Here is a 57,671-nt window from a genome sequence, read left to right on the forward strand (position 1 = left end):
CCGACCGCTACAGCGAGCGCAAGGAAGGCGCGGTGAAGCTGGAAGCACGGCTGAACCTCAAGGCCGCGACGTGAGGCTGAGGATGCGCGATATCGGCTGGGGGCTGATCGCGAGATGCAACCGGATCGTGCCGTGAAGAGCTGCTGATCAGGTCTGAACCGGGTATGGAAGGCTCAAGGCCCGACCTGCTGCATTAGCAGGCTGGTGAAAAAGTCCTTGCGACAGGACAGCGCGGGCGGGGAACCGGGAAATCCGCCTCAAATTTGCCGAGAACGCCCCATTTTCGGGCCGATATTAGCTGGATCCAGAACGATTTCCGCTGCGTCGCCCTCTCAAAATCCTTTTTCAGCAGCCTGTTAAATAATCAATCTTGCTGCCGAGCAGTTGATGGGTAAGGAGGCGGGCGCCAAGACCGCCGCCGACTACGATGAGAAGCCCACTGAGCGGCAACAACTCTCATGACTCGGACTGGCAGACTTGGGCCTGCAGCTAGGGTTGTACATCCCCCGCCTACATCCCGAATACTGTTTCCCTCGTCCCTCGAACCGCCGTCTCGTCCATCCGATATCGCGGATGTATCTTTTATCGTCCATGCGGTTCCGTGCAATAATTACCTACGACAGTTTGTCGGGTTTGGACAAATCAGCTGCTAATCGAGATCGACTCCACGCAGATCGTGCCAGCATTGGTTTATGGAAACCAATCCCTTCACCCGGGCCGAAAGCGCGACCATGCCCCGCCGCGTGTTCAGAAGCGGCAAAACCGGCAGTTCTTCCATAACCCGCCGACCGGCTTCCCGATAAAGCCGCAGGCGTTCGGCCCCCGCGAGCGTTCCTGCTGCGCGATCAAGCAATTCATCGAGAAGCGGATCGGATGCATAACCCGCATTGAATCCGACAGGCGAGGCGTTGCGGCTGTGCAATACCTGCCGCAGCCAAAGATCGCTGGACATCGCCCAGCTCATCTCGCTGAAAGAGATGCCGGATGCCGCGCCCTGCCGCCACTCGTTGCAATAGCCGACCCAGTCGGGACGAAGCGTAACCTTCAGCCGGATGCCGACCGCGGCGAGGTTCTGTTCCATCTGCCGGTAGATCGCGCCGGGATCGAGCTGGGCCGAGCCTGCGCGCGCGCCCAGGGCATGAAGCGTCAGCCCTTCTGCCGCGCCCGCCTCGGCAAGCAGAGCGCGGGCACGATCCGGATCGTAGGGATACAGATCCCCGGCCTGCGGATCATGGGACGGCGAGCCGGGAGGCAGCATGCCGAATGCCGGAACCGCGGCACCCGGAAACAGTTTTGCGCACAAGGCTTCACGGTCAATCGCATGGGCAATCGCGCGGCGGACCCTGATGTCGGCCATCTGCGGATCGCGCAGATTGAAGACCAGATACCAGATGTATGGCGGATGGTATTCCGGAATGGTGAAGCCCTGCGCAGCCAGTTCTTCGAGATCGGCGCCCTCGAGGCTATAGGCCATATCCACCCGCCCCTCGGCCAGAGCCCGCAGTCGGTCGCCCAGATCGGGAAAGGGCAGAAAACGTATCCCCGAGAGCCGTGGCCGACCGCCCCAGTAATCGTCGTTCCGCACCAGTTCCACCCCCGAACCATGGGGCGTGTCAAAGCGCCGATGAAAGCGGAACGCGCCGGTTCCGGGCGCGCGGTCGGCGCATCCGTCGGGACCGAAACGCTTCAGCGCCAGCGGGCTGACCAGCGACTGCGCGCCAGGCGCATCCTCTTGCGTCATGTAGCGCAGGAATTCCGGCGACGGCTCTCTGAGCGTGATTTCGACCGTCAGGGAATCGACTGCCCGGACCTTCGCGATCAGCTCTGCCGCCGCGCGGTTCAGATCGGCCGCTTCATGCGAAAACATGGGCGATTCCGGATCGCAGAACCGGGCGTAGTTCAGAACCACGGCTTCGGCATCGAGCAGCGCGCCATCGTGAAAGCGGATGCCGGGGCGCAGACGGAACAGGAACCGGCGGGCGTCGTCCGAGACGTCGCAGCTTTGGGCCAGGCGCGGGACGATTGCGGTCGGCTGGCCCGGACTTGCCGGAGCAGCGTCGAAATCGTCCTCCATCAGGCTTTCATGGGTCTGCTGGACCACGCGACCGGTATTCCAGCCGCCAAAGGACCGGGGCGGGTCGATCCCGTCCACCTCCCAGTCCAGCGCCACGCGCAGAACATCTCTCTCATCCATTCCCATCACTCCGTGCCGGCCCCTGCTTCGTTGCGGTACTCATGTGGCGAACAAGCGACCGTGGTCCCGCGCATGGCGCATGGCGGCCGTCTCGATCACGGCAGCCGCGCTGCATTCCATCTCGTCCAGCGCGGTCGCCAGGGCGATCCGGCTGGCCGCCAGGATCTCGGGCGCGAAACCGGCGAGCACCGCCTGCGACGCCGCCGCAGGCACGATGTCCAGGCGCACCGCCGCCGACAGGATCATCGTGGCGATGCCACGCAGTTCCATCAGAACCGCAGCCGGGCGGGAAACGCCGCAGGCCGCCGAGGTTGCCGCCGAGATCACCGCCAGATGGCCGGGACTGCGGCCCGTGGCGATGGCACCCGCATAATCCGCCAGCACCGCGTCGCGCGACAACGAGGGTGCGAGCACCGCCAGCCTGCGACCGCATCGGCGAGAGGCCGCCTGTGCTGCATCGGTCAGCTTCAGGCAATCGAGCCGGGCGTCGATGGCCAACAACCGGGCCTCGTCCCCGGATGTCAAGGCCTGATGCGCAAGGGATGCCGCCGCCCCGTCGCAGCGGGCGCCCCCCTGCATCAGTGCCGAGACAACGATCTGCCGGAGGCGTCTTTCGTCGGGCACCCGGCCGTCGCGCAGCAGGCGCTCCAGTCCCAGGGCATGGGCGTGCCGCCCGATGGGCAGGGCGGTGTCCGACAGCTGCATCAGGGCCAGCAACGCCGGGCCATCCGCCAGCGCGCCAGACGTCGTGTCATGGGTCATTCTGCGTGATGGTGGTGGTGATGATGACGCGGACGGTCCGCCGGATGATCGTGCCCGGCCCCCGCGCAGACAGGCGGGGCATCCGCCGCAAAGGGTATGCGCGCGAAACGGATATGCGCGGGGTCGATATTGTGCGCCAGCAGCGGGCGTGCGGTCAGTTCGGGGGTCTCGGTCACGGGAACGATGACTTCGCGGCCCCGCAACTCACAGGGGGCGTGGCGATTTCCAAGGGCATGCCCGACCCGGAACGCCGCCAGAATATCGGTTTCGGACAGGGTGACGATCATCACCTCTTCCGGCAGGCGGGCCACGGTCAGGATACGGGTTCCGTCATCGTCCAGAACCGCGCCATCCGACAGCCAGCCTGGCTTTTGCAGGTCGATGCCGACATCGGCGCCCGCTTCGCTGGTCCTGCGAAGCCGGCGCCGGCCCGCATCGGCGGCGGCGATCCATATCCTGTCCCGCCGCCGGTGGCGAAAACGCGTTTCATCGGCATGACCCAGGATTTCACCAACGATCAGCATGATCTTTCCTTCATTTTCTAAGGACAGGCGCCGGACGGTTCCTCATCCGGCGCCTTGCCGCGTCCCAGGCCCGGTGGCTGGCCGCGCGCAATGCTGGAGCATCCGCGGCAAGAAAGCGCGCGACGACGCCGTAACCCGATGCCAGCGGGGCCGCGCCGCCGAAGGCCCCCTGCGTGCCGTCAAGCGAAGCAGCGATGTCGGCGGCCAGAGCCACGGAATCCACCTGCGCGCTCAGGGCAAAAAGCGTTCCGACATAGCCCTCTTCGCCCAAGGCGCCTGCCAGGGCGGGATCGGCCTCTGCGGGGCAGAAGCGCGCGCCGTCGATCAGGATGTCGCGGCCCTCGCACGTCACGACCAGCCGCAGCAGGACAAGGGCATAGTCGTGCCGCTCGCCCCGCGCCACACGGCCCGGCGCCATGCTGTCCAGAAGGATCGCACTCGCATCCCTTTCCATCGCCAACCGGGTAATCTGGTGATGGCAGGCCCCTGCATGGGGGATGACCATGTCCGGCACGGATTCCAGAAAACCGTTCCGCGCCACGGAAATACGGGTCGTCTGCACCGAGAGGACGTCCCCCTGCAACCGCGTCGCGGCGGGTGTCGAGAGGCAGAGTTCCGCCCCCTCATCCAGCCGGATATCGACCGACAGCCTGTCGCCGCCGAAGACCGATCCCGCGGCATTCTGGACATAGATCAGCGCCGTGTCCTCTTCAGCAAGGGGCAGGACCGCCGTCGTCGTCAGGGGATAGCATTGCCGCCGGCGGGCAAGCCGGGTCCGGCCCCCGCCATCCCGGACCAGATGCAGCGACAGATGCCCCTCGTTCATTCGGCGATCCTGTGGAACAGCGCGGATCGGGCGATCTCGTCGAAAACCGGGCGCACGCCCCGATCCCGGCGCAGATCGGTGAAGAGCGAGGGGCGACCCGGCCGCGCGGCGGCGACGTCCTGCCGGATCCGGTCCAGATCGGCATCGACATGCGGGGCCAGGTCGATCTTGTTCACGATCAGCAGGTCGGCACGCAGGACACCCAGGCCCCGCTTGCGCGGAATGTCGTCGCCAGCCGAGACGTCGATGACGAACGCCCACCAATCCACCAACTCGCTGGAAAAGGTCGCGGCCAGGTTGTCTCCACCGCTTTCGATCAGGATCAGGTCGGGGGAAAAGCGGCTTTCCAGATATTCCGCCGCCTCGATGTTCACCGAAGGATCCTCGCGGATCGCCGTGTGCGGGCAGGCCCCGCTTTCGACGCCCAGCACCCGGTCGGGGTCGATCAGGCCGGAACGGCGGACCCGTTCGGCATCCTCGGCAGTCACCAGATCGTTCGTGATCACGGCGACCGATACGCCCTCGTCCTGGCAGATCGGCAGCAAGCGTTCGACCAACCGGGTCTTGCCGCATCCGACCGGGCCGCCGATTCCGATCCTCACCGCCGCCATGTCATCCTCCGTCTCATTTCAGCATGTATCCTTGGCCCAGCGAAACACGTTCTGCCGGGGGGCTGTCCGCCACCTCGCCGTTGATGCGGACCTGGAAGCTTTCGGGATCGACGGCGATGTCGGGCAGCGCGTCGTTCAGCACCATGTCGCGCTTGCGCAGCGCCCGCGTGTCCGAGACGGCTGAAAGCCTTGCGCGCAGGTCCAGCCGCTCGGCAAGGCCGTTCCCGACCGCCGCCGGCGCAACGAAACGCAGGCCAAGGCTTTGCGGAGCGCGCCCGAAACAGCCCCACATCGGGCGATAGCGGACCGGCTCGCATGCCATCAACGAGGCGTTGGCCTCGCCCAGCGGCGCCCAAACCGGGAAGCCCGCCTTCAAGACCAGCTCCGGCTTGACCCCGAAGCTGTCCGGGCGCCAGAAAACCAGGTCGGCCAGCATGCCGACCGCGATCGAGCCGACCTCGTGGCCGATGCCGAACATCAGCGCCGGATTGACCGTGTATTTCGCCACATAGCGGCGGATACGGAAGTTGTCGGCGCCGGTGCCGCGATCCTCGTCCAGGCTGCCGCGCAGGTCGCGCATATGTTCCGCCAGTTGCCAGGTGCGCGCGATGGTCTCGCCGATCCGGCCCATGCCCTGGCTGTCCGAGCCGATGGCGCTGATCGCGCCCAGATCGTGCAGGACGTCCTCGGCCCCTATCGTCTCGCGCCGGATGCGGCTTTCGGCGAAGGCCACATCCTCGGGCAGGCGGGGATTGAGGTGATGGCTGGTCATTGCCATGTCGAAGTGTTCGTCGAACGTATTGATCGTGAACGGGTTCGTCGGGTTGGTCGAGGAAGGCAGGACATTGTCGCGCCCGCAGATGCGGATGATGTCGGGCGCATGACCGCCGCCCGCACCCTCGACATGATAGGCGTGGATGCCGCGGTCGCCGATGGCGCGGATCGTGTGTTCCACGAAACCCGATTCGTTCAACGTGTCGCTGTGCAGCTGGATCTGGCCGCCCCCGATCCCGGCCGCCTTCAGCGCCGCGTCGATCACCGCCGGACTTGCACCCCAGTCCTCATGGATCTTCAGCCCCGCCGCCCCGGCGGCAAGCTGTTCCAGCAGCGGCTCGACCCGATGCGAGGCGGCCTTGGCGATGAAGCCGAAATTCATCGGGAACGCCTCGGCCGCCTGCAGCATCAGCCCAAGGTTGGTGGTCCCGGTCGAGGCGATGGGCACCGTCGTCGGGCCCAACCCACCGCCCATCATTGTGGTGACGCCCGCGCAAAGCGCCTCGTCCACCTGGCCGGGGTCGATGAAATGCACATGGCAGTCGATGCCGCCCGCGGTGACGATCAACCCCTCGGCCGCGCGAACGTCCGTGTTCACGCCCACGGTCAGGCCCGGCGTCACGCCGTCCATGATGTTGGGATCGCCGGCCTTGCCGATCCCGATGATGCGACCCTTGCGGATGCCGATATCCGCCTTGAAGATCCCGGTCACGGCGTCGATGACCAGGGCATTCGTCACGATCAGGTCGGGCATGCCCTCGGCAGCGGTCAGCGCCCCGTCGCAGCCGGTTCCGGCGCGCAGGGTCTTGCCGGCACCGAACACCAGCTCATCGCCACCCACGCACAGATCCCGTTCGACCTTCGCCCACAGGCCCGTGTCGCCCAGCCGCACGCAATCGCCGGTCGTCGGTCCGTAGAGTTGCAGGTAGCGGCTTCTTTCGATGCTGCAAGCCACGCTCAGCCCTCCAGAAACGCGGCGAGACGCGCCATGGCGGCGCTGCGGATGCCGGGATCGTCCAGCGGACCATCGACCAACCCCGCAAGCCCATGCACGATGCGCGCGCCGCCGATGGCCACCAGATCCACGTCGCGGCTGTCGCCGGGCTCGAAGCGCAGCGTCGTCGCCGAGGGGATGTCCAGCCGAAAGCCATAGGCCGCCTGCCGGTCGAAATGCAGCGCGGGATTGACTTCGAAAAAGTGATAATGCGACCCGATCTGGATCGGCCGGTCGGCGGTGCTGACCACGCGCAGCCGCAGGGTGGCGCGGCCGCTATTGACCTCTACCGGCTCGGTCCCCGTTCGCCAGCGCGGCGGCAGGGCATCCGAGGACCGCTTGCCCGGCGCGATGGGGTCATGCACGCAGACAAGCTTCTGGCCGTCGGGAAACAGGGCCTCGACCATGACGACCGGGACCATCTCGGCCACGCCGGGCATCACGTCGTCCTCGGTCAGGGCCGAGGAGCCGAGCGCAACCATATCCGCGACCGTGCCCCCCGCACGCGCGCCTTCGCAGATCGTATCCGCGATCAGGGCGCGCGCCTCGGGTTCGGTCAGGGACAGGCCGTTCGCTCGGCGCAGGCGGGCAAGCTGGGCCGCCTGGAACAAAAGCAGCCGGTCGGTCTCACGCGGGGTCAGGCGCATGGCGTCACACCGCAAGATGGGCGGCAAGCCCGTCACTGGCGGCAAGTTCCTGCCGCGTGCCCTCCTCGACGATCTCGCCCAGCTTCATCATCGCCACCCGATCGGCAACCGACAGCGCGAAATCCAGATGCTGCTCGACCAGCAGGACGGCGATGCCCAGCTCGTCGCGGGCGCGAAGCAGCGCCTGGGCGATGCGGTCGACCATCGTGGGCTGCAAACCCTCGCTGATCTCATCGACCAGCATGATTTTCGGCCGGGCAATCAGCGCCCGCGACATCAGCAGCATCTTCTGTTCGCCGCCCGACAGGGTGCCCGCACGCTGGCCCAGCCGTTCGATCATCCGCGGAAAGACCGCCTCGACCTCGGGCAGGCATTGCCGGAACAGCCGATCCGTCGCCACCCCTAGGCGCAGGTTGTCCCCGACCGTCAGATCCTGGAACAGCGTATGTTCCTGCGGTGCGTGCGCCATCCCGGCACGAGCCATGAAGTTCGGTGCGGCACCGGTCACGTCCCTGCCGTCAAGGGTGATGCGGCCGCTGATGGGACGCACGAAACCCATGATGGTTTTCAGCAGCGTCGATTTGCCCATGCCGTTCTTGCCGAGGATCGCCACGATCCGGGCCCTGTCCACCTGCAAGGAAACATCGTGCAACACCGCTGCGGAACCGTAGCCGCTGGTCAGCGCATCGACAGTCAGAAGGGGCGTGCTCATTGCGCGGCCTCCACATGATGCCCGGCATAGACGGACCTGACCAGCTCCGAGGAAACGACCTCGTCCACGGTGCCCTCCATCAGGATCGAGCCCTGATGCAGCACGACCACGCGGTCGCTGATCTCGCGCACGAAATCCAGGTCATGTTCGATCAGGACGATGCACAGGCCGTAGTCGCGCGTCAGGCGGCCCAGCACCTTGCCGATCACCATGCGCTCGGGCCTGGTCAGCCCGGCGGTCGGCTCGTCCAGCAAAAGCACCGACGGCTCGGTCGCCAGCACCATCGCAAGCTCCAGCCCGCGCTTCATGCCGTGGGACAGGTTGCCCGTCTCATCCGCCAGCCGCTGATCCAGCCCGGTGGCGCGCAGGATGTCCAGCGCGGGTTCCGGCAGGGCGATGCCGACGCCGCTGCGAAACAGCCGGGCGCCGTCGATCCGGTAGCGGGCAAGCAGCAGGCAATCGGCGACGGTCAGCGTGTCGAAAAGATTGGTGTTCTGAAAGCTGCGGCCGACGCCCAACGCCACGATGTCTTGCGGCGCGCCGCGTCCGATCTCGGCACCGTTGATCTCGACCTTTCCGCCGCTACGTTCGCTGCCGTCGCTGATGCAGCGCATCAGCGTCGTCTTGCCCGCCCCGTTCGGCCCGATGATGCCCAGCAGGTGACTGGCCCGTCCGGTCATGGTCACGTCAGTCAGCACGCTGAGGCTGCCGTAGCGGCGCGACAGATGCTCGATCCTCAGCGGAGGTTTCTGGTCGTCCGCCCCCTGCCCCAGGCGGCTGCGCGTGTCGGGGACAAGGACACGGGCCGGCACGCCGGCCGTGCGGACCGGCAGGATCCGGCGAAACAGGCCGCCGACAAGAGGCGCGAAGCCACGCGGCAGAAGGACGATGACCGCCACGAAGACGACGCCGATCAGCAGCTTCCACAGAAAGGGCATCGTTCCCGACAGCCACGAAGACATGGTGTCGATGCCAAGCGCCGCGAATATCGGACCCAGCAGCGTTCCGCGCCCGCCCAGTGCCGTCCAGATCAGGAATTCGGTACCAAGCTGGAAGCTTGCCAGTTCGGGCGCAACGACGTTCGAGAACGCGGCATAGCCGAAGCCCGCAGCCGAGGCGATCACCGCCGAAGCGATCATCAGCATGATCTTTATGCGCGACACCGGGATACCAAGATAGGCACAGCGTTCCTCGTTCTCGCGGATGGCGACCATCACGCGTCCAAAGTCGCTGCGGACCAGCAGCCAGGCGGCGGTGGTCGTCAGCACAAGGAATGTCCCCGCGGTCCAGAACCAGATCCTCAGATCCCAATAATAGGTGGGAAAGCCCGACAATCCGCTGGAAGAGCCGGTAAAGTTGCCGCCAGAAAAGATCACCTGCGTCAGGACGATCGGCAAGGCCAGCGTGATGATCGAGGCGTAAAGCGGCGACGAACCGTGAAAGAAGGCCAGCCAGCCGGTCGCGGTGGCGACGACCGCCGCAACGCCGATCCCCAGGGCAAGTCCGGCCAGCGCCCAGCCTGGACCGAAGCCGTAATGGGTAAAGATCAATCCGCAGGCATAGGCCCCGATGCCGAAGAAGGCGGACTGGCCGAAGGTCAGGATTCCGACCGAACCCCAGAGGATGTCCACAGTCATGACGACCGTGGCCAGAAACAGCGTTCGGATGAGGATATTGGTCAGGTAGGTGTCCAGCAGCCAGGGCGCGACGGCCACGACCAGCAGGCCGATGATGCAGCCGGTCGCCGCCACGCGGAACCGGGTTGTGATGGCGGCGGAAATGTCACGCACGACTGAATCCTTTGGGACTGATGCGCAGAACCAGCGCGGCTGCGACCACGATGGTCATGCCGCCCAGAATCGGGTTCGCATAAGTGCTGACGACGACCTGCGCCCCGCCCAGGATCAGCGAGGCGACGAGGAGACTGGGAAAGGATACGCCCGCGACCATCACCAGCATGAAGCTGTTGACCAGCCAGGGCAGCCCCATGTTCGGATCGACCGATATCAGCGGCGTGATCAGCGCGCCGGCGGCGCAGGCAAGGGCTGCGCCCAGCCCAAAGGTCAGCGCACGCACGCGGGTGCTGTCGATGCCAAGCCCGCGCGCCAGTCTTTCGTTCATGATGACCGCGCGGGCGTTCAGGCCGAAGCGGGTCAACTTCAGCAGCGCGCTCAATGCCACGACCAGAAGCACGGCGATGACCGCGACCGCAAGGCGATAAGCCGAATAGTCCACGCCGAACAGTTCCGTCGTGCCGCTGATCGGGTTCGGTGCAAACTGCACGCCACGGCCGAAGCCCAGCGTGATCAGTTGCCCAATCACGATGCCAAGTCCCCAGGTGGCAAGGATCGCGTCCAGAGGACGATCATAGAGCGGGCGCACGATCACGCGCTCGATCACCAGCCCGCCGAGAAAGCCGACGCCAGCGGCCAGGGGGATCGAAAGCCACGGCGAAAGACCGGCAGCACCGTTGAGATAGGCCATGTATCCGCCAACGGTCAGAAAGGCGCCATGGGCGAAGTTGATCAGCTTCATCACCCCGAGGATGATCAGCAGGCCAGCCGATACCGCAAACAGGATCGCGGCGGTCGTCAGTATGTCGAGGACGAGAATAGCCATCTTGCGCTCTTGTCGGAAAGGGATGCGGGGCACGCCCCGCATCATTCAGGGGTCAACCGGCGAGCTGCGGGCACTGCTCGCCCGGATCCACGTCGGGGAAGGACTTGATCACCTCGACCGATCCGTCGGCCGCGACACGACCCAGATACATGGTCAGCGGCGAGTGGCGCTGCTTGTTCATGGTGATCGAGCCGCGCGGGCCGTCCACGGTCACCTCGCCCAACGCTTCGACCACCTTTTCGGCATCGGTCGAGCCGGCTTTCTCGACCGCGGCGGCATAGGCGAGGATGCCTTCGTATTGCGGGACGGACAATTCGCTCGGGGTTTCGGCCTTGGCTCCGAACTTGGCGTTCAGTGCCTCCAGGAACGCCTTGTTCGCGGCGGAATCGATGCCGGTGATGTAGGAGGCAGCGATATAGATGCCCTCGGCATCCGTCCCCATCGTGGCGGCGGTCCCTTCGTCGATGGCGTAGTTGCCATAGGGAATGTCCACGCCGGTGGCGCGAAGCTGCTTGGTCAGGGTGACATTGGGCGCACCGCCCGCGGTCGAGGTGATCAGCGCATCGGGACTGGCGGACCGCATCTGCGAGATGATGGCCGTCCAGTCCGAGCCGTCCATCGGCAGATATTCCTCTCCGACGACCGTGCCGCCCTTGGATTCGACATATTCGCGGGTGAATTCCAGCATCCCCCGGCCAAAGGCGTAGTCGCTGCCGATCAGGAAGAACTTTTTGGCGCCCATCTCGTCCATGAACTGATCGACGATGGGGGCGACCTGCTGTTCGGGAACCCACGCGTTGATATGCATCCAGGGCGAGCAGGACCGGCCCTCGTAGAACGAGGTATAGATGAGAGGGACCTTGCCGCGGTTCACGATGGGCAGGCCGGCATTGCGCGCGGCGCTGGTCTCCATTGCGACGATGGCATCGACCTTCTGCTGGAAGACCAGGCTGTCATAGGCGCGTTGCGCGCCCTGCGCACCCGAGCCGTCATCCGCGATCACCAGTTCCAGCCGACGTCCAAGCACGCCGCCCTTCGCGTTGATCTGGTCCACGGCCAGTTCCGACGCCTGCACCACCGATGGCGCGACAACGCTGTTCGCGCCGCTGAGCCCGACCGGAATACCGATCCTGATGGTTTCCTCGGCCTGTGCGGAAACGGCACAGGCAAGGCCCATCCCGAGTCCAAGAAGAAGTTCACGGATTTTCATGTCGTTTTCCCCTGTTGCAGCGCATTATGGGCGCCGGTCCGATGGCTTTGCTCCCAGTCGTTCGGCATAGATGTCCGTTCGCCTGTCGCGGAGCGGGTGGTTGAAGCTGTTCCAGTTGCGCGCGCGCCGCGCGGCCGAAAGGTCGACCTCGGCCAGAACGATTTCCTCGCTGTCACCGCTGGCCGGACCCGCGACGGGCCAGCCGGTATGGCCGACGATCAGGCTGTGGCCGACAAAGGGCTGACCACGTTCGGTCCCGACCCGGTCGGCACAGGCGATCACCATGGAGTTGCTGTGCGCGGCGGCCATGTGAAGGATGTTCGCCATGGGCCCCCGGCCCTCGGCCTGCCCCGGAATCGGCACCCAGTTGGTCGGCACGCAGACCAGATCCGCTCCTTCGACGGCGGCCAGCCGGAACACCTCGGGGAACCATCCGTCATAGCAGATCGCCACGCCGATGCGGCCATGGGGAGTAGAGAAAACCGGCAGGCCCAGATTGCCCGCCTCGAACCAGAGGTTCTCGTCCGCCCAGAGATGCAGCTTGCGATAGACCCCCAGCACCCCGTCCGGCCCAATGACGACCGCGCTGTTATAGAGCCGATCCCCCTCGCGCTCGGCAATTCCTGCCACCAGGAACAGCTTTCTGCGGGCGGCGACCTCGGCCCAGGCGATCGTGCTGGGACCGTCGGGGATCGGTTCCGCAAGGGCAAAGGCCTCGGCCCTGCTTTGAAACATATAGCCCGAGATCACCAGCTCGGGCAGGATCACGATCCTTGCCCCCGCATCCGCGGCCTGCTCGATCATCGCGATGCTGCGCGCCCGGTTGTCCGCGACCTCGCCAAAGCGCGGCTCGAATTGCAGGCAGGCGATCATGAGCTTTTCTTCGTGTTTTTCAGCCATTCTTCCACTGCCGCCCAGCGGCATCCAATACGCAAAAAGCCTCTGCCATCGCCCCCGGTGGGGTGCGCAATGGAACAGAGGCTTGCCAGCCAGATATGTCGAGAAGGCGGCCTGCCGGGCGCCGTGATCCAAATCACGCCCCCATGCGGCTCAAAGTCAATTTGGTGCTTCGGATAATCCTGCCCGAGACGGAAACTGCCGCGAATGCGAGCAGGCTAGATATCCTTTGACATGTCTTTCAGCACATCCTGCGCATTGATGATGCTTGCAGCGACATCGGCCATCGAGATACGCCGCCGCGTCGCTTGCGCGCGAATGGTTTCGAATGCATCCGATTCCGGCACGCCTTTCACCTCCGCAAGAATACGGGCGGCCTTCGATATGTCGCGTTGCGCCTTTATGGTCTCTTCCAGCTTGCGGACCTTTGCCTCCAGCCGCCGATGGTATCCATGAAGCCAGCGCCCCAGCGTCAGCGTGGACAGGACGCCCGCGGGCCGCAGGGGCTTGACCAGCACGCCATGGACGCCGGTGTCCACAAGGGCTTTCAGGATCACCGGGTTCTCGTATTCCAGGATCGCGATGACAGCGGGGGCATCTTCATCCACGGCCCAGCTTTTCGTGGGCTGAAAGCGATGATCCAGGCTGAGAAAGATCAGGTCCACCCCCCGCGGCGGCATGTCGGGCAGGGGCCAGACCGGCAGAACCTGACAGCCGATGCGGCGCAACTGGCCGACCAGGGCATCGCGATCCTGATCGGGTGCGTGAATGACAGCCACCCGCAGGTCGCGCAGCATCTCGACCACATGGTTTCCGCCCCGGCTCACGCAACACCTTCATCGGTCCGAACCGGGGCAACCGGAGAATTGGCAAGATAGGGATCCGGCCGGACAAGCTCACTTGCCGACCAGACGATATCGAACGCGCCATTTGCATTGGCCCGCCCGATCCTCGGCGTCATCCAGGCATGGTTGTTGTCCGGGTCGATCAATACGGGCCCATCCGGTGCGTCAAACGCCATCCCGTGCAGTACCTGAAGCAAGTGATCCGTGTCGATCGATTGGGTCAGTTCCAGCGCATGACCAAACATCCGCGCCTGGCTGTATGAGGCAGCCGCCCAGCCGCTGACAGGACGATCATCGCCAAAGCTCTTGCGCAGACTCGCCAGGAAACGGTCATTCTGATCGCTCTTCAGAGAAGAGAAATAGGACGAGGCCGTGACGATCCCCTCGGCTCGCTCGGCTCCGATGCGCGCAAGCTCGCACTCGGTCAGGGAAATACCGCCAATCGGGCGTGTTCCGCCAAGATCCAGCCCAGCATCCTGATACAGCCGCGCGAATTCCTGGCCGGTTTCGCCCACCAGGGTCGAAAAGACGAATTCCGGTTGAAGTCTGCGGATCTCGATCAGAACCTTCTGGATCTCATTGCGCGAGGCCATTATCGGCAGATAGCTTTCCCCGACGACCTGTCCCCGCCGCGCCTCGATCAGATCCCGCATGACGCGATTGGTTTCACGCGGGAAAATATAGTCGCATCCGACCAGGAAACCCTTTCCGCCATGCTCGGCGACCAGGTAGTCGGCCAGAGGAAAGATGCATTGATTGGCAACGGGGCCTGTATAGAGAATGTTCGGCGAATATTCGAAGCCCTCATAGCTTGCCGGATACCACAACAATCCGTTGCGGCGCTCGACCGAGCGCGAGACGATCTTGCGCGTATCCGAGGTGTGGCAGCCGAAGATGACCGAGATGCCCTCGGCTGTCATCATCCTTTCGGCATGCTGCCTGAAGGCATTGGGATCACCTGCGGGATCATGTTCCGCAATCTCGACCAAGCGGCCGAGGATCCCTCCATCGCGGTTGAGTTCGTTCACGGCCAGTCGAACGCCCAATGCATGTTCGCTTTCGGGCAGTCCGGTCGGGCCACTTCGAGAGAAGAGCAAACCGATCCGCCAAAAGTCGTTCATCGCATCATCCCTGCCTGATCGCCTCCGAACGAATTGGGTTCGATCCGGGCGAAGCCATCCGCAAGAAGTTCTTGCGACGTTGATACGGCAGCTGCGAAATGGTTAAAAGCCCTCGTCATCGTTGCCGTATAAACTCCGCCCGTAATCGGATCGAGCTCCCATCACACGCAATCTTGACGCATCAATGCCGATTGTGAACGGCCCTTCACCGCTTGCGACCTACCTGCAACCTCTTGGGCTTATAAGTCGACCATGGGCTTGGTCCGTCGGACCTGTTGACCATTGGACCGGCGGGTTGCTGCTGCAGCTCTCACCTGCGCGGCCCTGCGTTGCTCAGCCTGGCCCAACGGTCCAACGGCTTTCCAGGAGGGAGGTGTGCAGATTTTCTCCTTTTGTGAACCTTGCTCATCGCCTCAACCCGGAGCCCCTCCTTGTTTGGCCGTGCGGGTTATCCCCAAGATTCGCATGGGGCGCGCCTCTGTCCACAATATCCCGCCGCCCTGCCGCTGACGTGCACGCCGATCCGCCCCATCATGATGGGCATGGCGCATTCCCGCGCCCAGCCGGGAAAAACGATGCCGGACAACAGCCTTATCGACGCACAGGACCGCAAGCCGGTCGTTGAGAGGAAGGGTCATCGCAGTCTCCGTTCCGAGCCAGAATGTGGCCAATACCATGAAGGCTGAACAGGCATGGACGACAAGAAAACCAAGAAAACCGGAAGGCCGGACCTCTGGTCCTCCGCGCTGGCCTTCTACGCGCAGCCTGGCATCGCGCCGCTGTGTCTGCGCCGGCAGGCCGAGGGCGGGACGGATGTGATGCTACTGATCGCGCATTGCCATGCCCTTGCCCGGCAGGACGCGCCGCTGACCGCGACCGAACTGGACGCCCTGCGCGACCATATGGCCGAGTGGCGCGGCCGCACCGTCCTGCCGCTGCGGGCGCTGCGGGTCGATCTGCGCGAGCCCGTCGCCCATCTGCCGGAAGCCGAACGCGAAGCCCTCCGCGGCCGGCTGAAGCAGGTCGAACTGGCGGCGGAAAAAGTGCAAGCCGGGATGATCGCGGAATGGTTCGCCGCACGGATTCCGGCAGGGAACGGCGATTTCGCGCAGGGATTGCGCATCCTCGCCGGGACCGCCGCGCTACCGGACGCGGATATCGCCCTGCTGCATCGGGCCGCGACTGCCTGACTGGCTTTCCGGTGCGGGCCGGTTCGCTCAGTGGTGTGTCTCAGTGGCCTGCCATTGACAGGCTATGCGAAAAGCTATTCCTTCCAGCGCCTGACCAGGCCTTCGGTCTCGATATCGAACAGGTCCAGCACCCTGCCAAGCGTGTGGTCGATCATGCCCTCCAGCGTTCGGGGCCGGGCGTAGAAGGCCGGGACCGGCGGGACGATGATCGGCCCATCTCGGACAAGGCGGTCATGGTCCGCAGATGGCCGGTATGCAGCGGCGTCTCGCGGACCATCAGCACTAGGCGGCGGCGTTCCTTCAACATGACATCCGCCGCCCGGCTGAGCAGCCCCGAGGTCACGCCCCCTGCGATTTCCGCCATCGAGCGAATGGAACACGGCGCGACCACCATCCCCATGGTGCGAAACGACCCACTGGACACCGGGGCGGCAATGTCGGTCGCGGAATGGACGTGATCGGCCGACGCATGGACCTCGGCCAGCTTGCGCCGGGTCTCATGCGCCAGCGTGATCTCGGCGGCGCGGATCATGACCAGATGCGTCTCGATCCCGCTGCCTTGCAGGATCTCCAGCAGGCGAATACCGTAGATTACGCTGAGGCACCCGAAATGCCGACAACCAGACGCTTGGGGCGGCCACCGCCTCAGCCCGCGCGCGAGGCGGTGATCTCGATCTCAACCTTGGCGCCCTGGGTGGGGATCTGGCAGATCAGCATCGTGTTGGTGGGGCGTATGTCGCGGAACACCTCGCCCAGCCAGGGGGCATCGGTGATATAGACCCGGCAGGCCACGGCATCGGTTAGTCCCGATCCGGCCTGTTTCAGCGCCTTGTCGATGCTGGCCAGCGCGTTGCGGGCCTGCTGGCCTGCGTCATCGGGCGGTTGCCCGTCCTCACCCTGCCCCAGCGTCCCTGAGACATGGATCGTCATCCCGTCGATTACCGCCTTGGCATAGCCTGCGAAATCCTCGGAAGGGGCGCCGTTTCGGATGCCCGATCCGGGCATGATGACATATTCTGCCCGAAAGCTATCCACGGGCGCGGGGCACGCCACTGGGCAATCCTTGCGCGATCGGACGCAAGGGTTTCGACGATGGTCTATGCACCCTGCGCCACAAGCCGCCCGGCCGCTGCCTTGCCGCTGGCTGCCGCCCCGGTAACCAGCGCCTGCGCCAGATAGTCGCAGCAGAAATGCAGCCGCCCTCGGCTCGCTGCCTGACGATCCAGGAAGCGGCGGACCTCGGCCGCGCAGCCGGGATAGAACTCGGGCAGCATGCGGGCGACCCATTGGTTGTGATGGTCCACCCGGTCGGCATCCAGCGTCGGATAGAGCCTGCGAAGATCCTTCGCCACGATCTCGTGGATGCGGTCCGTCATGCCCTCGTCGCGGGCGCAGCGGTTGGCCTCGGGTATCAGCTGCGCGTAAAGCTGCGGATGGCTGCCCTGCGCCTCGTTGCCGGGGATTTTCTGGTAGGTGGCAATGGCGCCGCCTGCCCGATCCGTGAAGAAATTCATCCGGGCCGCTACCTGCCGGTTCAGACGGACATGCACCATCCCCGGCGGGTTGTCGCGCACCTTCGCCATGAAATCACGGTCCTCGGGGGCGAGATCGGGAACCAGCGCATTCGCATGCCCACCCTCGACCGCGCAGACGACCCGGTCGGCTTCCAGTGTCTCGCCCTGGCCGTCCCGCTCAACCTCCACCCGGCACGGGCCGCTGGCCGGGGCCTCGAACCGTAGGGCGCGGGTGTTCAGCATCAGCACCAGGTCGCGCGAAAGCGCCGCAGCCAGGCTGTTCATGCCGCCCTTCAGCACATGCACCGTGCTGCGCCCGATCATATGGGGCATGGTGGTGGCGAAGAAGGCGGCCGAAGTGGCGCCGGCATCCCAACTCCGCGTGCCGCGAAAGACTGGGTTCACCATCCCCTCCAGCACGCGGCGGCTGAGGTGGCGGGTGACATGGGCAGCCAGCGTCTCGCCATTCGCTGCGGGGGCCGAGGTCGCGTCGTCCGGATTGGTGGCGAAGCGCGCTGCCGGCATCCGGGTCCCGCAGCCAGGAAGCGTAGCCGGTCCCCCATCGTCAGCCCCGGCGTCCTCAGCGAGCGCGGGCCGGGCATCAACTCGACTGTCCATGCCTCGTCCGGCCCGTGGCATTCGGCGGCAAGGTGGCGGACCGGCACCAGATCCGGGGTCAGCCCGATATCCAGCAGGCGATTGAAATCCTTGCTGAAGACATAGAGAAGCCGCGCCCCGGTATTGTAGCGGATGCCCCGCGTCTCGCGCGCGCCGACGCGGCCGCCCGGCCGATCCGAGGCCTCGATCACCGTAGCTTCCCATCCCGCACGGCGCAGGTGCCAGGCGGCGATCAGTCCGGCAATCCCGGCGCCCACCACGATAACTGAAAGCTGCTGGGGCATCGATCGCCTCCTTTTCTGGGTTTCAGCCCTCCTGGGTCAACCAGTCGGCCAGGTTGATATCGTCCTGACCGGGGATAGATTTGCGGGCGAACTCCGCCTCGCGCCTCCAGGGCATCGTCGCGTCGATGCAGAGCCTGCCCCAATGGTCCTTCTTCGGATCGCGGTAGAAGCCCGGAATGTCGTTCAGGATCATCGCCCGCGTATCCGCCCGCCTGCGCGTCAGGTAAGCCCACATCACGTCGTCCAGATCGTAGCTGTCCACGTTCTCATCGACCACGATCACCACCTTGTTGTAGTCCAGATAGGATCCCAGCGCCGACAGGAACACATGCCGGACATGGCCCTCATAGGCCTTCCTGATCTTCACGATGGAAATCATCCTGTTCGGGCAGCAGCACACGTCGATGACGCCGGGCACCTGCGCCGCGACATGGCGATAGACGCGGGCGGCGGTCACGGCCTCCAGCGGGCGCAGGTCCTCGGGACTGCCGCAGACCAACCCATGCAGCACCGCATCGGGGCGATAGCTGACATGGGTGATCTCAAGGACGTGATTGTCACCGACCTCGACGTAATTGCCCATGAACTCGCCGAAGGGCCCCTCGGGGCGCTTGATATGGGGCAGGAAGCGGCCCTCGTCCACGATATCGGCGCTGGCGGGCACTTCGAGGTCGATGGTCTCGCAGCGCCGCATGGGGATCTTCTCGGCCTTGATCTGCGCCGCCATCACCAGTTCGGACGCCTCATAGGGCAAGGAGGCGCAGGCCGACAGGAAGATTTCCGGCGGGCAGGACAGCAGCAGCGCGGCCTCCAGCGCCTCGCCGCGTTCCTCGGCCTTCTTCTGATAGCGCGTCAGGTCGTGGGTGCCGCCAAGACGCACCCGCAACTCGGTATCGCTGACCTGCATCGAGCGGCGGAAGGACAGGTTCGGCACGCCGCTGTCGGGCTCCTTCGCCAGGCAGATCGCCGAGGTGAAGTAAGGCCCGGCATCGCGACCGTGATAGGTCACCGCCGGCAGGTCCGACAGCTGGCCGGAGACGAAGCCGCCGGCCTGTCCGGCCGTGGCCGGGACCATCACATCGGTGTCGCGCGCGGCAAGGCGGGCATCGGTCAGTTCGATCCAGCGCTTGCAGAAGGTGGCCGCCGGCGCCGATCATCCGGCATAGCCGGCCATGGTTGCCGTAGAGGTTCGAGACCACTGGCATCGCCAACCCCGCCACGTCCTGGAACAGCACCGCATGTTCGCCCGCGCGCTGCACGGCGGGGGTCACGGCGGCGAACTGGTGGCGCGGATCGACCTGCCGCGAGACGCGTGCCAACTCGCCACGGGATTCGAGATCACGAAGGAAATTCTGCATATGGGCCTCGCGGGTTACAGGGTTGCGGCCAGTAAACCCGGCCGCCGGGCCGGGATACAGCGCGGCGATTTTGCCCGCCCGGCCTTTTCCTTTGGATATCCGCCCCAAGCGCCGCCGGGCCATTCCCCGAAAGCTCCGCCCCGCGCATGTTCAGGCGAAACCAGCCTTTACGAGACCCCGGAGTTCCCATGACCCACAGCATCGACTCCGCAATCCCCGCAGCGGCAAGGTGGATTACCAGATCACGCCGCTGGACCCGCCCGCCCTGACCACCCACACCGAAGCCCTGCACGCCGGACAGGCCAAATGGCTGGAGATCGGCCTTGACGGCCGCATCCGCGCGATGGAGGCGCTGTGCGACGCGGTGGACCGCCATTACCAGCCGATCCTGGACCTGCTTTGCGCCGATACCGGGCGGCATGAATGGTCCGTGAACGAAATCGAGGGGCTGAAGGGCATCACCCGCATGCGTTGCGCCACCGCCGCCGAGGCAATGGCCGAGGCGACCGGCAACTCCTCGGACCCGGCCCTACGCTTCCAGCAGCAATATGTGCCCTATCAGCTGGTCGGCATCATCTCGCCCTGGAACTATCCGCTGATCCTGGCGATGATCGACGCGATCTGCGCGCTGCTGGCGGGCTCCGCCGTCGCGATCAAGCCCAGCGAGGGGACGCCGCGCTTCATCGCCCCCTTCCGCAAGGCCATCGCCGAGGTCGAACACCTGCGCGACGTGCTGGACGTGTTCGAGGGCGGGGCCGAGACCGGCGGCTGGCTCGTGGACCTGACCGACACGCTAGTCTTCACCGGCTCGGTCCCGACCGGGCGCAAGGTAAGGTGCAGGCACGCGCCGCCAGCCAGTTCAAGACCGCCTTCCTGGAACTGGGCGGCAGCGACCCGGTGGTTGTGCTGGACAGCGCCGATGCCGACATGGCGGCGGAAATCATCACCCGCGGCGCGACGGAAAACTCGGGCCGGCTTTGCTGCGCGATCGAGCGAGGCTACCACGGCATCCTCGACCAGGTGACCAAACGCACGGTCGCGCGGATGCAGGCGCTTGGCATGAGCATGCAGGACATCAAGCAGGGAGACTTGGCCCGGTGATCTTCGCCCGCCAGGCCGAGATCCCGCGCGCCCAGCTTGACAACGCCGTCGCCAAGGGCGCGCGCATCCCGACCGGGGGCCGCATCATCGACCACGAAAGCGGGCTGTGGTGCGAACCGACCGTGCTGGCCGACGTCACGCAGGACATGGCGGTGATGCGCGACGAGACCTTCGGCCCCATCGTGCCGATCATGAGCTTCGATACCGTGGACGAGGCCGTGCAACTGGCCAACGACACCGAATTCGGCCTGCCGGCGGCGATCATCGGCGACGAGGATGCCGCCATCGCGGTCGGCCAGCGCATCAATGCCGGCGGCATGTGGATCAACGATTTCGACACGATGAGGGGCGTCGGCGCGCGTGCCGAAAAGACCGCCTTCGGCTCGTCGGGCCTTGGCGGCAGCCGTTACGGCCATGGCGGCTTCCTGCGCTTCCTGTGCAAGAAGGCCATCGTGGTGCGCGGCGCGGCGGCGTGACGGAAAGGGGCGCTTCTGGCCGCACTCGCCAGCCATTGGCCCATCCCCTAGACTGGCGGCCTGGAATCACCGCCAGTCTAGAGACCCCCCGCCATGTCATCCCGCCCTCCGGGAATCAGCATCGTGATTCATCCCGATACCAAGGGGCTGTTCCGCGCCGCCCTTGTCGGGCCGGGCAGCGCGATACGCACGGCCCTCGAGATCATCGCCCAAAGCCCCGGCAACCATCTGCGCCGGATCGACAGTCGCTGGAACATCGCCTTCACCCGTGTCGATCTGCCCCCCGACGAGGGCACCGGCTGCTGGAAGCTGATCTCGATCGGCGACGAGATCTACATGATCGTCACCGATTGCGATTATGTCTCGACCCGCTTCGAGAAGGTCCCCTCGGAAGGGCTGGTCGAGTTCCATTTCCTGCTGGAAGGCTCGGTCGAACTGGCCATGCCCCGCCCCGAGGAACCCGGCCTGACCGCCTCGACCATCATGGCCTGCCACCAGGCGCCGGGGGTCAGCTACGACGTCTGCTGCCTGCCGGGGCGCTTCCGCATGATCAGCCTCTATGTCCGGCCCGAACTGTTGGCCGACAGCTTCGGCTTCGGCGCGCAGCCCGGCAGCCGGGCAGAGCGGCTGATGCGCCCGGCGGCGGGCGCGATGGCACTGGTCGAGGCCGCGACCACGGTCAAGATCGTCACCGCCCTGCGCGACGTCTTCGCGCTGGAATTCAACAGCCAGCGCGACCTGATGATGGTGGTGGCGCGCATCTTCGAACTGCTGTCGCTGACCACGGCGGCGCTGGAGGCCGATCCCGTGGACAGCAACAGCGGGATCGCCTTCACCGAGCGCAGACTGGCCATGTTCGCCCGCGCGCAAGAGATCCTGTCCGACGATGCCGGCGGGCGGCTAACCATCGCCGACCTGGCGCGCGAGCTTGGCACCAACTCGACCAAGATGCTGGCCGATCCCGACATCCCCATCGCCCCCATCGCGCATATGGTGGGCTACGACCACCAGGCCAGCCTCACCACCGCCTTCAAGACCCATTTCGGCCTGCCCCCAAAGAGGCGCGCAAGCTGGCCGCGCCTTCCGGCATCGGCGCCGATACGCAGGCTTGAGATAGGGGCTGGCCCCGGCGCGAAATCAGGCCGGGGGCCGGGTTCACAGCTCGGTGCGCACGCGCCACAGTTCGGGAAACAGTTCCACCTCCAGCATCCGCTTGAGATAAGAGATTCCCGCCGTGCCCCCGGTGCCGCGCTTGAAGCCGATCACGCGCTCGACCGTAGTGACGTGGTTGAAGCGCCAGCGGCGGAAGTAATCCTCGAAATCGACCAATTTTTCGGCGACTTCATAGGCTTCCCAGTATTTTGACGGATTGCGATAGATGGCGGCCCAGACCGCCATGACACCTTCGTTGAATGTCCATGCCTGCCACAGGTCCCGGTTTAGAACCTCTTCGGGGATTGGTAGCCCGGCACGCGCCAGACGCCGCAGCACCTCGTCATAAAGCGAGGGGCGGGCCAGTTCGGCCTTAAGCTTTTCCAGCAAGTCCGGTCGATGTTCATGCGGTTTCAGCATCGCGAGGTTGCGGTTGCCGACAGCATATTCGATCAGCCGGTATTGCCACGACTGGAAGCCCGAGGACTGCCCCAGATCGTCGCGGAACTCGGTATATTCCGAGGGGGTCATGGTGCGCAGTATGTCCCATGCGTTGTTCAACTGCTCGAAGATGCGCGAGACGCGCGACAGCATCTTCAGCGCCTCGGGCGCGCGGTCGGCGGCGATCATGTCCCGCGCGCCGTTCACCTCATACAGCGCCAGTTTCATCCACAATTCGGAGGTCTGGTGCTGGATGATGAACAGCATCTCGTCATGGGCGGTCGAAAGCGGCTTCTGCGCGGTCAGGATCTGGTCGATTTGCAGATAGTCGCCATAGGACATGCGCTGGCGGAAATCCATCTGCGCGCCGTCCCTGGAAGGATCGTAACTCATGTTCGCTCTCTCTTTTCGCTGAAATGGATGCTCAGGGAAAAGTGACTCGCTGGTCCAGAATGGCACATTGCCCGATCCGCCGCCACAGCGCGATCCAGCCCGAGGGGCGGCAGACGCAGGGAAGGATGCGCGCGCGGATCATGTCACCCGCGCCCGCGCCTTGAATTCGGGCCGGTCCCAGCGGCGTTCCTCCATGATCCGCGCCAGGATATCGACCGCGCGGTTGACATCGTCATGGCTGAGATACAGCGGCGTGAAGCCGACGGCGAAATCTGCGCCTTCGGCCGCGACGTGAAGCGGCAGTGCGCCCGCCGAATGGGACAGGTTCCAGATCGCCAGCGCGCCCTTTTCATGCGCGCGCGCCGTCAGCGCCTTCATGTCGTGGCGCCGCCCGGTGCGGCAATCGACCTCGGTGATCAGGATCGCGGCGACGGTTTCGCCGATGGCGTCCAGCACGGCCTCGGGATCGGCGATGCGCAGCTCGTAGCCCTGGCCCAGCGTCCTGACCAGCCCCTGCGCGATATAGAGGTCAGAGGGGAAGTTGCCGTTGTCCGAGAGAACCACGCGGCGGCAGGGGTTCATCTCGAAGGCCGAGGCCAGCGCCTGATAGACCTTGATCCACAGCGTGTCGCCCATCACCACGCTGCCGGGTTCAGCCCCAATCAGCCCGGCGATGCGGTCGCCCACGCGACGGGGCTGCTCCATCCAGCCGGCCTCGTTCCAGCCCCGGATCAGCATTCCGCCCCATTCCTCGCCGACGACGCGGCCCATCCGTTCCTTCACCGCAAGCGGCAGCGGCCCCAAAGAGTTGCTGTCCAGATAGATCACCCCTTCGGGCAGGTCGAACATCGCCCGTGTGAGGGAAAAATCGGTGGTCATGAGTCGCTATCCTGCTGCATGGGTCGATGCGTGACGCCTCCGGAGCGGTTGCCCGGAGGGCCCCCTGATCAGCCCGCGCTGTCCCTCGTTCCGGGTCGATCCTACGAAGAAACCGCGTGGCACCGCAACATCGCGGACACGCCCCGCGCTGGTTCTTTTAATGAATGTCGCCGGATCTTTTCAGATTTTGGGCAGCCCGCCGATACGGCTCGAACACGGCTTGGACGGCATCTCCCGTTTATTCTGCCCATGTCGGGCAGATTGTCACGGGACATTACTGCTGGCGCGCATTTTTCGGCCGACGCTTGCAGGTTGAGCGTGCCGACCGATGCAAATCCGGACAGTTCGTCCATGTCGAGGGTCTCTCCGGGATCTTCTCGTTCGTAACCGCGTGGGTGGTTGATCCGACTGTCAGTTCCGGCATGGACCTCGACTCGCCGCGTGCATCGCTCGCAGCCCTGGCCGAGACGATCAACGGCCTGTTCAAGGCCGAGGTCATCCATCGGCGCGAACCATGGCGCGGCTTCGAAGCGGCGGAATACGCCACGCTCGAATGGGTTGACTGGTTCAACAACCGCCTTCTGCTGGAGCCGATCGGGAACATCCCGCCCGCCGAAGCCGAGGCCAACTTCTACGCCGCGCTGGAAATTGAACCCTTGGCCGCGCAATAAAGCAAGTCAGCCTCTGGCAAGCACGGGCCGTTTTAGGGTGAACTGGCCTCCATTTCGGCCGGACAGTTGGGCGCTGCGCCCCGCACAGCTGGATCCTGACCTGTGTCCAGAAGGATTCCGATGACCTGGCTTGCCCTGTGGAGGCTTATTGCGAACGGACCGGCCCGGACGACTGGGCCGAGCCGATCAACGCGATGACGAACCTCGCCTTCCTGATCGCCGCCCTTGTTCTCTGGCCGCGGCTGCGCGGGCCAGAGATGGCGATGGGTCGGGCGCTGGCGGCGGTGCTGTTCGTGATCGGCGTCGGATCGCGGCTGTTCCACACCCATGCGAGCCAGCTGACCGGGTTGATGGACGTGCTGCCGATCCTTGGCTTCATCCTGCTCTATGTCTTCGCCGCCACCCGCGACTATTGGGCAGAGCCCCGGACAGCGCAGGAAGCGGACGGACTCGCGTCCTTGCTGAACTGCGAAAGCGGGAGCCCGCCGGTGTCACATGGACAGTCGGCGACAATACCCACGCGATTGCTCCCCGAAGCCATGCCGTAACCTCTAGGCCCGCACATAGTCCCCGGGCTGGATGGGTTCGGTTGTGTGTTGGTTGCGGGGGCTGGCAGCACCTGCTGCCATAAGATCTGTTCTCCCCTGTTCCATCGCAACACCGAGGATGCCGATCGACACGCCGCTTAGCTCCGCATAAACCTCCCCGCATTTCTCGCCGGACGCGACGTCCACCTCACCGATGGGGGTGCATAGCGCCTTGGCGAAGCGCACGATATCATGGCTGCAGTTGCCCGCCGATATTCGGATGAACATCCGGCACATCGGCGAGCGTCTCGGCCACGGCAGCAAGCGAGCCGGCTTATCCTTTGATATAGACGGTATGGGTCACGGTAAACTCATACAATCCATGCTTGCCGTCCGCCCCGCCGATGCCGGATTTGCGACGGCCGGCGTGGAAGCCCTGCATTGCCTCGAAATTCTCACGGTTGATATAAGTCTCGCCAAACTTCAACTCGCGCGCCGCTTTCATCGCGGCATTCAGATCGCGGGTATAGATGGACGAGGTCAGGCCATATTCGCTGTCATTGGCCAATGCGATGGCTTCGTCGAGACTGTCGACCGGTTGAACCGGCAGAACTGGACCAAAGGTCTCGCGGCGCATGATGTCCATTTCGGCATTCACCCCGGTAATCAACGTCGGCTCGTAATGGAACCCCTCGGGCAGGTCGGCGAGCTTGCCGCCTGTTACCACGGTCGCCCCCTGCTCGCATGCCCGGTCGACGGCGCCCGCCACCTTGTCCAGACCGGCCCGATTGATCAGAGGGCCCATGTCCAGATCATCCGTGACCGAAGGATCGCCATAGCGCGTTTCCTGAAACAAGGCCGCGAGCTTCTCGACCAGCGCATCGTGGACGGACCGTTCGACATAGACCCGCTCGGCACAATTGCAGACTTGCCCGGTGTTGATCACGCGCGAGGCATGAATCGCCTGCGCGGCCAGGTCGAGATCGGCGTCCTTCAGCACGATGGCCGGAGCCTTGCCGCCCAGTTCCAGATTGACCTTGGTCAGGTTTCGGCCCGCCGCCTGCATGATATGCGCACCCGTGCCGACGCTGCCGGTAAAGGTGATCAGGTCGATGCCGGGATGGGTCACCAATGCCTCGCCGGTTGTCGCGCCACGGCCGCCGATCAGGTTGAAAACCCCCTTCGGCAAGTCCGTTTCCGCCAGCAGTTCGGCGAATAGATAAGCGTTCAGCGGGGTTTCCTCGCTGGGTTTGATGACGATGGTATTGCCGGTCACCAGTGCCGGCGCCATCTTGCGCGCGATCAGGAAGAACGGAAAGTTCCAGGGCAGTATGCCCGCGACCACGCCGATGGGCTTGCGCAACAGCAACATGGTTTCATTCGGGCGATCGCTGGTCAGCACCTCACCCTCGATCCGGCGGGCCCATTCGGCCATGTAGTCGATGTAATTGGCGGTGAAATCGACCTCGACCTGGGCCAGGCCGCGCACTTTGCCCTGCTCCTTGACGATGACGTCGGCAAGCTCCAGGCGATGCTCGCGCAGCTTGGCCGAGACCTGGCGCAGATACCCCGCGCGCTCGATGGCGGGCAGCCTTTCCCAGCCGGCCTGCGCATGGCGGGCGGCCTTCACGGCAGCATCGACCTGGTCCGGCCCCGTGTCGGGGATTCGGCCCAGAAGCCTGCCGTTGGCGGGGTTCAGCACCTCGATTACTCCGGTGCCGCTCTCCACGAACGCGCCGTCGATATAGTTGCGGTAGTCCTGCGGCTCACCCTGGAAAGCCTTGGCGGGAATGCGGGTCATATCGGGTTCCTCCTCCGAAGTCATGAAACGGGTCAGGTAGCCGTCGCGCCATAGCGCGGGCGCAGGCGGCTGATGTCGAAAACCTTGGCATCGACGCGGGTAGGCTCGCCGGTGATCAGGTCGGCCATCAACTGGCCCGCACCGGGGCCGATGCCGAAGCCGTGTCCCGAAAAGCCCGAGGCGACGTGCAGGCCGGGGACGGTATGGACGGGGCTGATGACGGGGATCGCGTCCGGCGTCGCGTCCATGACGCCCGCCCATTCGCGGCGGACGCGGGCACTCGCGAAGCGCGGAAAGGCACGGCCGAGATTCTTCAGCGCCTTGCGGGTAAAGCCGGGCACGGCAGGCGGGTCCATGACCCGGCAAGCCTCGAACGGGGTAGCCTCATCCGCTCGCCAGGATCGCCGGATCAGCGCTTCCTGCAGGAAGATCCCGTTCAGGCGCAGGCTCAACTCGCGCCAGGTGGTCAGGAAGGTCGGGAAGAACTCGGTCAGCAGCCGGAAATGATCCGGCGTCAGGGGGGCAAGGTTCTTGTTCCTGACCGCCACGGTGAACCCGCCATCCAGCCGCTTGCGATAGGCAAAGTCCCCTGCCCCGACCGGCATGTCCGTCAGCCCTTCGACCCCGTCTACGCAGGCCACCGGGCCGATCACCTTCAGTTGCGGAAAATCCAGCCCCATGTTGCCAAGGAACAGCCGCGACCAGATCCCCCCGGCGACGACCGCCACCTGGCAACGGATCGTGCCGCGTTCGGTCACCACGGCGCTGACCCGCCCGGCCGAGGTCTCGACCGTCCGCACCGCGCAGCCGGTCAGGATATGGGCGCCCTTTTCGCGCGCGGCCTCGGCGATGGCGGGAACTGCGATCCACGGTTCGGCCCGCCCGTCCGAGGCAGTATGCAGCACGCCCAGGATACCGCCATTGTTGCCCGGCAGCTTTTCGGCGATCTCGGCCTGCGACAGCATCCGCGCGTCCAGCCCGTGGCGGCGGCCGATCTCTTCCCAGGCCAGCCAGCCTTTCAGGTCGCGGCGGTTATAGGACAGGTAGCTGATGCCGGTGCGGCGCCAGCCGGTGTCGCGCCCGATGCGTTCGTTCATCTGCGACCACATCTCGACCGAATGCATACACAGGGGCAATTCGCGTTCATCCCGGCCCATCTGCCGCGTCCAGCCCCAGTTGCGGCTGGACTGTTCACCCGCGATCACGCCCTTTTCGCAAAGCGCGACCGAGATCCCGCGTTCGGCCAGTTCCAACGCGGTGGTGACTCCGATGATGCCCCCGCCGACGATCACCACATCGACCGCAGCAGGAAGGGTATCGTCACCTGGAAAGGGGGCGACGGGAATGGAAAGCATGGACATGGATGTTGGCTCGCATCGTCAGAATGGGGACTGGCGTCATTGCCAGTCTTCCCCGGAGTCCAGGACAAAATGATCGTCCGAGATTTCAAGATAGCGCCGGACGGGGCGACGATAGTCCGGCGGGCGGACGGGGCTGCGCAGTTCGGTGACTACAGCTGCACCGCGCTGGTGACGCCGGGCCGGATCGGGCACCGGAACCGCGCCCAGCAACCGCCGCGTATAGGGATGGCGCGGATTCTCGAAAATGGCCGCGCGCGGGCCGATCTCGACGATCTCGCCCAGATACATCACCGCGATCCGGTGGCTGATGCGTTCGACCACCGCCATGTCATGGCTGATGAACACGAAGCCCAAGCCCATTTCCTGTTGCAGGTCCATCATCAGGTTGACGACCTGCGTCTTCATCGTCACATCCAGCGCCGAAACCGCCTCATCGGCCACGATGACCTTGGGCTTCATCACCAGGGCCCGCGCGACGCAGATGCGCTGACGCTGGCCTCCCGAGAATTCATGCGGATAGCGCCCGGCCATTTCCGGCTGCAACCCGACGCGGGTCAGCAGCGATGCGGCAATCTCGCGTTGCTCGGTCGCGCTCGCCTTGCCGTGGATGCGCAACGGCTCGGTTATCGCCTCTCCGATGCGCAGGCGGGGGTTCAGGCTGGCATAAGGATCCTGGAAGATCATCTGGATGTCATGGGCGCGTTCGACCGCCGGGATGGCGCCCAGCTCGCGCCCGGCCAGCACGACCCGGCCTTCGTCGCGGTCGTGCAGCCCGGTGATCAGCTTGCCGGTGGTCGATTTCCCGCAACCGGATTCGCCGACGATGGACAGCGTCTCTCCCTGTCGCAGGGTAAAGCTGACGCCTTCGACCGCATGAACGCGGGCGATGGTGCGCTTCAGAATCTTGCTCTGGATGGCAAAGCGCTTGGAAAGGTCGCTGACCTGCAACAGATAGGGCGGCCCCTCGCGCAGCGTGTTGGAACGACGCTCGGGCTCACGCAGTTTGCCGCTGGCGATGTCAAAGACCGGATAGGGCGTCGGCACCGCATTGCCGGTCATCGAGCCCAGACGGGGCACGGCAGAAAGCAGCGCACTGGTATAAGCCTTGGCAGGGTGGCGGAAAATCTGCTCGGTCGTGCCGGATTCGATTACGTCGCCGTGATACATGACCAACGTGCGGTCCGAGACCTCGGCCACGACGCCCATGTCATGGGTGATGAAGATCACTCCCATGCCGCTTTCGGCCTGCAGCTCCTTGATCAGGTCCAGGACCTGCGCCTGGATCGTCACGTCCAGTGCCGTCGTCGGTTCATCGGCGATCAGCAGATCGGGCTGGCAAGCCAGGGCGGCCGCGATCATGACCCGCTGCCTCATGCCGCCGGAAAACTGGTGCGGGAAATCGTCGTAGCGGCTTTTGGCCGAGGGAATGCGCACGCGATCCATCATCGCCAGCGCCTCGGCGCGGGCCTCGGCCTTGCCGATACGACGATGCGTCAGGATCGATTCCGCGATCTGCGCGCCGATGGTCATCACCGGGTTCAACGAGGTCATCGGCTCCTGGAAGATCATCGAGATCCGGTCGCCCCGGATGCGCTCCATCTGGCGTTCGTCCAATTGCAGCAGGTCGATGCCCCGGAACAGCGCCTGCCCCGAGATGCGCGAATTGTCGCGCGGCAGCAGCTGCATCAGCGCCATCGAGGTGACGCTTTTGCCCGAGCCGGATTCACCGACGATGGCCAGCGTCTCGCCCCCGCTGACCGAGAAGCCGACATCGCGGACAACATCGTTCCATTGGCCGCCGCGGCGAAAGCCCACGGTCAGGCCCTGGACCTGCAGCAGCGGATGTTCTGCGGATTGCGTCACCGTCATGTTCTCCCGATTGCGGCTCATGCGCCCGATTCCCGTCTGGGATCGAAGAGCTGCCGCAGGTGGTCGCAAAAGGCGTTCAGGACCAGCACCAGCACGATCAGCGACAGGCAGGGCGCCAGCAGCAGCCATGGTTCCTGCGCGAAGGTCGAGCGTGCGGTGCCGATCATCATGCCCAGGGACGGCTGTGGCGGCAGCACGCCAAGGCCCAGGAACGACAGGCCGGATTCCAGGATCACCGACATCACCACGACGAAGCTGAACTGCACGAACAGCGGTCCGACGATATTGGGCAGGATCGTGCGAAAGATGATGCGGGTCGCCGATGCACCCATCAGGCGCGTGGCGTCGACGTAATCCTGCCCGCGCACGGTCATCACGCTGGCATGGGCCACGCGGGTGAAGCTGGGCACGAAGACCAGCGCCAGCACCGGCACCAGCGTGGACGGGCCGGCACCGTAAAGCGTCGCGGCCAGCATCGCCAGCAGCAGCGGCGGAAAGCACAGGATCACATCCATCACGCGCATCGACAGCGCCTCGGAAAAGCCGCGGACATACCCCGCGACCACGCCGACCGAGACACCGATCACCGCCGAGATCATCGCCGCGCCTCCCGATATCAGGATGGCCGAGCGCAGCGCGTGGACCAGCCGCGACAGCAGGTCGCGCCCGTACTCGTCCTGTCCCAGCGGATGCGCTGCCGAGGGTCCGCCAAACCGCGCCGCCACATCCATGGCCAGAGGATCGGCCAGAGGCAGCAGCGGCCCGATAAAGGCTATGGCCAGGATCAGCGCCAGCAGGATGCCCGATGGGCTTTGGAAAGCCTGTTTCATTTGCGCACCCTCGGGTCGGTGATGCCGTAGATGATGTCGACCAGCAGGTTCAGCCCGATATAGAAGGCCGAGACGACGACCAGCACGCCAGTGACCACCGGGTAGTCGCGCGCGTTCACGCCCGCGACCAGCATTCCCGACAGGCCGGGCCAGTTGAACACGGTCTCGACCAGCACCGTGCCGGCCAGGAGGCCGCCCAGTTGCAGCGCGAACACGGTGATGACCGGCATCAGCGCATTGCGCAGGGCATGGCGGATGATCACCCGGCGGGCGGGAACCCCCTTGGCCCGCGCCGTGCGGATGAAATCCAGCGGCAGCACGTCCAGCATCGATGCCCTGGTGATGCGGAAGACGATGGCGGACAGGCCGATGGCGATGGTCGCGGCCGGCAGGACCAGCAGTTGCAGATGCTTGCCCGGATCGCGCGAAAACGGCACGAAGCCTCCCGCCGGCAGCCAGCCCAGGACCTGGGCGAACAGCACCACAAGCAGCGTGCCCAGCACGAAGACCGGCACCGACTGCGCCGTCCCTGCCACCACCGCCGCACCCCGCGAGAAGCGGCCCCTGGGGCGCAGCGCCGACAGCACCCCCGCCGGAATGCCGATCAGGAGGCTGAGGATGCCCGCCGCCGCGATCAGTTCCAGCGTGCGCGGCAGGCGGCGCATCACCTCCTGGCCGACCGAGCTGCCATCGACCATCGAGGCGCCCAGATCGCCTCTCAGAATCCCCATGACGTTGTGGGAATACTGCTCGGGCAGCGGGCGATCGAGGCCGAGCTGCTCGCGCAGCATCTGCACCATCAGGGGATCGGGCGAACCGCCGTCCTGCGCCAGCAGCAGTTCGGCCGGATCGCCCGGCACGAAATGGATGGACAGGAAGACCAAGGAAACAACCACCCAAAGCATGACGAGGCTTTGGGCCAATCGTCGGACAAACCACCCCATCAGGTCGCCTTTCGTCTGGTTATCGGACGCTGGGCCGTTCAGCCCAGCTTCAGCTTGTCGAACAGCACCGAGGAGAACGGAGACAGTTGGTCGGGCAACATGGCGAGATCCTGCACGCTCGCCTTGGCGGCGAAACCCGTCGCGCGATAGCACAGGCCGCAGAAGGTGGTCGCCTCCAGCACCATCTGGTCGGCCCGGCGATAGATATCCACGCGCTTGGCTTCATCCATCTCGCTGCGCCCCTGCGCCAATGCCTCGCCGAGGCCCTCGACCTCGAAATTGCGGCTGCGCAGGTAAGTGGGCGACAGCGAGGGATCGACCAGCGTCGTGACCGCATCGGGGTCGAGGTTGTCCAGCCCGATGCCCTGCACCGCGAAATCGCCCGCGCCCTGGTTGCCAAGGTTCACCCGCGTCGCCCAATCGGGCATTGTCAGGTTGACGGTGATGCCGATCTCGGCCAGTTGCGCCTGCACCAGCACCGCCGTGTCGCGATGCATCGAATATTGCGACGTCGAAAGCAGCGAGACGGTCAAGCCGTTCTCGTGGCCGGCCTCTTTCAGCAACGCCTTGGCGCGTTCGGGGTCATAGCCCCAGAAGGCGGCCTGGTCGTCATGGCGGTAGGGGCTGCCGGCGGCGCGCGGCAGGCCCGTCATCTCGGCGCCGAAGCCGAAGAAGATCGACTTGACGAACTCGTCGCGACGCAGGCCGAAGGCCACCGCCTGCCGCAGGCGCGGATCGGCAAAGACGCCGCCGCCGTTGAAGCTGAGATACATGAAGGCGCCCGCATCGACCTTGTGCAGAGCCAGAGCCGGATCGGCCTCGATCGCGGCCATGGCCGACCAGGGCACATAGTCGATCATGTCCACATCGCCCGCGTTCAGCGCCGCTACCCGGGCGCTTTCATCGACATAGGGCGTGATGGTGATGCCGGCCAGGGTGGGCAGGCCGGGCTTGAAGTAATGCTCGTTCGGCTCCAACTCGATCGAGACGCCCTTTTCCGCATAGGCGATGCGATAGGGACCGGCGCCGATCCCCTGATCCTCGGCATCGGTCGAACCGGCCTTGAGGATCGAGAGGAACGGAAACGTCATCAGCGCCGGCAGCGTGGCCAGCGGTTCATCCGTGGTCAGGCGGAAATTGCGCTCGTCTATGACCTCGAAGCCGGTGACGGGGCGCAGGGCGTCGAACATATAGGCGCCCGAACCGTCTGCCTGGATCTGCTGGAAGGTCCATTCCACATCCTGCGCCGTGACCGGGCTGCCGTCGTGGAAATGCGATTCGCGCAGGGTAAAGCGCCATGTCTCGGGCGTCTCGTTGTCCCAGCTTTCGGCCAGTTCGCCCACCAGCTGCCCCTGCTCGTCGTAGTTGATCAGGGTGCGATTGATCAGCGAACACAGCAGATGCCCCGAATAGCCGACATTCACCCAGGGACGCAGATGTGGCGGATAGGTCGAAAGCCCGACCCGCAGGGTCTGCCCCCCTTGCGCCTGGGCGAAACGCCCGCCAAGCGCCAGCACCGCGCCCGACATCGTGGCGATCTTCAACAAGTTCCGTCTGTTCAATTGCATGACCTTGCTTCCCTGCTGTCGCCCCTGTGCCAGGGCGGTTTTCCAAGGCCCCTTCGACAGGTCCGCATGGGAGGTGCCGCCGGGCTTTCACTGATGGAAGGGTAGCGATTCATTTTTTCCTCGGTCAAGTATATTCCATTTATCAGATGACAATTTGTAATAAATTCTTATTAACAGAATATAATGCATGGTACTGCTCATCTTTTGGGCAGATTCCTGGACTTCATATCCATTTAATTCTTGTAATCAGAATATATTATAGTTTTTATACCTGATTCAAGAATATGATTGACCATGCGAGCGCTCTGTCCTGATATGGCTCCATGTCAAACCAGGGCAGACGGGCCGGCGCCGAGGGGCTGCCGCGCCTGAACGCCTAGCAACGAATGCAGGAAAAAACCCATGACTTGGCGTATCGGCGTGGATTCGGGCGGCACCTTCACGGATGTCTGCCTCTTCGATGACACCTCGGGCGAGGTAACGATCTGGAAAGTCTCATCGACCCCCGACGATCCGTCGCGCGGCATTACGCAAGGGGTAGCCGAAGGGCTGGAACAGGTTTCTGCCAGCGCCGAGACCATCAGCTTCCTGGGACATGGCACGACCGTTGCCACCAATGCGCTGATCCAGGGCCGCGGGGTCAAGACCGGCCTCATCACCACCGACGGCTTCCGCGACTTGCTGGAAATCGGCCGCCAGAAACGGCCCGACCTTTATGACCTGCAAGCCGACAAGCCCGAAACCCTGGTCACGCGCGACCTGAGGCTGGGGGTGGCCGAGCGCGTGCGCGCCGACGGCTCGGTCGAAGAGGCGCTGGACGAAGGCGCCTTCCGCGAAGCGGTGCGGGAACTGAAGGCACAGGGGGTCAAATCGGTCGCGGTCAGTTTCCTCTACAGCTTTCTCAACGACGCGCATGAGCGCCGTGCGGCCAAGATCATCGCCGAGGAGTTCCCTGACGCCTTTACCGCGATCTCCTCCGATATCGCGCCCGAGTTCCGCGAATACGAGCGCCTGTCCACCACGGTCGTCAACGCCTATCTGGGCCCGGTGATGCAGGGCTATGTCCGCGCGCTGAAGAAGAAGCTGACCGATCTGGGCCTGAAGGTCGCGCCGCAACTGACGCAGTCGAACGGCGGCGTGATCGCCTTCGACACGGCGGCGGAAATGCCGGTGCGCACAGTGCTTTCCGGTCCCTCGACCGGCGTGGTCGCCGCGCAGGCCATCGGGCGGATGACCGGCATCGACAACCTGATCACCTTCGACATGGGCGGCACCAGTTCCGACGTCGCACTGCTGTCGGGCGGAGAATGCCGCGTGGTCAACGAGGCCGTGGTCCATGGCTATCCCCTGAAGGTGCCGATGCTGGACATCCATACGGTGGGCGCAGGCGGCGGTTCGATCGCCTATGTCGACAACGGCGGGCTTCTGAAGGTCGGACCGAGAAGCGCGGGCGCCAATCCCGGCCCGGCCTGCTATGGGCTAGGCAATGACGAACCCACCGTCACCGACGCCAATGTGGTCTTGCAGACGCAGAACCCCGAATATCTGCTGAACGGGCGGATGAAGATCGACCGCACCCTGTCCGTGGCCGCGATCCAGAAGCTGGCCGACAGGCTGGGCATGGAGATGCTGGAGACCGCAAACGGCATCCTCGACATCGTCGTCGCCAACATGGCCAAGGCGATCCGGGTGATCTCGGTCCAGCGGGGACATGATCCGCGCGACTATACGCTGGTGGCTTTCGGCGGGGCGGGGCCGGTCCAGGCCGCGCGCCTGGCGCGCGAACTGGGCATGAGCCGGGTGCTGATCCCGCGCACGCCGGGCGTGCTATGCGCGCTGGGGCTGCTGATGACCGACCTGCGCAGCGACTTCTCGGCAACCAGCCTGATGCGACTGGACCAGGCGACGCCCGAACAGGTCCAGGCGATCTTCGACGACCTGCGCGCCCGCGCCCGCGCCTGGTTCGAGGCCGAAGGCATCGCGCATCCCGCCCGTGTCCTGAATCTTGCCGTCGACGTGCGCTATGCCGGACAGAACTATGAAATAGCCGTGGCTCTTCCCGACGGCCCCGTCGACGCCGCAACCTTCGACACCATCCGCGAGGGTTTCCTGGCCGCGCATCGCCAGCTCTACGGTTTCGTGGCCGAGGGCGAGCCGATGCAGCTTGTCACTTTCCGCGCCGCCGCCAGCGGGCTGGTGCAAAAGGCCGATTTCGTGCCCCAGCCGCTGGAAGGCGACGATGCCAGCGCGGCCGTCACCGGCTCGCGGCCCGTCTGGATGCTCGAGGCGCACGATTTCGTCGAGACCACTCTTTACGACCGCGCATTGCTGAAGCCGGGCAATGTCGTCCGCGGCCCGGCGATCATCGACCAGATGGATTCCACCAGCGTCGTTCCCCCCGGCATGGCCGCGACGGTCGATCCCTATCTGAACCTCATCCTGGAGGCAGCCAAGTGAACATGATCCCCCAAGTGAAACTGAACCCGATCACCGTCGAGGTCATCGGTTCGGCCTTCGCCTCGACGGTCGAGGAAATGGGCGAGGCGCTGGTGCGCGCCTCTTATTCCACCAATATCAAGGAGCGTCGCGACTGTTCGACAGCGCTGTTCGACGCCGAGGGTCGGATGCTGTGCCAGGCCGAGCATATCCCCATGCATCTGGGCAGCTTCATCGGCTTCGTCCCCTATGTCCTGCGCCATTTCGGGCAAGACGGGATCCAGCCGGGCGACGTGTTCATGGGCAACGACGCCTATGAGGGGGGAGGCACCCACCTGCCCGACATCGTCCTGGCCGAGCCGGTCTTCGTCGAGGGCAAGCTGGTCGCCTGGGCGATCAACACCGCGCATCATTCGGATTTCGCGGATCGCGGCCATGCACATATCTATCAGGAAGGGCTACGCATTCCGCCCGTGAAACTGTACCGGCGGGGCGAGCTGCAAGAGGACATACAGCGCCTGTTCCTGCTGAACTGCCAGGTTCCGGCAGAGCGCATCTCGGACCTTCGGGCACAGTTGGCCGCAAACCGGCTGGGCAATATTCGCATGACCGAGCTTTGCGGCAAATACGGGCTGGACACCGTGCTGGCCGCAGGTTCCGAATTGATGGACTACGCCGAGCGCAAGATGCGCGCCGGCATCAGCGCGATCCCCGACGGGCGCTATGCCTTCTCGGACGTCTTCGACAGCGAATCGCTGGAGACGCCATTGGAAATGTCTGTGACCATCGAGGTCAGGGGCGACGAGATCGCGCTGGATTTCACCAGCCCGCCGCAGGTCCGCGCCGGCCTGAACGTCGTCTATACCGCACTGCTGGCGACGGTCTATTACGCGGTCAAGACCGTCGTGGACCCGACGGTCCTGCCGAATGCGGGCCTGGCCCGGCCGATCACCGTCACGGCCGGCGAAGGCACGCTGCTGCGCTGCGCCCATCCGGCGGCTGTCGATGGCCGCATCACCGCCTGCCAGCGGGTCGTGGACCTGATCCACGGCGCACTGGCCCCGGTCGTGCCCCACCGTGTCACCGCAGCCTCGAACGGCTCGGTCGCGGTCGCCAGCTTCGACGGGCGGCGCCAGGATGGCTCGCTGTGGGTCTATCTGGAAACGATCGGCGGCGGGTTCGGCGCGCGCCACAACAAGGACGGACTGGACGGCGTGCATGTGCACATGACCAACACCTCGAACCTGCCGGTCGAGGCGCTCGAGAACGAATATCCCATCACGCTCCGGCGCTATGAACTGGTGGACGGCTCGGGCGGGAACGGGCAATTCGTCGGCGGCATGGGCCTGCGCCGCGTCTATCGCGCCGAAAAGCCCTGCCGCGTGCAGGTGATGGGCGCACGCCTGACTTCGCAGCCCTGGGGGCTGGACGGCGGCAATCCGGGCGCCAGCGGCTATTTCACCCTGAACGGCGCGCGCAGCGGGTTCGAGCGCGCGTCCGTGGACCTGGCGCCGGGCGACATTCTCGAGATCGTGACCCCCGGCGCGGGCGGCTATGGCGACCCGGCCCTGCGTGATGCGACATCCCGCGTGCGGGACTTGCGGGAAAAACGCTTTGCATAGAGGCGCAATGCTTGACTTGCCCGCCGTTCCGGCCAAACCCGGATGGCGGGCAGACCTCAGCTGGAGCGACATTTGGCCAGACAATCCTCTTCGAATGCCGGGCGGGCGGCGGAAATCCTGATCCTGCTGGGACAGGCCGACCGCAAGGGCATGGCGCTGGCGGCCCTGGCAGCCGCCACGGGCGAGGCGAAATCCTCGGTCCACCGGACACTGGTGGCATTGGCCGAATACGGGCTGGTCGTGCAAAACGGCAATCGCGGCAATTACATGCTGGGGCCGGCCACCTATGCGCTGGCTCATCGCAGCCTTGGCGTGAACGAGATCGTCGCCACATATCGCCCGGCCCTCATCGACATCACCGGGCGCACCCAATTCTCGACCTATCTCATGGTGCGTTCAGGGCTGGATACGATCTGCCTGGATTACCAGATGGGTCAGATCGTCGCGCAACCCTATGTCTCGGGCATCGGCGGGCGGATCCCGATGGGGGTCGGCATCTCGGGTGTCTGCATTCTCGGCATGATGGACGCACGCAGCCGCGACCGCTGCCTGGACCTGCTGGAGGATCGCCTGGCCCAATGGGATCTGACCCGGCCGCAAATCGAAGCGGAAATAGCCGAGTTTCAGCGCCTGGGCTTCATGCGGGGCATCCGCCGCAGCGCGGGCATCGAAAGTCTGACGCTGACCGTGCCGATCAACAATGACCACCTGCGCGGGATGGAGACCGCGATTTCGCTTCTGGCACCGCTGAACATCCTTGACGCCGCTGGCGAGCGGGCGGCGATCGCCGTCATGCGCGACGCCATCTCGACGGCCGAGCGACATGCCAGTTCCCCGACCCGCAGCGACGATATGTCTGGCAGATGACCCGAATGGAAGAAAGCATGACGCGAACCGTGATGATTTCCGGCGCCTCGCGCGGGATTGGCGCCGCGATTGCGCAACGGATGCAGGCGGCGGGCTGGAATGTCAGCCTCGGCCTGCGCCGTCCCGAGACGGCAGGCCCTGACACGCCGCAGCGCCTTGCCTGCCGCTATGACGCGCTGGAGCCGGATTCGGAGCGCGCCTGGATCCGCGCAACCATCGCCCGGTTCGGCCGGCTGGATGGGCTGGTGCTGAGCGCAGGCATCCACAGCCGCGCCACCGTGCTGGAGGCCGCCGACGAGGAATTCGATCAGTTGATCGCAGTGAACGTGAAATCGCCGATGCGGCTGGCCCGGCTTGCATGGCCGCATCTTGAAGCCCTGCCGGACGGCAAGCCGCATCCTGGCCGGATCGTGCTGATGTCCTCGCTGTCGGGCAAGCGGGTGAAATCGGCAGGTTCGGGCCTTTACGGCATTTCCAAGTTCGCGCTGATGGGACTGGCGCAGGGCCTGCGACAATGCGGGCGCGACAATCGCGTGCGCACCACCGCGATCTGTCCCAGCTTTGTCGCGACGGACATGGCGGCAGGCGTCGTCCAGGACATGTCCGAACTGACCCGGCCCGAAGACATAGCCGCCATCGTGGAAACCGTCCTGGGCCTGCCTCCCACCGCCTCGGTCGCCGACATTCCCGTCCACTGGTCGGTCGAGGATTGCTATTGAGGAACATGGCCATGCGATCATCACCGCTGATCTTTGCCGCCGAGGCGCTGGCGGCGCCGGAAGGAACCATCTTCGTCGACACCCGCCCCAGGGAGGATTGGGCAAAGGCGACGATTCCCGGCGCCACCTGCCTGAACGTCTACGACTATTTCATCGCCCACAGCGACGAGAGGGGCATTGCCGCGATGGTGGCCGGCGCCCGCGCGGCGTTCCGGCAGCTTGGCCTCGACCGGGCGCCGCTGGTCGTTTTCTTCGAAGAGCAAACGGGGATGCGGTCGCCGCGCGGGCTATGGTTCCATGAGCTTTGCGGCTTCGACGGCGGCCGCATTCTCGACGGCGGGCTGGCTGCCTGGCGCGCGGCGGGCGGTGGGACCGCCGCCGGAGCCGGTGCGACCGGCAGGATCGGCGACGGCGATCCAGCACAGGCAGGCGCCTTTCGCAGCGAACTGGTCGCAGCCACCGAGGAATTGCTGGAGCCGGGTGCGCCGGAGTTGCATGTCCTGGACGCACGCCGCCCAGCCGAATGGGACGGAAGCTATGTCCACGCCTGCTGCGCCCGCGCGGGCCGCATCCCCGGCGCGGACCTGCTGTTCTATGAAGACCTGTTGCAGGACGGCCGCTATCGCAGCCCCGACGATATCCGCCGCATCGCCGCGGCGGCGGGCTTTGGGCCGGGCCAGCGCATCGTCACCTATTGCCACCGGGGTGCACGGGCGGCGACCACGCTTTACGGGCTGCGCTCGGCCGGCTTCGACAATGTCGCCATCCATCCCGGCAGTTGGCACGAATGGGCAGGCGAGCCCGACCTGCCCGCCGTCGAAGGAACCGGCGCCTTCGTCCACCGCTGAGGCGTGGAAGCACGAGGGGTGCCGGAAATGCGGCGCCCCCTCCCCGTCACGATGGCCGGGTCACAGCTTCGCAAGCTGCTCGGCATGGGGATAAAGCGCCGGCGAGCCGCCCGTGTGCAGGAACAGCACCCGCGCCCCCTTCGGAATCGTGCCGTCCTCGACCAGCCCCAGAAGGCCCGCCATGCCCTTGCCGGTATAGACCGGGTCCAGCAGCAGCCCCTCTTGCATGGCCAGCCGCTTGATCGCGGCATTGCCCGCCTCGGAGGGCACGGCATAGGCCTCGCCGAAATAGCCGGTCTCGACATGGATCTCCTCGGGCCGCCACACCCGGTCCAGCCCAACCAGCTTGGCCCCCTCGGTCGCCATCGGCGCGATGCGGTCGGGAAAGGGGACGGCCGAGCCCGAAACAGCGATGCCGATTGCCTTGGTGCCGGGCCAGTATTGCGTCAGGCCGATCTCGATCCCGGCCAGCGTGCCGCCGGACCCGACGGCAGTGACGATGACATCCGGCGCAGGCAGGGCAAGGGCGGCGAATTGCTCGGCCAACTCGCGCACCGCGCTGGCATAACCCAGCGCGCCAAGCGGCGTCGCCCCGCCGACCGGCATGATATAGGGTTCCTGCCCCCGTTCGCGCGCACGGTCGGCATGGGCCTGCATCCGCGGCCCGATCAGGTCGAAATAGGCGTCGGGGTCCAGAAACTCGATCTCGGCCCCGAACAGCCGGTCGAGCAACAGGTTCCCCTGAAAGCCGGACGGTTCATTGCCGCGCAGCACCAGGACCGGGTGCATGCCGAAATGCCGCGCCGCCGCCGCCGTCATGCGGGCGTGGTTCGACTGGTGCCCGCCCGTGGTGATCAGCACCTTCACCCCCCGCGCCACGGCATCGGCCATCAGGTATTCCAGCTTGCGCACCTTGTTCCCGCCGCCGCCGAAGCCGGTGTAATCGTCGCGCTTGACGAACAGCTCGATCCCCAGATCCGCGCCCAGCCGCATCAGCCGCTCCACAGGCGTCGGTGCGAATGCAAGCGGGATCTTCGGGACATCTCCAAGTTTCATCGTGCCATCTTCCTGTGCAGATTGCGTCCTCTTGCGGGGACATGGGCAAGGCAATGCCCCCTGGATGGGAAAAACCTTGCATTGCCTCGGTTATGAATGAAGATATATCATATATTGATATTGGCAAGCCGCTCCGGCCATCGCGTGCATCTCGGCGCGCATCGCTACGGAGCACAGCCAGAAGACGCGAGGAGTGCCGATGACAGACCCCGTGCTTTCCGTCGCCGACCTGCGTGTGGCGTTTCGCGGCCGTCGCGGCTGGACAGAGGTCGTGCATGGCCTGGATTTCGACATCGCCCCCGGCGAAACGGTGGCGCTGGTCGGCGAAAGCGGCTCGGGCAAAAGCGTGACCTCGCTGGCGGTGATGCGGTTGCTGGACCCGGCCGCCAGCAGGATCACCGGCTCGGTCCGGCTGGAGGGGCGCGACCTGCTGTCCCTTTCCGAAGGCGCGATGCGCCGCATCCGGGGCGACCGGGTCGCGATGATCTTCCAGGAACCGATGACCTCGCTGAATCCGTCGATGAAGATCGGCGAGCAGATCGCCGAGGTTCTGACGACCCATCGCGGCATGGACCGGCAGAAGGCCATGGCGGAAACCGTTCGACTGCTGGAGCGGGTGCGCATCCCGGCGGCCAAGCGGCGAATGCTGGAATATCCGCACCAGTCCTCGGGCGGGATGCGGCAGCGCTTCATGATCGCCATGGCCCTGGCCTGCCGGCCGCGCCTGCTGATCGCGGACGAGCCGACCACCGCGCTGGACGTGACGGTGCAGGCGCAAATCCTGGAGCTGATCCGCGAATTGCAGGCCGAAGAGCAGATGGCGGTGCTGTTCATCACCCATGACATGGGCGTCGTGGCCGAGGTGGCGGATCGCACGCTGGTCATGCTGCGCGGCGATGCGGTCGAACAGGGGCTGACCGCCGAAATCTTTGCCCATCCGCAGCAGCCTTATACCCGCGCGCTTCTGGCAGCCGTGCCCCGGCTCGGCTCGATGGCCGGAACCGGCCGGCCGGCGCGATTCCCGCTGGTCGATGCGGCAACCGGCGCGGCCAGTCCCGGAACCGAATTGCCCGACACCCTGCGCGGCACGGCGCCGCTGCTCGAGGTGCGCGGGCTGACCACCCGCTATGATGCCGGCACGGACCTCCCGGGCCGGACGCAGGCGCGCGTTCATGCGGTCGAGAACGTCTCTTTCGACATCCGGCAGGGAGAGACGCTGGCCCTGGTGGGCGAATCCGGTTGCGGCAAATCCTCGACCGGGCGCTCGATCCTGCGGCTGACGCAGCCCTTCTCGGGCTCGGTAAGACTGGACGGGACCGAGCTGCTGGAGCTTGACCGCCCGGCCCTGCGCCGAATGCGGCGGCAGATGCAGATGATCTTCCAGGACCCCTTCGCCAGCCTCGATCCCCGTCGCCGGGTCGGCGATGCCATTGCCGAGCCGATGGTGACGCATGGCCTGGCGCGAGGATCGGAACTGAAGGACAGGGTCGCGGACCTGCTGACGCAGGTCGGGCTTTCCCCCGACATGGCGCGGCGTTTCCCGAACGAGTTCTCGGGCGGGCAACGGCAGCGCATCTGCATCGCCCGCGCCCTTGGCATCGCGCCGAAGCTGATCGTCGCGGACGAGGCGGTGTCCGCGCTGGACGTGACCGTCAAGGCGCAGGTGGTGAACCTGATGCTGGATCTTCAGGCCGAGCTTGGCCTGTCCTATCTGTTCATCAGCCATGACATGGCGGTGGTCGAACGGATCAGCCACCGCGTCGGCGTGATGTATCTGGGCGAGATCGTCGAGATCGGCCCTCGCGAGGCGATCTTTGGAGCCCCCGCGCATCCCTATACCCAGCGACTGCTCCAGGCGATCCCGGTACCCGACCCCGCCCTTCGCGGCAACCGACCCGCCGGTGAGTTGCGCGAGTTGAAAAGCCCCTTGCATCCGGTGGGTTATCAGCCCCCGGCCCGCGAATGGCGCGAGGTCTCGCCCGGCCATCAGGTGCAGGTTGCCGGCCCGGAATGGCAGGCCGCCTGAGCGGGATCAGCCGGGCAGGCGCGTGCCGATCCCCTGCCCCGACGCGGCGCGCAGCAGCCGCGCCGCCAGCGCGATGTCGAAGATGTTCAGCCCGAAGCTCGAAAAATAGACCGACTCGCCCGGCGCGGGCCGCCAGTCGTCGCAAAGGATGGCCGGCAGGTCGGCCGCGACCTGTGCGGGATCGAAAAGCCCCGCCCGATACATCTGGAACAGGCTCTTGGCACTGGTCCGGGCGAACTCGCCCCACAGGTCGCAAGTCACCCGGTCAAAGGCGGCGATGCCCGCGAAGCTCATCTCGTGAAAGCCTATCTGAAGGACCAGCCGGCCGCCGGTCGCCGCTTCGGGACCAAGGAAGGGCTGAGGCGCGGAACTGCACATCAGCACCGCCTCGGCATTCGCGATGGCCTGCTCGTGATCTGGATGGACGGTGATCCCCGCTCCCAGCCGCTCGACCTCGCGACCCAAGCGGCTCCAGACCGCGATCCGCTCAAGGTCCGGGAACAGGGCGCGCAGCATGGCGAGATGCGCCCGCGCCTGCGCACCCGCGCCCAGCAAGGCGATCCGCCGCAGACCGGGCCGCAATGCGCGCAGCACATGGGCCGAAACGGCGGCCGTCCGCACCCGCGTCAGCAGCGCCGCTTCCACCATGCCCAAGGGCCGGGCGGTGGCCAGATCCTCGATCAACGTGGTCGACGTGATGGCCTCGCCGTCCTCGGGTGCCGCGGGCCGATGCACGGTCCATTTGATCCCGGCGGCGGCAAAGCGGCCCCCAAGCCGGGCCGGAAGCCCGTATGCCTTGGCGCGCGGATCATCGCCAAGCGGCAGCACGGATTCGGCAACCATCTCCGCATCGCCCCGACGCAACAGCCGCACAGCCTCGGCCACATCGTCCAGCGCGGCCTGCCAGTCCAGCGCGCCGGCGCGAAGCAGATCCTTGCGTCCCAGCCAGATCATGCCGCCATCCCTTGGATCCATGCCGAGACCGAGGCGATGAAACGGCCAAACCCCTCGATATGCAGGAACTCGTTGACGCCATGCGCATTGCCGCCCCGCCCCGAGCCACCGATCAGGAAGCTTTCGGTATGGCGGCCGAAGGCATAGGCCGGCGCGGCGCCGATCGCCCAGGGCCAGACCTGCGGCGCCGGACCACCGGCATAGGCATCGTGCAGGGCGCGGACGCCGGCAGCGGACTCGAGAACCCGCGCGCCCGGATAGCTGTCATCAACGCACAGCGCAGCCCCGGCAAAGGCAGGCTCGGCGGCCAGCAGGTCGCGAATGCCCGCGACAAGTGCATCCGGTGCAAGGCTGGGCGGGGCGCGCAGATCGAACGCGGCCGTGGCCGCGGCAGGGATGACCGCGTCGCCGGCTACGGGATCGGTCGCCAGCACAGCGATGTTGAAGGAAGCCGTGGTCAGGACATGGCGCAACAAAGCCTCGGGATCGAGGCAGCCGTATCGGGGCCGGGCGAAACAGGCTGCATGCCGGAAGCGCAGTTCGGCCGCAGGATCGAAATCCCGCGCCAGCGCCGCGACCACGCGCGCCGCATCGGCATCCAGATCTATCTGCGCAAGCTCTCCGGTCTCGGGTCCGCCGATCCTTGCCAGCACATCGACCAGAACCCGTGCGGGATTGGCGATCCATGGCGCATTCGAGGAATGGATGGCCCGCGCAGGGCCGCCCCAGCCCCCCGCAGCCACCTCCAGCCTGCCCTTGGCCATGCCGGAAAACCCCAGGTACAGCCGGGGCGGCCCGCCGCCATATTCGCAGAAGGACGGGAACAACGCCCCTGCCGAAGGTCGCAGCGGGCAGTCCGGCGCCGCCAGCCAGCGGCGCAACGCGGGCGAGGCGCGCTCTTCCTGCCCGTCCAGCAGGATTTCGACATTGACGCGCAGCCGGCCGGAGCGCTTCAGGTCGCGCAGCGCGATCAGCATGCCGGCCAGCGGCCCCTTGTTGTTCTCGGCCCCACGCGCGACGAAGGCACGGCCGATACCGGGCATATCCGCGATGCCGCCCGCCCAGGGGTCGTGCAGCCAGCCCTCGGGCGTGGCGGGCATGACGTCGTACATGTTGTAAAGCAGCACCGTGCGGGCCGAGCCGCTGTCGATCCGCGCATGGATCACCGGTGCCGGCTCGGTTTCGGACGGAGAAGAGGACAGCAGCGCCGCGCCCAGTTCGCCGGACAGCCAGGATCGCAACTCGCGGGCCTGCCGCATCTGGCTGGCGGGATCGCCGGCGTGCGATGGGATCGCGCACCAGCGCGCCGTCAGGGCAAGGGCATCATCCAGCGCGCTCACAGCCGGATCCGGGGGTTGAGCCAGGTATAGGCAATATCGACCAGGAAATTGGCTATGACGAAAACGGCGGCGGTGAACAGCACCACCGCCTGCACGACGGGGAAATCGCGGTTCTGGATCGCCTCGACCGCCAGCCTTCCGATGCCCGGCCAGGCAAAGACGATCTCGGTCACCAGCGCCCCGCCCAGAAGCGCCGCGAAATACATGCCCTGCACGGTGATCACCGGGATCATGGCATTGCGCAACCCGTGCCGCACGACGATCCGCCACTGGCCAAGCCCCTTGGCGCGGGCGGTTCGGATATAGTTCTGGCCCAGCACCTCGATCAGCGAGGCGCGGACCAGCCGGGTCATGGCCGACACATAATAGGCTCCCAGCGCGATGGACGGCATGACCAGATGCTGCCAGCCCCCCATCCCCGACGAGGGCAGCCACCGCAGGCGCAGCGAGAAGAGCAGGATCATCAGCAGCGCAAGCCAGAAGACCGGCACCGCCTGCCCCAGCAGGGCGATGACGCGAATGACGAAATCCAGCCCCGAATTCTTGCGCACGGCCGAGACGACCCCCAGCACCATGCCAATGGCCGAGGACCAGATGAGCGCCGAAAGGGCCAAAAGCGCGGTCGCCGGCAGGCGCTCCCACAAGAGATCGGTCGCCGGCCGCTGATAGCGCAGCGACAGGCCCAGATCGCCTTGAAGCAGATTGCCGAGAAAACGCAGATACTGCAGCCAGATCGGATCGTCGAAGCCCATGGCCCGGCGAAACGCTTCGATCTCGGCTTGGCTGGCGTCGGGCGACATCATCAGCGCGGCGGGATCGCCGGTCAGGAACAGCGCGAAAAAGACCAGCGCCGACACGCCCAGCATCACCACCAACCCCTGAAGCGCACGCGAAAGCAGAAAGCGCAGACCCTTCATGGCAGTTACGACATCTTCATATCGGCCCGGCGGACCAGCCAGTCGCCAAGCAGGTTGCAGCCGACCACCACCGCCCCGATCATCAGGCCAGGATACAGCACCAGCCAGTCGGCAATCAGGATGAAGGATCGCCCCTCGCCGATCAGGTTGCCAAGCGTGGGCCAGGGCGGCTGCACGCCGAGGCCCAGAAAGCCCACCGAGGCCTCAAGGATGATGAGGCGCGGCAGGTCCAGCGTCAGCAGCACGGTCAGCGGGGCAACGATATTGGGCAGGACATGGCGGAGGATGATCGTGCCATCGCTCTGGCCGATGGCGCGGGCGGCCTCGACATATTCCAGTTCGCGCACCGCCAGGGTCTGCCCCCGCGCGACGCGCGCGAACACCGCCCAACCCGTCAGCCCCAGGATCGCCACCAGGTTGGCGATGCTTGGCCCAAGGATCGCCACGAACAGCAAGATCAGAAGGATGAAGGGAATCGCCAGCTGGATGTCCACCAGCCGCATGATCAGCACGTCCACCCAGCCGCCGAAATAACCCGCAACCATGCCCAGGATCGTGCCCAGAACGACCGAGATCGCGGCCGAGGCGAGCACGATCCCCAGCGAGATCAGCGTGCCCAAGCCCAGCCGGGCCAACAGATCCCGGCCAAGCTGGTCGGTGCCAAGCGGATGCAGCCCCGCCTCGGTCACCGTCATCGGAGGCTTGAACGTGGCGGTCAGGGTGCCGCGCAGCGGGTCCAGGGGCCAGAACAGCGGCACAAGGATGCTGACCGTCACGACCGCGACGATCAAAAGCACCGCAAACACGGCATCCTCGTTTCCCCGCAGCCTTGCCCCGGTCCACATCCCGTCAGTCCTTCGTGATGTCGAACAGGACGATGCGGGCATCCGGGCGGCCCTCGAAATGCACGTCCGACGCACGGCCCAGCAGTGCGTCCTCGCGGTAAAGCGAGATCAGCGGCACTTCCCTCGCGGCAAGTTCCTGCACCTCGTGCAGCACTTTTTCGCGCGCGGCAGGATCGACGACCTGTCGGCTTTCGTCCAAGAGCCGGTCCAGTTCAGGCAAGGCCGCGCCGGAATAGGGCTCGCCCGAGCGCATGATGGCATAGATCGCTGCATCGGCATCCAGCGTCTGCGTCGAGCCCCAGCCCAGCATGTAGATCGGGCCGTCGAAGGGCTGCTTCTGCGTATAGACCGACCATTCCAGCACCTGCTGGTTCACCTTGACGCCGACATCGCCAAGCTGCTGGGCAATGGCCTGCGCCACCTCGTTGTTCTTCATATAACGGGTTGAGGATTGCATGGTGATCTCGAAACCGTCGGGAAGGCCCGCTTCGGCCAGCAGCTTGCGCGAAAGCTCGGGGTCGTAGGCGGGGACCGGCAGGTCAAGATAGCCGAAATCGCTTTTGCCGACCTGACCTCCGACCGGAGTTGCCATGCCTTGCAGCAGGTTGTCGGTGATCCCCTGGCGGTCGATCGCGTGATTCAGTGCCTGACGCACCTTCACGTCATCCAGTGGCTCCTTGTCCATGCGCAAGCCAAGATAGATCGTCAGGCCGCCATCCTTGACCTGGACAAGCTCCACATCGGGAGAGGCGGTCAGCATCGGCGCCAGATCCACCGGCACGTCCTCGATCAGGTCCACCTCGCCGGTGACGAGCGCGGTGATGCGGGCGGTGCTATCGGGAATCGGGCGCCAGGTCACTTCGTCCAGCGCCGGCTTGCCGCGCCAGTAGTTCTCGTTGGCCGCCAGCACCACCCGCTCATCGGGCACGAATTCCACGAACTGGTAGGCGCCGGTTCCCACCGGCTGCGAGGCGAACTTGGCATCGCCCATCTCCGCTACGTATTTCGGCGGCACGATGTAGGCGGGATAGCGGCTCATCCGGGTCGGCAGCAGGGGATCGGGCGCCGACGTCGTGATGCGCACGGTCAGCGGATCCACCACCTCGACCGACGCGACGGTGCGGATATAGGATATCGCCGGCGAGTTCGCCGCAGGGTCCAGCACGCGGTCGAGGGTGAACTTGACCGCCTCGGCATCGAAGGGCTCGCCATTGTGGAAGGTGACGCCTTCCCGCAGCTTGAATTCCCAGGTCAGATCATCGACAGCGCGCCATTCGGTGGCCAGGCCGGGGACAAGGTTCATCTGCTTGTCGCGCATGACCAGCGTGTCGAAGATGTTGTCCACGATGGTCGCGGCCTCGCGCATGAAGCCCGGGTCCATCGCATTGGTCGAGACGGCGCGGCCGATGACCAGTTCCGTGTCCTGTGCAAGAGCGGGGATCGCAGGGATCGCAAGCGCGACCCCGAGTGTCAGAGCGGAAAGAAGACGCATCAGTTTTCTCCTGTTGGTGGGCCACCCCTTGCCTGACCATCATTCCGGCGGAATCGCCTTTGCGCAAGTGAAAATATATCATATATTGTCATTCGGCATGCGACTTCTACGCTTGTGTTGATAGGATGTGCATTGTGTCACGCGAGGAATGGCATTGGATTTTGAAGCATTTGAACAGGTGCCCCGCCGCAGCCTGGTTTCGCATGTCGAGGCGCAGATCCGCGACGCATTGGTCGAAGGCAGGCTCGCACCCGGCACGCGGCTTGTGACGAAGGAACTGGCCGACAGGCTGGGAACGTCGATCACCCCGGCGCGCGAAGCGCTTGTGCGTTTTGCGGCTTCGGGCATTCTTGCAGCCGAGCCGGCGTCCTCCTTCCGGGTTCCAGAACTGACCGAGGAGCGGCACGAGGAAATCAGGCTGATCCGCAAGCGTGTCGAGGGGCTGGCAGCCGAAATGGCAACGCAGCGAATCGCCGATGAGGGCATCGCCCGGCTGGAAGCACAGATCGCCGCCTATACCGACTTGCGTCACGCACCGGATCTGCATCTGGCCCTGAAAGCCAACAAGGAGTTGCGCTTCACCCTTTACGCGGCTGCCGGGATGCCAGTGCTGCTTCAACTCATCGAGACACTCTGGCTACGAGCCGGGCCTGGCTTTGCCTATCTGCCCCGCAGTATCGGCGCCGCCGGCGAGGATCACCAGAATTACACCCATCTTGTCCAGGCCCTTCGCGCACGCGATTCCCTCGCGGCCAGCGCTGCCATCATGCGGGCGATCGACGATGGGGCCGATCAAGTGCTGTCTGCGTTGCGCCGCCGACAGGAAGCATAAGCATTGGCGAACGCGCTCCGCCTGTGCGGATGAATAGTGTGGCGCGCCATTGCGCAAGGCCGCGGGCTTGCAGGGCCAGTCCCATCACGTGTCCTCTTAACCTTCTTGGCTACCGAACAACAGGACGGTTTCGACGGGTCTGCGGCCCATGTTGCGGTAGCCGAGATGGGGCCGCTCGGCAGGCAGCAAGAATTGTATCGGCCAAGTCGAGTCCGGCAAGCCGAGGTCGCAGTTCGCATGGGCCGCTGCCTCCTTGATCGCGGCCATCGCGACGATCAGGTCGGACGTGATCGAGGGCGTCTTACCGGCAATCGGCAAGTTCTCGACCGCACGCAGGGTATGGACACCCGAGTATGCGGGTGCGGGAACTTCCCCGCTCCCGATCGAATCGTGCTTGACACGTATGGAAGTGGAATCAGGAATGACGATGGCTATGCCGCCTCTCATGTTGTAGAAGGTGCCCCCGCAACGGTGCTGCGAGGACGCTTGGCCAATCGGCCCAGATGCATCCCCTCACCCGGTCATACCGTATGGGGCAAGACCGCATTGCGCTCGCCCAGCTTGATGAAGGTCGACTTGACCTCGGTATATTCCAGAAGGCCGTCGATGCCATTCTCGCGACCGATGCCCGATTGCTTGAAGCCGCCGAAGGGCATCTGCACCGAGGTTTCCAGGAAGGTGTTCACGAAGACCGTGCCCGAGCGCAGCCGGCGCGAGATCAGGATCGCCTTGTCCAGATCCTTGGTCCAAAGCCCGTTGCCGAGACCATAGACCGTGTCGTTGGCCAGCGCCACCGCCTCGTCCACCGTCCTGAAAGTGGTCACGGTCAGCACGGGTCCAAAGATTTCCTCGCGGAAGATACGCATGTCCGGGGTCACATTGGTGAAGATCGTCGGCATGACGAAATAGCCCTTAGCGAGCGCGCCCTGATCTGCACGGCTGCCGCCGACGGCAACGGTCGCCCCCTCGGCCTTGCCGATTTCCAGGTAGTTCATCACCTGGTCGAACTGCGCCTGATGGATCATCGCGGCCTGGTCGGCATCCTCGTCCAGCGGCAGGCCGGTGCGGATCTTGCGGGTGCGCTCGACAAGGCGCGAGACGAACGCATCGGCCACGGATTCCTCGATCAGCAGGCGGGCACCGCAGACGCATTCCTCGCCCTGGTTCAGGACATAGCCGAACAGCACGCCATCGACAGCCGCATCCAGATCGGCATCGGCAAAGACGACGTTCGCAGCCTTGCCGCCCAGTTCCAGCGCGACGCGCTTGACGCTGTCGGCACAGGTGCGGGCAATGGCCTTGCCCACCTTCGTCGAACCGGTGAAGGAGATCATGTCCACCTCGGGGTGGCGGGTCATCGCCTCGCCCACGACGCCGCCCGTTCCCGTCACGACGTTGTAGACACCCTTCGGCAACCCGGCGCGGATGGCCAGTTTCGCCACCTCCAGCGCGGTGCCCGAGGTCAGTTCCGAGGGCTTGACCACCACCGAGCAGCCTGCCGCCAGCGCATAGGGCAGCTTCTGGAACAGCGTGACCATGGGAAAGTTCCAGGGCACGATCATGCCGACCACACCGCGCGGCTCGCGGCTGACCAGGCCCAGCGCCTGCGGGCCGACATTCTCGAACGCCTCGCCATGCAGCTGCAGACCCAGCGCGGCGGCATAGCGCAGCATGGATACGGAGTGCTCGATCTCACCGCGGGCGAAACGGATCGGCTTGCCGGATTCCTCGGCCTCGATGACCGCCAGCCGCTCCAGGTCGGCGGCGATCAGGTCGCCCCAGGCGTTCAGGATGGCCGATTTCTGCGTGGCGGCCATCTGCCGCCAGGGACCATGCTCGAAAGCCTCGCGCGCAGCGCGGACGGCGGCGTCCAGATCCTCGGCCGTGCCGGCGGCGAAATCGGCCAGCGCCGCGCCATGGGCGGGCGAATGGCGGCGGATCGTCTCGCCAGAGGCGCCGGGACGCTCGGCCCCGTCGATGAAATGGACATAGCTGCGAACGGTCATCGTGAATCCTTCCTTATGCGTTCAGCGATCAAGACCCACCGCGCGGACCTTGTCGCCCGGGGCGATGACCCCGATCGTGTCTCCGGCGCAGAGGGTGGTGCGGTCGGTCACCACGACATATTTCGTGTCGCCCGACAGCAGGTAGATGTTGGTGGTCTGGCCCAGCGGCTCGACCAGCTCGACGATGCCCTCGATCGAGCCGGGCGTGCCAGCGGCGACGCATTGCAGATGTTCGGGGCGGATGCCGACGGCGAAATGGCCGTGACGGTCGGCCATGGCGCGGGCACGTTCACGCTCGGCATCGTCCAGCGCGTCGCCGAAGCCTTGGACCTGGCAAACGACGCGGCCGTTGTTGGCCAGCTCGGCCTTGAACAGGTTCATCGGCGGCGAGCCGATGAAATCCGCGACGAAACAGGTCGCCGGGCGGTCATAGACCTGAAGCGGCGGCGCCACCTGTACCATGTCGCCCTTGCGCATGACGGCGATGCGGTCGGCCATCGACATGGCCTCGATCTGGTCATGGGTGACATAGATGGTGGTAATGCCCAAGTCGGTGACCAGCTTCTTGATCTCGGTTCGCATCACGGCGCGCAGCTTGGCGTCGAGGTTCGACAGCGGCTCGTCCATCAGGAACACCTTGGGATTTCGCACCAGCGCGCGGGCCAGCGACACCCGCTGGCGCTGGCCACCCGACATCTGCGCCGGCTTGCGGCCAAGATAGTCGGAAATGCCCAGGCGGCCCGCCGTCTCCTCGACCTTCCTGCGCCGCTCGGCGGGGGCAAGCTTGCGGATCTTCAAGGGAAACTCGATGTTCTGGAACACCGTCATGTTGGGATAGAGGCCATAATCCTGAAAGGCCATGGCGATGTCGCGGTGGCGCGGCTCGGCATGGGTCATGTCGCGGCCGTTGATGAAGATCCGGCCCTCGCTGGCGGTCTCAAGCCCCGCGACCATGCGCAGGGTGGTGGTCTTGCCGCAGCCCGAGGGGCCGAGCATGACGAAGAACTCGCCGTCCGCGATATCCACCGACACGCCGTTGACGACGGTCAGGCTGCCGAAGCGCTTGTAGATGTTCTTGATCTCGATACCCATGGGATCAGCCTTTCACCGCGCCAAGCGTCAGGCCGCGGACAAGATAGCGTTGCATCATCAGGACCAGCACGACGACCGGCAGCGACATCACCACCCCCGCCGCCGAGGCCAGCCCCCAGGCGATGGCCTTGGGCTTGATCGCATTGGCGGCGATCACCGGCAGGGTCTTGGCGTTCTGCGAGGTCAGCATCGAGGCCAGCAGGAACTCGTTCCAGGCGAACATGAAGACGATGACCATCGTGGCGGCGAGCCCCGGCAGCAGCAGCGGCAGGGTGACCCGCCAGAAGGTCTGGAACCGCGAGCAGCCGTCGATCATCGCGGCCTCCTCGATGGATTGCGGGATGTCCTGGATGAAGACGCGCATCACCCAGACCACGAAGGGCAGGCCCGCGAGGCCATAGGCGGCGGCAAGCAGCCAATAGGTGTCGAAGATTCCCAGCGCGCGGGCGATGATGAACATCGGGATGACGCTGACAATAGGCGGCAGCATGCGGATCGAGAGCACCTCGAAGGCGATGATCTCCTTGCCCTTCACGTCGAAGCGCGCCAGCGCATAGGCGGCCATGGTGCCGCAGACCATGGCGAGCGTGGTGGCCAGCCCGACGATCACGGCGCTGTTGACGAAAGCGTCGAAGGCGTCGAGCTCGCTGGCCAGCTTGGCATAGTTCTCGAATGTCGGGGTGAAGCTCCAGACCGGCGGGTATTGCGAGATGTCGAGTTCGCTCTTGACGGAGGAGCTTGCCATCCAGAACACCGGGAAGGCGAAGAAGGCCGTGGCGACCAGCGCCAGCGCATAGGCAGCGGCCAGCTTGACCGCACGGGACAGCAGGGGTTTTTGCGATGCCATGTCCGCCCTCCTCAGCGGTTTTCCTTGTCGGCCACCAGCTTCATGAAGCCGGTCAGGCGGACGAAGATCAGGACGACAAGCAACACGATGATCAGCACCAGCCAGGACAGCGCCGAGCCGTAGCCGAGATCGAAGAAGCGGAAGTTCACCCGTTGCAGATAGACGCTGACCAGGTCGGTCGAGAAATCCGGGCCGCCGCGGGTGATGATGTAGACCGTGTCATAGGTGCGGAACGCATCGACGATGCGCAGCAGCGTCGCGATCACGATCACCGGCTTCAGCATCGGCAGGGTGATCGAGAAGAAACTGCGCAGCGGCGAGGCACCGTCGATGGCCGCCGCCTCGAACGGGCTTTTCGGCAGCGAGGAGATACCGGCAAAGACGATCAGGAACATGAAGGGCGTCCATTGCCAGATATCGACGAGGATCACCGACAGCAGCGCCGTCGAGGCATTGCTGGCCCAGAGCTGCGGCGGAATGCCGATCAGCCCCAGCAGATAGTTCAGCACGCCCAGGTCCGGCATCATCATCACGCGCCACGTGATGCCGACCGCGATGGGGGTGATCAGCATCGGCACCAGGATGATGGTGCGCAGCACGACGAAGCCCGGATGGCGCTGGTTGAACAGCACCGACAGCGCCACCGCCAGCACCAGCGAAGCCGCCACGCTGATGGCGGTGAAGATCAGCGTCAACCCGACCGCGTTCCAGAACTGTGGGTCCGAAAAGGCGCGGGCGTAATTCTCGAACCAGACGAAGCTGGAGCCGCCGCCGAAGGTCGGGTTGTAGTTCGTCAGCGAGATATAGAGCGAATGCAGAAGCGGATAGAGCCCGACGACGGTCATGACGATCATCGTCGGCGCCAGCAGGAGCATCGCGATCCGACCCTCTCCCGCGCGCTGCGCCTTGTCGGCGGTCTTGGTGTCTGAACGAGCCATGGTTGGTCCCTTCGCGAAAAGCGGCGGGGCGCCGTGGTGGACGCGCCCCGCCCAGGCGGATCAGCGAATGACTCGCGCCAGGCGCGATTCGGCATCCGCCATCGCCTGTTCGGGGGTCTTGCGGCCGTTCACGCCCGCCAGGATCTCTTCGTAAAGCACGCGCTGCACCTCGACGGCGTTCTGCAACCGATAGGGCGGGATCGAGATCGGCGCGGTGCCGCGGGTCTCGAAATCGTGGAAGGCCTGCAACATCGGGATCGCCTCGACCGTCTGGGGGTTGTCGATGTCGCGCTGCAGGCAAAGCGAGGATTCGCCGGCCTCGCGGAACAGTTCATAGGCCCTGCCCTCGCTCATCCAGGCGAGGAAGCGATAGGCATCCTCGAGCTGTTCGGAAGCGGCATTGGCCATGATCGACCAGCCACCAACCATCTGCTGTTCATATCGTTCGGTCGGGGCAACGGTATACCCGAAGCGGCCCTTCATCGGTCCGTCCTCGATGCCGACGATCACGTCCGACCAGGTGATCATCATGGCAGCGCGGCCCTGCTGCATCAGCGACGAGCCCTCGGCATAGTCCAGCCCCTCGACCCCGTTCGGGGTATAGGGCAGCACCTCGCGCAGCCGCTCGATGGCACGGGCGCCCTGCCCTTCGCTGTTGAACACCGGTTTGTTGGCCTCATCCAGCACGCCGTCGTCATGGGGAGCGATCTGGGTCATGCCCATCAGGCGTGACCCCCAGTCGCCGCTCATATGCGCGTCCTGGCCTCCCAGCAGCAACACGTTGCCCGCGACATCCGAGGAATGCAGCTTCGCCGCAGCCTCGCGATAATCGTCCCAATTCTTCGGCACCTCGATGCCGGCCGCTTCCAGCAGATCCTTGCGATAGACGAAGACCGGGGTAGTCATCACCAGCGGCAGGCCCCAGCGTTTCCCCTCGTATTCGGTATAGGTCAGCGAGGCGGGGGCGAAGTTCTGCAGTTGCAGCTCTGGCAGCTCGGCATTGCCCGCCCGGATCTCGTCCAGCGGCGCGGCCCAGCCGTTGCGCATGGGCTGGCGGATCCAGAGATTGTCGGTGGTGAACAGGTCGAAGGTGGAGGAGCCCTGGCTAAGCTCGATCAGCAGCTTTTCGTAATGCGCCTCATAGGGATTGGCCTCGCCGGTGATCCGGGCGCCGTCATAGGCATCGGCGACCGATGCGGTCAGTGCCTCCGCCCATGCGGTATTGCTGTTGAGAATGTTGAGCGCCGCCCCGGATTGCGCAAAGACGCCGCGCGGCGCGGCGGCAAAGGCAGCCATCAAGGCCGTCAGCGTCTTGAGCATGTGCCGGCGGGTAAAGTCGGAACGGGACTGAAATCGGGTCATGGTGCAACCTCCTGTGGGCATAGCCGTGGGCGTTTCTTATCGTGATTTGTAAACGTTTACTGTCCTCAGCATGCATCCCGTGTCAAGAAAAACTTGCCAATCCGTGTCATTTCGGGTCCGAGATAGGGGCAGGTGATTCAGAAAACTTGCAGCAAACAGGAGAAAACCCCGTGGCTAAGCCCAAATCCCAGGCAATCCAGGCGCGCCGGATCCGCCCGACGATCCATGACGTCGCCAAGGCGGCAGGGGTTTCCATCGCCACGGTGTCGCGCGCGCTCAATTCCCCCGATTCGGTGCGAAAGGAGTTGCGCGAGCGTGTGGTGGCTGCTGCTGATTCAATGGATTACATGGCCGATTCGGTAGGCAAGGCGCTGCGCCGCCAGCGCACCCAGATCATCAGCACCATGCTGCCCAGGCTGGCAGACCCGCTGTTCTCGGCCGTGGCCAGCGCCATTCAGGAAACGCTGGAAGAAAACGGTTACCTGGGATTCGTGCAAACCTCGGGCTTCGACAACACGAACCTGTTCGACCGCGCGAAACGGCTGATCGAGCACGGCACCGAGGGGTTGATCATCTTCGGTCGAATCGACGATCAGCGCCTGCTGGACTATTGCCGCGCCCATCAACTGCCCTTGCTGTCTGCCTATTCCTATTTCGAAAAGTCCGAAGTGCCGACGATCGGCTTCGACAACTACCTTGCCACCCGGCAGCTGGTCGAAATGCTGCACACCTTGGGCCACAGCCGGATCGCCATGATCTCCGGTTCGGACAAGGGCAACGACCGGCAGCAATCCCGCATCCGCGCCTTCCGCGACATCAATGCCGAGCTGGGGCAGGAACCGGTGATCGAATTCACCCACATGGATTTCGACATGGCGGATGGCGGCGCCGCCCTGCGGCGAATCATGGAAAACCACCCCGAGACCACGGCGCTGGTCTGCAATCGTTGCGTGATCGCCTTCAGCGTCATGGTCGAGGCCCGCCGCCTGGGTATCGCAGTCCCCGAGCATCTGTCGCTGACGGGTTTCGACGATATCGACTATGCGGCGCTGTTCGACCCGTCCCTGACCACGGTCGCGGTTCCTTCGGAAAAGATCGGCCGCGCCGCCGCCAAGGCCATGATTGCGCATCTGGAAACCGGCGCTCCATTGGGCAGCCGGCGCTTTGAGACCGAGGTGATCTTGCGCCGATCCGTCGCTCGCCCTCGCGCCCCGACATAATTCTGCTTGACAGAAGGGGGTTGCTCCGTCAGATAAAGAAAACGTTTACAAATCATCTGAACGGGAGGTTCGCCATGCGCTTCAGGCGAATGGTCAATGTCGTCAGCGCCCACGCCGCCGGAGAACCCAACGACGTCATCACCGGCGGCGTGCTGAACGTGCCCGGCCAGACCATGTTCGACAAGATGACCTGGCTGCGGGACAAGGGCGACGACCTGCGCCTGTTCCTGCTCAATGATCCGCGCGGCAAGGTCAGCCTATGCATGAACCTGATCCTGCCCTCGAATAATCCCGAGGCGGATTTCGGCTTCGTCATCATGGAATCGGACTACTATGTGCCGATGTCGGGCACGAACACGATCTGCACCGTGACCGTCGCGCTCGAAACCGGCATGGTGCCGATGACCGAGCCCGAGACCCGCATCGTCCTGGAAGCGCCCGCCGGGCTGGTCCCCGTCACCGCGAAATGCCGCGACGGCAAGGTCGAAAGCGTCACCTTCGACAACGTGCCCTCTTTCGTCTTCGGCCTCGACCAGACC

At 65.2% G+C, this 57,671-nt stretch carries 49 protein-coding genes and 6 pseudogenes (1 of these 55 running past the window's edge); 15 read left to right on the plus strand and 40 right to left on the minus strand.

What is annotated here, in order from left to right; translation table 11 throughout:
• Positions 1 to 649: 649 nt before the first annotated feature.
• The 14 genes from FE811_RS06710 to FE811_RS06775 form a co-directional block, all read right to left on the minus strand.
• A complete protein-coding gene (locus FE811_RS06710; RefSeq protein ID WP_116221284.1) occupies positions 650 to 2,194 on the minus strand; it encodes an ABC transporter substrate-binding protein in 1,545 nt (514 codons plus the stop codon).
• Positions 2,195 to 2,233: 39 nt separating this feature from the next.
• Positions 2,234 to 2,956 carry an urease accessory protein UreF gene (locus FE811_RS06715; RefSeq protein ID WP_072463412.1) on the minus strand — a complete coding sequence of 241 codons (723 nt, stop codon included), beginning with the start codon at positions 2,954 to 2,956 and terminating at the stop codon, positions 2,234 to 2,236.
• Positions 2,953 to 3,480, minus strand: coding sequence for a hypothetical protein (locus FE811_RS06720; protein ID WP_052095812.1), 528 nt, complete (start codon positions 3,478 to 3,480; stop codon positions 2,953 to 2,955). Before FE811_RS06720 ends, FE811_RS06715 begins: the two co-directional genes overlap by 4 nt.
• Before the next feature lie 10 nt (positions 3,481 to 3,490).
• Entirely contained in the window at positions 3,491 to 4,306 is an 816-nt protein-coding gene (locus FE811_RS06725; protein WP_036752936.1) for an urease accessory protein UreD, read from the minus strand.
• Complete coding sequence (ureG, locus tag FE811_RS06730) at positions 4,303 to 4,917, minus strand: urease accessory protein UreG (protein ID WP_036752934.1); 615 nt, start codon at positions 4,915 to 4,917, stop codon at positions 4,303 to 4,305. Before ureG ends, FE811_RS06725 begins: the two co-directional genes overlap by 4 nt.
• Before the next feature lie 13 nt (positions 4,918 to 4,930).
• Positions 4,931 to 6,646, minus strand: a complete 1,716-nt coding sequence (ureC, locus tag FE811_RS06735) for an urease subunit alpha (protein ID WP_062564123.1) — start codon at positions 6,644 to 6,646, stop codon at positions 4,931 to 4,933.
• Between the two features lie 2 nt (positions 6,647 to 6,648).
• A complete protein-coding gene (locus FE811_RS06740) occupies positions 6,649 to 7,332 on the minus strand; it encodes an urease subunit beta (protein WP_116221285.1) in 684 nt (227 codons plus the stop codon).
• Positions 7,333 to 7,336: 4 nt separating this feature from the next.
• Complete coding sequence (locus FE811_RS06745) at positions 7,337 to 8,044, minus strand: ABC transporter ATP-binding protein (RefSeq protein WP_062564121.1); 708 nt, start codon at positions 8,042 to 8,044, stop codon at positions 7,337 to 7,339.
• Positions 8,041 to 9,834: an ATP-binding cassette domain-containing protein gene (locus tag FE811_RS06750; RefSeq protein WP_208861534.1), complete on the minus strand. Its 1,794-nt coding sequence runs from the start codon at positions 9,832 to 9,834 to the stop codon at positions 8,041 to 8,043. Before FE811_RS06750 ends, FE811_RS06745 begins: the two co-directional genes overlap by 4 nt.
• The gene (locus FE811_RS06755) at positions 9,827 to 10,663 is read right to left on the minus strand and encodes a branched-chain amino acid ABC transporter permease (RefSeq protein ID WP_036752926.1); all 837 of its coding nucleotides are present in this window, start codon (positions 10,661 to 10,663) and stop codon (positions 9,827 to 9,829) included. Before FE811_RS06755 ends, FE811_RS06750 begins: the two co-directional genes overlap by 8 nt.
• Before the next feature lie 52 nt (positions 10,664 to 10,715).
• Positions 10,716 to 11,873 carry a substrate-binding protein gene (locus FE811_RS06760; RefSeq protein ID WP_062564120.1) on the minus strand — a complete coding sequence of 386 codons (1,158 nt, stop codon included), beginning with the start codon at positions 11,871 to 11,873 and terminating at the stop codon, positions 10,716 to 10,718.
• 24 nt (positions 11,874 to 11,897) lie between these two features.
• Positions 11,898 to 12,773, minus strand: coding sequence for a nitrilase family protein (locus FE811_RS06765; protein ID WP_116221286.1), 876 nt, complete (start codon positions 12,771 to 12,773; stop codon positions 11,898 to 11,900).
• 215 nt (positions 12,774 to 12,988) lie between these two features.
• Complete coding sequence (locus tag FE811_RS06770) at positions 12,989 to 13,567, minus strand: ANTAR domain-containing response regulator (RefSeq protein ID WP_062564128.1); 579 nt, start codon at positions 13,565 to 13,567, stop codon at positions 12,989 to 12,991.
• Positions 13,568 to 13,593: 26 nt separating this feature from the next.
• Entirely contained in the window at positions 13,594 to 14,736 is a 1,143-nt protein-coding gene (locus FE811_RS06775) for a transporter substrate-binding domain-containing protein (protein ID WP_116221287.1), read from the minus strand.
• Between the two features lie 692 nt (positions 14,737 to 15,428).
• Between FE811_RS06775 and FE811_RS06780 the strand changes: the two genes are divergently transcribed.
• Positions 15,429 to 15,926 (plus strand): TIGR02444 family protein, encoded by a 498-nt coding sequence (locus FE811_RS06780; RefSeq protein WP_116221288.1) that lies wholly within the window; start codon positions 15,429 to 15,431, stop codon positions 15,924 to 15,926.
• A 151-nt stretch (positions 15,927 to 16,077) separates the two neighbouring features.
• On the opposite strand, the gene FE811_RS06785 is transcribed toward FE811_RS06780, so the two are convergent.
• From FE811_RS06785 to FE811_RS28695, 6 genes and pseudogenes are all read right to left on the minus strand, one after another.
• Complete coding sequence (locus FE811_RS06785; protein WP_338117752.1) at positions 16,078 to 16,575, minus strand: UbiX family flavin prenyltransferase; 498 nt, start codon at positions 16,573 to 16,575, stop codon at positions 16,078 to 16,080.
• Positions 16,572 to 16,931, minus strand: coding sequence for a Rid family hydrolase (locus FE811_RS06790; RefSeq protein WP_116221723.1), 360 nt, complete (start codon positions 16,929 to 16,931; stop codon positions 16,572 to 16,574). The genes FE811_RS06785 and FE811_RS06790 overlap by 4 nt, the downstream gene beginning before the upstream one ends.
• A gap of 92 nt (positions 16,932 to 17,023) precedes the next feature.
• On the minus strand, positions 17,024 to 17,848 hold the full coding sequence (locus tag FE811_RS06795) for an FAD-dependent oxidoreductase (RefSeq protein WP_244295124.1): 825 nt from the start codon (positions 17,846 to 17,848) through the stop codon (positions 17,024 to 17,026).
• Complete coding sequence (locus FE811_RS28190; protein ID WP_116221290.1) at positions 17,842 to 18,342, minus strand: FAD-dependent oxidoreductase; 501 nt, start codon at positions 18,340 to 18,342, stop codon at positions 17,842 to 17,844. Before FE811_RS28190 ends, FE811_RS06795 begins: the two co-directional genes overlap by 7 nt.
• A gap of 22 nt (positions 18,343 to 18,364) precedes the next feature.
• Positions 18,365 to 19,417 carry a UbiD family decarboxylase domain-containing protein gene (locus FE811_RS06805; RefSeq protein ID WP_181180832.1) on the minus strand — a complete coding sequence of 351 codons (1,053 nt, stop codon included), beginning with the start codon at positions 19,415 to 19,417 and terminating at the stop codon, positions 18,365 to 18,367.
• Between the two features lie 130 nt (positions 19,418 to 19,547).
• Positions 19,548 to 19,823, minus strand: a pseudogene (locus FE811_RS28695) (hypothetical protein); the annotation flags it as partial.
• On the opposite strand from FE811_RS28695, the pseudogene FE811_RS06810 reads away from it, so the two are divergent.
• From FE811_RS06810 to FE811_RS06815, 3 genes and pseudogenes are all read left to right on the plus strand, one after another.
• Positions 19,792 to 20,511, plus strand: a pseudogene (locus FE811_RS06810) (aldehyde dehydrogenase family protein); the annotation flags it as partial. The pseudogenes FE811_RS28695 and FE811_RS06810 sit on opposite strands and share 32 nt — an antisense overlap.
• A gap of 23 nt (positions 20,512 to 20,534) precedes the next feature.
• Positions 20,535 to 20,705 (plus strand): annotated as a pseudogene (locus tag FE811_RS28700) (aldehyde dehydrogenase family protein); the annotation flags it as partial.
• Entirely contained in the window at positions 20,678 to 21,277 is a 600-nt protein-coding gene (locus FE811_RS06815; RefSeq protein ID WP_116221291.1) for an aldehyde dehydrogenase family protein, read from the plus strand. The pseudogene FE811_RS28700 and the gene FE811_RS06815, both read left to right, overlap by 28 nt.
• Before the next feature lie 1,155 nt (positions 21,278 to 22,432).
• Here FE811_RS06815 and kynA read toward each other — a convergent pair.
• Positions 22,433 to 23,263: a tryptophan 2,3-dioxygenase gene (gene kynA, locus FE811_RS06820; protein WP_116221292.1), complete on the minus strand. Its 831-nt coding sequence runs from the start codon at positions 23,261 to 23,263 to the stop codon at positions 22,433 to 22,435.
• Between the two features lie 237 nt (positions 23,264 to 23,500).
• A pseudogene (locus tag FE811_RS06825) lies at positions 23,501 to 24,142 on the minus strand (kynureninase); the annotation flags it as partial.
• A gap of 398 nt (positions 24,143 to 24,540) precedes the next feature.
• On the opposite strand from FE811_RS06825, the pseudogene FE811_RS06830 reads away from it, so the two are divergent.
• Positions 24,541 to 24,813, plus strand: a pseudogene (locus FE811_RS06830) (IS3 family transposase); the annotation flags it as partial.
• Positions 24,814 to 24,938: 125 nt separating this feature from the next.
• Positions 24,939 to 25,223: pseudogene (locus FE811_RS28195) on the plus strand (ceramidase domain-containing protein); the annotation flags it as partial.
• 451 nt (positions 25,224 to 25,674) lie between these two features.
• On the opposite strand, the gene aldA reads toward FE811_RS28195, so the two are convergent.
• Genes aldA through FE811_RS06865 form a run of 6 tightly spaced genes read right to left on the minus strand, consistent with a single transcriptional unit; the run spans position 25,675 to position 33,707 of the window.
• Positions 25,675 to 27,165: an aldehyde dehydrogenase gene (aldA, locus tag FE811_RS06840; RefSeq protein ID WP_338117753.1), complete on the minus strand. Its 1,491-nt coding sequence runs from the start codon at positions 27,163 to 27,165 to the stop codon at positions 25,675 to 25,677.
• Positions 27,166 to 27,173: 8 nt separating this feature from the next.
• Positions 27,174 to 28,502, minus strand: a complete 1,329-nt coding sequence (locus tag FE811_RS06845; RefSeq protein ID WP_244294994.1) for an FAD-binding oxidoreductase — start codon at positions 28,500 to 28,502, stop codon at positions 27,174 to 27,176.
• A 36-nt stretch (positions 28,503 to 28,538) separates the two neighbouring features.
• Complete coding sequence (locus FE811_RS06850; protein WP_244294996.1) at positions 28,539 to 30,392, minus strand: ABC transporter ATP-binding protein; 1,854 nt, start codon at positions 30,390 to 30,392, stop codon at positions 28,539 to 28,541.
• A complete protein-coding gene (locus FE811_RS06855) occupies positions 30,389 to 31,201 on the minus strand; it encodes an ABC transporter permease (protein ID WP_036752903.1) in 813 nt (270 codons plus the stop codon). Before FE811_RS06855 ends, FE811_RS06850 begins: the two co-directional genes overlap by 4 nt.
• The gene (locus FE811_RS06860) at positions 31,198 to 32,145 is read right to left on the minus strand and encodes an ABC transporter permease (protein ID WP_036752900.1); all 948 of its coding nucleotides are present in this window, start codon (positions 32,143 to 32,145) and stop codon (positions 31,198 to 31,200) included. The genes FE811_RS06855 and FE811_RS06860 overlap by 4 nt, the downstream gene beginning before the upstream one ends.
• A gap of 38 nt (positions 32,146 to 32,183) precedes the next feature.
• The gene (locus FE811_RS06865; protein ID WP_208861537.1) at positions 32,184 to 33,707 is read right to left on the minus strand and encodes an ABC transporter substrate-binding protein; all 1,524 of its coding nucleotides are present in this window, start codon (positions 33,705 to 33,707) and stop codon (positions 32,184 to 32,186) included.
• A gap of 408 nt (positions 33,708 to 34,115) precedes the next feature.
• Here FE811_RS06865 and FE811_RS06870 point away from each other — a divergent pair, with 408 nt between their 5' ends.
• The 5 genes from FE811_RS06870 to FE811_RS06890 all read left to right on the plus strand — a co-directional run bounded on the left by FE811_RS06870 (position 34,116) and on the right by FE811_RS06890 (position 40,205).
• Entirely contained in the window at positions 34,116 to 36,170 is a 2,055-nt protein-coding gene (locus FE811_RS06870; RefSeq protein ID WP_116221296.1) for a hydantoinase/oxoprolinase family protein, read from the plus strand.
• 14 nt (positions 36,171 to 36,184) lie between these two features.
• The gene (locus FE811_RS06875) at positions 36,185 to 37,771 is read left to right on the plus strand and encodes a hydantoinase B/oxoprolinase family protein (RefSeq protein WP_370362666.1); all 1,587 of its coding nucleotides are present in this window, start codon (positions 36,185 to 36,187) and stop codon (positions 37,769 to 37,771) included.
• 72 nt (positions 37,772 to 37,843) lie between these two features.
• On the plus strand, positions 37,844 to 38,638 hold the full coding sequence (locus tag FE811_RS06880; RefSeq protein ID WP_166435428.1) for a helix-turn-helix domain-containing protein: 795 nt from the start codon (positions 37,844 to 37,846) through the stop codon (positions 38,636 to 38,638).
• A 17-nt stretch (positions 38,639 to 38,655) separates the two neighbouring features.
• Positions 38,656 to 39,357, plus strand: a complete 702-nt coding sequence (locus tag FE811_RS06885) for an SDR family NAD(P)-dependent oxidoreductase (protein ID WP_208021329.1) — start codon at positions 38,656 to 38,658, stop codon at positions 39,355 to 39,357.
• Positions 39,358 to 39,368: 11 nt separating this feature from the next.
• Positions 39,369 to 40,205 carry a sulfurtransferase gene (locus FE811_RS06890; RefSeq protein WP_181180833.1) on the plus strand — a complete coding sequence of 279 codons (837 nt, stop codon included), beginning with the start codon at positions 39,369 to 39,371 and terminating at the stop codon, positions 40,203 to 40,205.
• Between the two features lie 60 nt (positions 40,206 to 40,265).
• Here the strand turns inward: FE811_RS06890 and FE811_RS06895 are convergent, their stop codons facing one another.
• Positions 40,266 to 41,261 (minus strand): 1-aminocyclopropane-1-carboxylate deaminase/D-cysteine desulfhydrase, encoded by a 996-nt coding sequence (locus FE811_RS06895; RefSeq protein ID WP_116221300.1) that lies wholly within the window; start codon positions 41,259 to 41,261, stop codon positions 40,266 to 40,268.
• 199 nt (positions 41,262 to 41,460) lie between these two features.
• Between FE811_RS06895 and FE811_RS06900 the strand changes: the two genes are divergently transcribed.
• A complete protein-coding gene (locus FE811_RS06900) occupies positions 41,461 to 43,287 on the plus strand; it encodes an ABC transporter ATP-binding protein (protein ID WP_116221301.1) in 1,827 nt (608 codons plus the stop codon).
• Positions 43,288 to 43,293: 6 nt separating this feature from the next.
• On the opposite strand, the gene FE811_RS06905 is transcribed toward FE811_RS06900, so the two are convergent.
• The 5 genes from FE811_RS06905 to FE811_RS06925 are packed head-to-tail and all read right to left on the minus strand — an operon-like array spanning position 43,294 to position 48,835.
• Positions 43,294 to 44,241 carry an ornithine cyclodeaminase gene (locus tag FE811_RS06905; RefSeq protein WP_116221302.1) on the minus strand — a complete coding sequence of 316 codons (948 nt, stop codon included), beginning with the start codon at positions 44,239 to 44,241 and terminating at the stop codon, positions 43,294 to 43,296.
• On the minus strand, positions 44,238 to 45,581 hold the full coding sequence (locus FE811_RS06910; RefSeq protein WP_116221303.1) for a M20 family metallopeptidase: 1,344 nt from the start codon (positions 45,579 to 45,581) through the stop codon (positions 44,238 to 44,240). Before FE811_RS06910 ends, FE811_RS06905 begins: the two co-directional genes overlap by 4 nt.
• On the minus strand, positions 45,578 to 46,498 hold the full coding sequence (locus tag FE811_RS06915) for an ABC transporter permease (protein WP_036752876.1): 921 nt from the start codon (positions 46,496 to 46,498) through the stop codon (positions 45,578 to 45,580). Before FE811_RS06915 ends, FE811_RS06910 begins: the two co-directional genes overlap by 4 nt.
• Positions 46,499 to 46,503: 5 nt before the next feature.
• Positions 46,504 to 47,343 (minus strand): ABC transporter permease, encoded by an 840-nt coding sequence (locus FE811_RS06920; RefSeq protein WP_116221304.1) that lies wholly within the window; start codon positions 47,341 to 47,343, stop codon positions 46,504 to 46,506.
• A gap of 4 nt (positions 47,344 to 47,347) precedes the next feature.
• On the minus strand, positions 47,348 to 48,835 hold the full coding sequence (locus FE811_RS06925; RefSeq protein ID WP_072463438.1) for an ABC transporter substrate-binding protein: 1,488 nt from the start codon (positions 48,833 to 48,835) through the stop codon (positions 47,348 to 47,350).
• Positions 48,836 to 48,989: 154 nt separating this feature from the next.
• Here FE811_RS06925 and FE811_RS06930 point away from each other — a divergent pair, with 154 nt between their 5' ends.
• Complete coding sequence (locus FE811_RS06930) at positions 48,990 to 49,667, plus strand: GntR family transcriptional regulator (RefSeq protein WP_208861539.1); 678 nt, start codon at positions 48,990 to 48,992, stop codon at positions 49,665 to 49,667.
• A 96-nt stretch (positions 49,668 to 49,763) separates the two neighbouring features.
• On the opposite strand, the gene FE811_RS06935 is transcribed toward FE811_RS06930, so the two are convergent.
• The 6 genes from FE811_RS06935 to FE811_RS06960 all read right to left on the minus strand — a co-directional run bounded on the left by FE811_RS06935 (position 49,764) and on the right by FE811_RS06960 (position 55,912).
• Positions 49,764 to 50,114: a hypothetical protein gene (locus tag FE811_RS06935; RefSeq protein WP_116221305.1), complete on the minus strand. Its 351-nt coding sequence runs from the start codon at positions 50,112 to 50,114 to the stop codon at positions 49,764 to 49,766.
• A 74-nt stretch (positions 50,115 to 50,188) separates the two neighbouring features.
• Positions 50,189 to 51,673, minus strand: a complete 1,485-nt coding sequence (locus FE811_RS06940) for an aldehyde dehydrogenase family protein (protein WP_116221306.1) — start codon at positions 51,671 to 51,673, stop codon at positions 50,189 to 50,191.
• A gap of 21 nt (positions 51,674 to 51,694) precedes the next feature.
• Entirely contained in the window at positions 51,695 to 52,765 is a 1,071-nt protein-coding gene (locus FE811_RS06945; RefSeq protein WP_116221307.1) for an ABC transporter ATP-binding protein, read from the minus strand.
• A 4-nt stretch (positions 52,766 to 52,769) separates the two neighbouring features.
• The gene (locus FE811_RS06950) at positions 52,770 to 53,612 is read right to left on the minus strand and encodes a carbohydrate ABC transporter permease (RefSeq protein ID WP_114537785.1); all 843 of its coding nucleotides are present in this window, start codon (positions 53,610 to 53,612) and stop codon (positions 52,770 to 52,772) included.
• 11 nt (positions 53,613 to 53,623) lie between these two features.
• Positions 53,624 to 54,550, minus strand: coding sequence for a carbohydrate ABC transporter permease (locus FE811_RS06955; protein ID WP_052095805.1), 927 nt, complete (start codon positions 54,548 to 54,550; stop codon positions 53,624 to 53,626).
• Between the two features lie 60 nt (positions 54,551 to 54,610).
• Positions 54,611 to 55,912 (minus strand): ABC transporter substrate-binding protein, encoded by a 1,302-nt coding sequence (locus FE811_RS06960; protein WP_166435430.1) that lies wholly within the window; start codon positions 55,910 to 55,912, stop codon positions 54,611 to 54,613.
• Between the two features lie 41 nt (positions 55,913 to 55,953).
• Between FE811_RS06960 and FE811_RS06965 the strand changes: the two genes are divergently transcribed.
• Together FE811_RS06965 and FE811_RS06970 are read left to right on the plus strand one after the other, a co-directional pair.
• A complete protein-coding gene (locus FE811_RS06965) occupies positions 55,954 to 57,132 on the plus strand; it encodes a substrate-binding domain-containing protein (RefSeq protein WP_116221309.1) in 1,179 nt (392 codons plus the stop codon).
• A gap of 74 nt (positions 57,133 to 57,206) precedes the next feature.
• Positions 57,207 to 57,671 carry the 5' portion of a proline racemase family protein gene (locus FE811_RS06970; protein ID WP_036752848.1) on the plus strand. The gene runs 558 nt beyond the window's last position, so 465 of the gene's 1,023 nt are visible here — the first part of the coding sequence; the start codon lies at positions 57,207 to 57,209; its stop codon lies beyond the right edge, outside the window.

It is taken from the genome of Paracoccus sp. FO-3, assembly GCF_006386455.1.
GTDB lineage: Bacteria > Pseudomonadota > Alphaproteobacteria > Rhodobacterales > Rhodobacteraceae > Paracoccus > Paracoccus versutus.

Bases quoted from the DNA above. Each gene is read 5' to 3' on its own strand.
- FE811_RS06710 (WP_116221284.1), bottom strand. From the start codon at position 2,194: ATGGATGAGAGAGATGTTCTGCGCGTGGCGCTGGACTGGGAGGTGGAC.
- FE811_RS06715 (WP_072463412.1), bottom strand. From the start codon at position 2,956: ATGACCCATGACACGACGTCTGGCGCGCTGGCGGATGGCCCGGCGTTG.
- FE811_RS06720 (WP_052095812.1), bottom strand. From the start codon at position 3,480: ATGCTGATCGTTGGTGAAATCCTGGGTCATGCCGATGAAACGCGTTTT.
- FE811_RS06725 (WP_036752936.1), bottom strand. From the start codon at position 4,306: ATGAACGAGGGGCATCTGTCGCTGCATCTGGTCCGGGATGGCGGGGGC.
- ureG (WP_036752934.1), bottom strand. From the start codon at position 4,917: ATGGCGGCGGTGAGGATCGGAATCGGCGGCCCGGTCGGATGCGGCAAG.
- FE811_RS06740 (WP_116221285.1), bottom strand. From the start codon at position 7,332: ATGCGCCTGACCCCGCGTGAGACCGACCGGCTGCTTTTGTTCCAGGCG.
- FE811_RS06745 (WP_062564121.1), bottom strand. From the start codon at position 8,044: ATGAGCACGCCCCTTCTGACTGTCGATGCGCTGACCAGCGGCTACGGT.
- FE811_RS06755 (WP_036752926.1), bottom strand. From the start codon at position 10,663: ATGGCTATTCTCGTCCTCGACATACTGACGACCGCCGCGATCCTGTTT.
- FE811_RS06760 (WP_062564120.1), bottom strand. From the start codon at position 11,873: ATGAAAATCCGTGAACTTCTTCTTGGACTCGGGATGGGCCTTGCCTGT.
- FE811_RS06765 (WP_116221286.1), bottom strand. From the start codon at position 12,773: ATGGCTGAAAAACACGAAGAAAAGCTCATGATCGCCTGCCTGCAATTC.
- FE811_RS06770 (WP_062564128.1), bottom strand. From the start codon at position 13,567: ATGCTGCGCGACCTGCGGGTGGCTGTCATTCACGCACCCGATCAGGAT.
- FE811_RS06775 (WP_116221287.1), bottom strand. From the start codon at position 14,736: ATGAACGACTTTTGGCGGATCGGTTTGCTCTTCTCTCGAAGTGGCCCG.
- FE811_RS06780 (WP_116221288.1), top strand. From the start codon at position 15,429: ATGGACGACAAGAAAACCAAGAAAACCGGAAGGCCGGACCTCTGGTCC.
- FE811_RS06790 (WP_116221723.1), bottom strand. From the start codon at position 16,931: ATGCCCGGATCGGGCATCCGAAACGGCGCCCCTTCCGAGGATTTCGCA.
- FE811_RS06795 (WP_244295124.1), bottom strand. From the start codon at position 17,848: ATGGTGAACCCAGTCTTTCGCGGCACGCGGAGTTGGGATGCCGGCGCC.
- FE811_RS28190 (WP_116221290.1), bottom strand. From the start codon at position 18,342: ATGCCCCAGCAGCTTTCAGTTATCGTGGTGGGCGCCGGGATTGCCGGA.
- FE811_RS06805 (WP_181180832.1), bottom strand. From the start codon at position 19,417: ATGGTCCCGGCCACGGCCGGACAGGCCGGCGGCTTCGTCTCCGGCCAG.
- kynA (WP_116221292.1), bottom strand. From the start codon at position 23,263: ATGAGTTACGATCCTTCCAGGGACGGCGCGCAGATGGATTTCCGCCAG.
- aldA (WP_338117753.1), bottom strand. From the start codon at position 27,165: ATGACTTCGGAGGAGGAACCCGATATGACCCGCATTCCCGCCAAGGCT.
- FE811_RS06845 (WP_244294994.1), bottom strand. From the start codon at position 28,502: ATGTCCATGCTTTCCATTCCCGTCGCCCCCTTTCCAGGTGACGATACC.
- FE811_RS06850 (WP_244294996.1), bottom strand. From the start codon at position 30,392: ATGAGCCGCAATCGGGAGAACATGACGGTGACGCAATCCGCAGAACAT.
- FE811_RS06855 (WP_036752903.1), bottom strand. From the start codon at position 31,201: ATGAAACAGGCTTTCCAAAGCCCATCGGGCATCCTGCTGGCGCTGATC.
- FE811_RS06860 (WP_036752900.1), bottom strand. From the start codon at position 32,145: ATGGGGTGGTTTGTCCGACGATTGGCCCAAAGCCTCGTCATGCTTTGG.
- FE811_RS06870 (WP_116221296.1), top strand. From the start codon at position 34,116: ATGACTTGGCGTATCGGCGTGGATTCGGGCGGCACCTTCACGGATGTC.
- FE811_RS06885 (WP_208021329.1), top strand. From the start codon at position 38,656: ATGACGCGAACCGTGATGATTTCCGGCGCCTCGCGCGGGATTGGCGCC.
- FE811_RS06890 (WP_181180833.1), top strand. From the start codon at position 39,369: ATGCGATCATCACCGCTGATCTTTGCCGCCGAGGCGCTGGCGGCGCCG.
- FE811_RS06895 (WP_116221300.1), bottom strand. From the start codon at position 41,261: ATGAAACTTGGAGATGTCCCGAAGATCCCGCTTGCATTCGCACCGACG.
- FE811_RS06900 (WP_116221301.1), top strand. From the start codon at position 41,461: ATGACAGACCCCGTGCTTTCCGTCGCCGACCTGCGTGTGGCGTTTCGC.
- FE811_RS06905 (WP_116221302.1), bottom strand. From the start codon at position 44,241: ATGATCTGGCTGGGACGCAAGGATCTGCTTCGCGCCGGCGCGCTGGAC.
- FE811_RS06915 (WP_036752876.1), bottom strand. From the start codon at position 46,498: ATGAAGGGTCTGCGCTTTCTGCTTTCGCGTGCGCTTCAGGGGTTGGTG.
- FE811_RS06920 (WP_116221304.1), bottom strand. From the start codon at position 47,343: ATGTGGACCGGGGCAAGGCTGCGGGGAAACGAGGATGCCGTGTTTGCG.
- FE811_RS06925 (WP_072463438.1), bottom strand. From the start codon at position 48,835: ATGCGTCTTCTTTCCGCTCTGACACTCGGGGTCGCGCTTGCGATCCCT.
- FE811_RS06935 (WP_116221305.1), bottom strand. From the start codon at position 50,114: ATGAGAGGCGGCATAGCCATCGTCATTCCTGATTCCACTTCCATACGT.
- FE811_RS06940 (WP_116221306.1), bottom strand. From the start codon at position 51,673: ATGACCGTTCGCAGCTATGTCCATTTCATCGACGGGGCCGAGCGTCCC.
- FE811_RS06945 (WP_116221307.1), bottom strand. From the start codon at position 52,765: ATGGGTATCGAGATCAAGAACATCTACAAGCGCTTCGGCAGCCTGACC.
- FE811_RS06950 (WP_114537785.1), bottom strand. From the start codon at position 53,612: ATGGCATCGCAAAAACCCCTGCTGTCCCGTGCGGTCAAGCTGGCCGCT.
- FE811_RS06955 (WP_052095805.1), bottom strand. From the start codon at position 54,550: ATGGCTCGTTCAGACACCAAGACCGCCGACAAGGCGCAGCGCGCGGGA.
- FE811_RS06960 (WP_166435430.1), bottom strand. From the start codon at position 55,912: ATGACCCGATTTCAGTCCCGTTCCGACTTTACCCGCCGGCACATGCTC.